Raw genomic sequence first — 56,570 nt, 5'->3', positions numbered from 1 at the left:
GTTGCCGGAGAACGGCGTGCTCAGGAACGCCTCGACGATGCCGGTGGCCTCGTCCAGGGTGTGCTGGCGGGCGCCCACCGCGACGACGTTCGCGTCGTTGTGCTGGCGGGCGAGCTGAGCCGTCTCGACGCTCCAGGCCAGCGCGGCGCGTACGCCGGCAACCTTGTTCGCGGCGATCTGCTCGCCGTTGCCGGAGCCGCCGATGACCACCCCCAGGGAGGTCTCGTCGGCCACCACCCGGTCACCCGTGTGCAGGCAGAACGTCGGGTAGTCGTCGTCCGGGTCGTAGCTGTGCGGGCCGACGTCGACCACGTCGTACCCCTGCTTGGCCAGGTGGTTGGCCAGGTGCACCTTCAACTCGAAACCGGCGTGATCGGATCCCAGGTAGACGCGCATACCGGGCAGTCTGTCAGGCCGCGCTCTCCGACGCCGCAGCGGCGGCGTCGGAGAGCCGGGTTCGTCACACGGTCGTGCGGATGCTCACTCAGCGCGGCAGTTCGGCGACCACCAGGCCGCCGCGCGCCTTCGGGGTGAACCAGGTGCTCTTGCGGGGCATCTTCTCCCGGGCCAGGTTCACCGCGACGAAGTCCGCCACGGTCACCGGCGCGATGAGGACGGCCAGCTCGGCCCGCCCGGCGTCGACCTCCCCGGTGAGCCAGCTCGCCGGGTAGTCACCGCCCACGTAGGTGATCCGCTTGTCGCCCGGATCCAGTCCCAGGGCGTCGCGCAGCAGCAGCCGCTCGACCAGGGCGTGGTCCAGGTTCTCCAGGCGGGCGTCGGCGGTGGCGGGCAGGCGTACCGCGTACCCCTGGCCGGCGAGCCGGAGATGGACGGTGCCGCCGGCCGCCGGGACCTCGACCGGGCCGTCGATCGGCTCGACCTCGGCCCCCGCCGCGCGCAGCCTGTCGAGCAGCTCGGCCGGCGTGGTGGTCAGCTCGCTGACCAGCCGGTTGTACGGCTGGATGGCCACCGACGCGGGGGTGGTCACCACGGCCAGGAAGCGCGACAACCCGCCGGTCTGGGCGGCCAGGCTGCGGTGGTTGCCGTCGGCGACGACCAGCTCGCCGCCACCGGCGAGAGCGGTCAACGCGTCCTGCTCCGGGCCGGGGCCAAGCAGCCAGATGGCGTGGGTGCGCCCCGCCTGGTCGGTGTCGGTCGCGGCGGGCGCCCCGGCCACGTCGGTCGCCGCCGCGAGCGCGGCGTGCAGCTCGTCGCCGGTCCCGGTCTGCAGCAGGAGTACGGGCGAGAGCAGGTGACCCAGCGCCTCGGCCAGCGCGACGCGCTCGCGCACCTTGGCGATGAAGACGTCCTCGTTGCGGATGACCAGGCCCGGCTCGTCGGCGCGGGTGGAGATCTGGTCGGTGTCCACCATCGCGAACAGCCCGTACGCAGTCTCCTCGCCCGGGGCGCTGATCCGGTACAGCACGACCACCTGCTCGGAGGGGGTGTAGCTGCCGTCGGCCTTGGCCTCGGCGAGGCGGGCCACCGAGTCCGGCAGCGCGTCGAGGAACGACTTGCCCAGGCTGCCGGGAGCCCGATGCGGCATCTCGATGCCGAGGGCACTGTGCGGGTTCGCCTCGATGATCGCGGTGATCTCCGCGTCGTCGGCGAACTCGTCGTAGTTCTGCGCGCCGGTGCCGCCAGTGGTGATCCAGGCCCGGGCGATCGGATGTACGACCGTCATGCCCACTGACGCTACCGGCGGCGACGTCACCGGCGACGGGGACCCGCGCGGCGTCCACCAGATGAAAGTGCCGGGCCCGGACGGACTGTCAGCCGGCGCGGCCGGACGCGCCGTTGTGCCGCCGGTGTCGGCCGGCCACGACCGGTCCGGCGTTGCCGCGCCGGCCGTTGGCGACGGGCCCGGTGATGGCGTTGCGTCGGGGCGCGGCCGGCGGCCCCGGCACGGGACGCGGTTCCGGTGGTGGGGCCGGAACGGGACGCGGGTTCAGCGGCGGCGTCGGCACCGGCCGCGGGGCGGTGGGCGCCGGCGGGGGTGGGGCGGGCTCGGCCGGCGCGGCCGCCACCACCACCGGTTCCACGGCCGACGGTACGACCGGCTCCGGCGCCGCCGGCGTCGACACGACGGGCGTCGACGGTGCCGGCATGACAGGTGCGGGCGTGACGGGTGCGGGCGTCAGCCGCGAGGTGACCGGCACCCGGGCCACGCCGACCACGATGGGCGGCGCGAGCAGGTCCACCACGTCTGCGGGAAGGTCGGGGCGGACCGTCGGCCAGCGGGAGTCGTCGACCGACCAGTAGGCCGCGCCGGGAGTCTCGATCACCCCCTGTCGGGTCAGCTGATCGTCACCGGACGCACGGTGCTTGGCCATCGGGATTGCCTCCACGAGCTGCGGGGTGCGGCCCTGCGGGTCGCTGCGGCGGACACCGAGGGAAACGACGCCGCCCGCCCAGCGGTGACGCTGTGACAGTTCCCGACCCCGCGCAGCCGCACCCCGGGTCCGACGCGAGACACCCCGCCCGGACCGCGTGCGACACGACGCGCCCCCGCCCGGACAACCGACGGAGTCCGGACGGGGGCGCGTGGCGGTGGTGGTCAGTCGAAGATCGGGGACTGCTCGCGGGTGCGCTTGAGCTCGTAGAAGCCCGGGGTGCCGGCGACCAGGAGGACGCCGTCCCAGAGCCGTCCGGCGGCCTCGCCCTTGGGGCGCGGCGTGATCACCGGGCCGAAGAACGCGACCGGGCTGCCGTCCGGGCCGGGCGCGTGGACGACAGGGGTCCCGACGTCCTGCCCGACCGGGCGCATGCCGGCCTCGTGGCTGGCCCGCAGCGCCTCGTCGTACTCGGTGCTGTCGGCGGCGGCGGCCAACGCCGGGTCCAGGCCGGCCTCGGTCAGCGCGGCCACGTAGAGCTCCTGACCCCGCTCCTCCTTACCGAGGTGGATGCGGGTGCCGAGCGCCGTGTAGAGCTTGCCCAGCACGTCGTTGCCGTAGCGCTGCTCGGCGGCGATGCAGATCCGTACCGGGCCCCAGGCGGTGCTCAGCAGAGCCTTGTAGTCCTCGGGCAGCTCGTCCCGGCCCTCGTTGAGCACGGACAGGCTCATGACGTGGAAGCGGATGTCCACGTCACGGACCTGCTCGACCTCCAGCAGCCAGCGGGACGTGATCCACGCCCATGGGCAAATCGGGTCGAACCACATGTCGGCGGTGACACGATCGGTCACGGTGAGGTCCCTTCGCGACGGGTGGCGCCGGCAGTCCGGCGTCTCACCTCGATCCTCACCCCACGGCGCATCGACCGGCACCCGAATGAGAGCGTGACCTCGCCCACCGCCGGGTGCCCGTACGTGGAAGACTCGGATCGGGCCGGACGTCACGAGCGGTCGGCAGACGGGCGCCGCCGGGCGTACGGCGAGACGTGGGATGGAGACGAACAGTGCCGGGAGTGCGTAACCTGACGCAGGTCGAGGCGACCGAGCGGGCCCGCCTGCTCGAGGTGACCGGGTACGACATCAGTCTGGACCTGTCGACCGCCGTGCTGGCGGCCGACGGCCGCACGTTCTCCTCGACGACCGAGGTCCGGTTCCGCTGCGGCGAACCGGGAGCGAGCACGTTCATCGAGCTGGCCGCCGAGACGGTGCGGTCCGCCACCCTGAACGGCGCCCCGGTGGACCTGTCCGACTGGTCGGCCGAGAAGGGCCTGACCCTGACCGGGCTGGCCGCCGAGAACACCCTTGTCGTCGACGCGGACTTCGCCTACTCCAACAGTGGGCAGGGTCTGCACCGCACGGTCGACCCGGTGGACGGCGAGACCTACCTCTACAGCCAGTTCGAGACTGCCGACGCGCAGCGGGTGTTCGCCTGCTTCGACCAGCCCGACCTGAAGAGCGTCTACACCTGGCACGCAACAGTGCCGGCGCACTGGCGGGTCGTGTCCAACATGCCGGTGCAGCGCGAGGAGCCGGCCGGCGAGGGGCTCAAGACCCTCCACTTCACCGAGTCGGCCCGGATGAGCACCTACATCACGGCGCTGTGCGCGGGTCCGTACCACGAGGTGCGGGACAGCCACGACGGCATCGACCTGGGCGTGTTCTCCCGGGCGTCGATGGCTCAGTACCTGGACTCCGACAACCTGTTCCTCATCACCAAGCAGGGCTTCGACTTCTTCCACGAGAAGTTCGGCGTGCGCTACCCGCTGCCCAAGTACGACCAGCTGTGGGTGCCCGACTTCAACGCCGGCGCGATGGAGAACTTCGGCTGCGTCACGCACGCCGAGTCGCACTACCTGTTCCGCTCGCAGGTCACCGACTTCGAGTACGAGCAGCGGGCCAACACGATCCTGCACGAGATGGCCCACATGTGGTTCGGTGACCTGGTCACCATGCGCTGGTGGAACGACCTGTGGCTCAACGAGTCGTTCGCCGAGTGGGCCAGCCACTGGTGCAACACCCACGCCACCCGGTTCACCGAGGCGTGGACGACGTTCCTGTCGATCCGCAAGAACTGGGGCTACCGGCAGGACCAGCTCTCCTCCACCCACCCGGTCTACACCGAGATGCCCGACATGGAGGCCGTCGAGGTCAACTTCGACGGCATCACCTACGCCAAGGGCGCGAGCGTGCTCAAGCAGCTCGTCGCGTACGTGGGTGAGGAGCCGTTCGTGGCCGGGCTGCGGGCGTACTTCGGCAAGCACGCCTGGAGCAACGCCACCTTCGACGACCTGCTCACCGAGCTGGAGGCGGCCTCGGGCCGGGAACTGCGCAAGTTCGCCGCGCAGTGGCTGGAGACCGCGCAGGTCAACACGCTGCGCCCGGAGGTGACGATCGCCGCCGACGGCACGTACGAGCAGGTGGTCGTGCGGCAGGAGGCGCCGACGGCGTACCCGACGCTGCGCACCCACCGGATCGGCGTGGGCCTGTACGACCTGACCGACGGGCAGCTGGTCCGCCGCGAACGCCACGAGGTGGACGTGACCGGCGAGCGGACCGACCTCGCCGACCTGCGCGGCGTCCGAGCCGCCGACGTGCTGCTGCTCAACGACGACGACCTGAGCTACACCAAGCTGCGTCTCGACGACCGCTCGATGGCCACTGTGGTGCAGCACATCGGCGGCTTCGACTCGTCGCTGGCCCGCGCCCTCTGCTGGACGGCCGCGTGGGACATGACCCGGGACGCCGAGCTGGCGACCCGCGACTACGTGGCGCTGGTGCTGGCCGGGCTCTCCGCGGAGACCGACATCAACCTGGTGACCGCCACCCTGCGCCAGGCCACCACCGCGCTCACCCTCTACGCCGACCCGGAGTGGGCGCCCACCGGCTGGGCGGGGCTGGCTCGCTCGGCGAAGGACGCGCTGGCCTCCGCCGAGCCGGGCAGCGGTTTCCAGCTGGCCTGGGCGCGGGCGTACACCTCGGCCGCCCGGTCCGAAGAGGACCTGGCCACGCTACGGGGCTGGCTGGACGGCACCGGCGTGCCGGCCGGGCTGACCGTGGACACCGAGCTGCGCTGGACGGTGCTCGGGGCGCTGGTGGCCAACGGCGCGGCAGGTGCCGCCGAGATCGAGGCCGAGCTGGCCGGCGACCGTACCGCCAGCGGCGAGCGGGAGGCCGCGTACGCGCACGCGCTGGTGCCGACGGCGGAGAACAAGGCGGCCGTGTGGGCGCTGCTGACCGGCCCGGACGCGCTGCCGAACTGGCGGCACCGGGCGCTGTTGCAGGGCTTCGCCCACCCGGCGCAGGTGGAACTGGTCGCCCCGTACCGGGAGAAGTACTTCGCGGCGATCGGCCAGGTGTGGGCCACGCGGGACAGCGAGCCGGCGCAGGAGTTCGCCCAGTTGGCGTACCCGACCTACCTGGTGGACGACGACACGGTGGCGGCGACCGACACGTGGCTGGCCGGTGAGGGCAACCCCGGTCCGCTGCGTCGACTGGTCGCCGAGGGCCGCGACGGTGTGGTGCGGGCCCTCAAGGCCCGCGCGAAGGACGCCCAGCAGCACTGACATCGCCGACATGGGGGTGGCCGCCCGCGCGGGCACCCCCATGTCGCTGACCTGAAGCAGGGGCAGCGCGCTGACCTGGCGCGGCGTAACGCGACGAAGCCCGACCTGCCGTGCGGCGGGTCGGGCTTCGACGTACGAGAAGGGCTCAGCCCTTGCCGGCGTGGCTGGCCAACTGGTCGAGGCCGTTGATGATGCCGCCGGCCAGGTCGCCGCCGCTGAACGCGCCGACCATGGAGAGCGCGGCCAGCTTGGCGTACGTGTCGGGGATGCGCTTGCGGGCGTGCCGCCCGGTGACGATCTCCAACTGGCGCTGGTTGGGCGACACGGCGATCAGCACCGACTTGTCGGGCTCGGCGAGCTGGCGGTGCAGCCGCTGGGCGTGCTCACGGATCGGCTCGTCCAGGCCGCCGACGAACACCGAGAAGACCAGGCCGGTGCCCCTGTCGGCCAGGCGCAGGGCCTCGTCGATGCGCAGCAGCTGGCGGGTCGAGAACGGCCCGTCCAGCACCTCGGGCGGGTTGTCCGTCCCGGCCTGCTTCTCACCAACGGTCACTTGCGCCTCCGGTTCCACCGGCCGGCGCCTCGACGCTGGCCTGCTCTAGCTTGTGGCTGGTCAGCGCGGGCGCCTGCGCCCCCGCGGTCAGCGCGGTGCCGGCCGAGTCGGCCAGCTGCTCCGGGCGGCCCAGGAACCAGACCGGAGTGAAGTCGAAGGGCCGGCCCGGCCGGTAGCGCTTGGCGCCACCGCCACCGCCGGTGGCACCACCACGGCTACCGGCGTACGACAGGCCGGCGATGACCAGCACCGCGGCCAACGGGATGCCGACGAAGACCAGCAACGTCTCGGTAACAGACAATCCCAACGCCCCCAGGCGGAAGAAGGACCTCGAACAATCGGGTCGGATGGACGATCATGATGGCGACCGGCCAACTCCGTCGCCATTCACGTTAGCGGAGTCGACGGCCCGCCAGATTGCGGGGTGCCGATCCCATCCGTCACTGGCGTGCTCCAGTTGCGCAGCGGTCGCGATGAGCCGCGCGTCGTCGCCGTACCGGCCGGTGAGGAGCACCCCGACGGGCAGGCCGTCGGCCGTGGCGCCCACCGGCAGGGACACCGAGGGATCGCCTGTCACGTTGAAGATCGCGCAGTAGGGCGAGAAGCGGCGTTGCCTGTCGAAATCGGCCGCCGGGTCGCCGTCGGCGGTGAACCAGCCGACGGGTGCCTGCGGCGCGGCCAGGGTGGGGCAGAGCAGCAGGTCACAGCCGGCGGTACGGGCGGCGCCGAGACGTACCTGCGACTGCAACTCCCCCAGGGTGGCGGCGAGCGTGCCGGCGCTGATCTCGGCACCCCGGGCACGCATCAGCCGGGTCAACGGCAGCAGTTCCGCCTCCCGTTGCGGCGGCACCGGGGCGAGCGCCAACACGTACCAGAGGATCTCGAACAGTGGCCACACCGCGGGCGTGAGCGGCGGCGGCACCTCGACCACCTCGTGGCCGGCGCTGGTGAGCAGCGCGGCGGCCCGGTCGACGGCGGCCACGCAGTCGGGATGCACCGGCTCGTCGGCGAGCATCGGTGTGGTGAACCGGCCGATCCGCAACCGGCCGGGCTCGGCCCGGCGGGCCGCGGCCAGGTATCCACCGGGCGGCGCAGGCGGCGGCAGGTAGGGCTCGCCCGGCACCGGCACGGCCATGACGTCGAGCAGTGCGGCGATGTCGGCGACGGTCCGCCCGAGCGGGCCGCTGGTGGGCAGCCCGAAAGCGCCCGAGCCGAGCGGCCCGCCGGAGACCAGGCCGCGACTGGGCTTGTAGCCGATCAGGCCGCAGAGCGACGCCGGGATGCGGAGGGAGCCGCCGCCGTCGGACCCCTGGGCGATCGGCACGAGACCGGCCGCGACCGCCGCCGCCGCGCCGCCACTGGAACCACCGGCGGTGTACGCGAGCTGCCACGGGTTGCGGGCCGGCGGCGCGACGCGGCCCTCCGAGTAGAGCGAGCAGCCCAGCTCGGAGGTGGTCGTCTTGCCGAGGCTGACGAGGCCGGCGGCCTTGATGAACCGGACCACGTCGGCGTCGACGGGCGGGACGAAGTCGGCGAACGCCGCCGAGCCGAAGGTGGTGCGCACCCCCGCGGTGAGCGTGAGGTCCTTGATGGCGGTCGGCACGCCGTGCAGCGGGCCACGCGCCTCGCTCGGGGCGGCGTCGGCGGCGCGGGCGGCCTGCCGGGCGAGGTCCTCGGTGACGGTGACGAACGCGCCCACGGTATCGCCGAGCGCCGCCACCCGGCTCAGGGAGTGCTCGACCAGCTCGACGCTGGACAGCTCGCCGCGGGCGATGGCGGCGGCCTGCTCCAGCGCCGTCAGGTCGTGCGGCTCGGCCATGCCCTCATCCTGCCCGCTGGGAGCGGCTGCCAGCGGACCGACACGGCGTCGGCGTCGGACTGCGGTCGACCGCACCACCCTGCCGGCGTCCTTTGCTCTGCTTCAACAGAGGAAACAGCCGATGTCCGATTATCGGACACGTGGTGTTGCCTGGATTGAAGCAGAGCAAAGGCAACGGAACAGGTCCGTCGGCCCGTCGCAGCCGTCCGTCGTCCGAGGGGCGCTACCAGGGGTACGCCGTCAGCGCTGCCCGTACAGGAAGCGCAGGGCGTTGGTGGATCGGAGCTTGTCGCGCTGGGCGTCGGTGAGGGAGTCGGCCGCGTCGACGACCGCACCGGCCGGCCGCTCGCCCAGCGGGTACGGGTAGTCGCTGCCGACCAGCACCCGGTCCTCCCCCATCGTGTCGACAAGCAGCCGCAGCGCGGGCGGCGCGAAGACCACCGAGTCGACGCTGAACCGGTCGACGTAGCTGCTGGGCGGGGCGACGGACGCGCCACGGACCAGGTCCCCACGGCGGTGCCAGGCGTTGTCGGCGCGACCGAGCCAGAACGGGAAGCTGCCGCCGCCGTGCGCGAAGCAGATCCGCAGCGTCTCGGGTACCCGGTCGAAGACGCCGCCCAGGATCATCGCCAGCACCGACAGGTGCGTCTCGGCGGGCATCCCGGTGAGCCAGCGGGCCATCCAGCGGTCCAGGCGCGGGCCGTTCGGCATGTCCCACGGGTGGACGAAGACGGGCGCACCCACCTCGGCGCAGTGCGTGAGGAACGTGACCACCCCGGCGTCGTCCAGGTCCCGGTCGCCGACGTGGTTGCCGATCTCCACGCCGACGTGCCCGGCGGCCAGACTGCGGTCCAACTCGGCGCAGGCCGCGTCCGGGTCCTGAAGGGGCACCTGACAGAACGGCACCAGCCGGTCGCCACCGGCAGCGGTGACCTTCAGGGTGAGGTCGTTGAAGATCCGGGCGACCTTCACCGCCTGGTCGGCCGGACGGTCGTAGCTGAAGAAGACGGGCGTCGGCGACACCACCTGCACGGCCACGCCGTCGGCGTCCATGTCGGCCAGCCGCGTCGAGGCGTCCCAGCACTCGGCGCCGACCGGACGGAACTCCGTCTCCCCCACCATGATCATGGCGGCGCGCTCGGAGTCGACCCGCAACCAGGGCCAGCCGGACCCGCCGCACGCCGCGCCGAGATCCGGCCACCCCTTGGGTACGACGTGCGTGTGCACGTCGACGACACCTGCGGGCATCAGCCCTTGCCCGGGTGCAGGGTGCCGCAGTTGGCGCAGGTGCGTGCCTTCTCGTCCGCGTAGAACGCCTGGAACACCGGTGGCAGGTCGGCCGCGATGTCGCGGACCTGCAACTCCACCTCGTGCACCTTGTTGCCGCACCCGGGGCAGTACCACTGGAACGTCTCCAGGGTGCCCTCCTCGCGGACCCGCTCGACGACCACGCCGATCGAGCCGGCCTCGGGGCGCTGCGGCGAGTGCGGGGTGTTGCGCGGCAGCATCCACATCTGACCCTCGCGCACGTGCACCGTACGCGGACCCTCCGGGGTCATCAGGTTGATGTGCATGTTGCCCTTGACCTGGTAGAAGAACTCCTCGTACGGGTCCACGTGGAAGTCGGTGCGCTGGTTGGGCCCGCCCACCACCATCACGATGAAGTCGTCCCCGCCGGGGAACATCTCCTTGTTGCCCACCGGCGGCTTCAACAGGTGCTGGTTGTCGGCGATCCAGCCCGGAAAGCTGAACGGCTCGGCGATCTCACTCACGACTGACCTCCCGAGGGAAGAAGGGCCACGGCCTGGATCTCGATGAGCAGGTGCGGGTGCGGCAGCTGGTGCACCGCCACAGTGGTGCGGGTCGGCCCGGACGCGTCGAAGAACTCCGCCCACACCTCGTTGTAACCGCCGAAGTCGTTCATGTTGACCAGATACGTGGTCACCTGGACGAGGTCGGTGAGGTCCGCGCCGACCGAGCGCAGCAGATCGCCGATGTTGTCGATCACGGCCCGCGTCTGCACCCGGATGTCGAGGTTCGTCGTGCCGAACTCGTCGACCTCGACACCGGCGAAGCTGTTGTCGGGGCGTCGCGACGACGTACCGGAGACGAAGACGAACCCACCGGCGACCTTGACGTGCGGAAATGCTCCCCGAGGGACGGCCTTGCCGGCGACGACGACCCCGCTCATGACGACGCCCGCAGGAACGCCGTGCCGAGCTTCTCGACGACCGCGCGGATGTGCGCGCCGGGACGCAGCGGCACCGCGGCGGTGGCCGCACCGGCCAGGAAGACCCAGCCGGACTGCAACCGCACCCCGTGCCGGCCGGCCAGCCGGATGCCCTCGTCGAGCGCCCGACGCGGATCGCCGAGGATCGCCGCCGTCGAACCGACCTGGGCCACCCGACCGTCGACCTCCAGCAGCACGCCCAGGTTGTCCAGCCCCGACGGCACCGGCGACCACGGACCGATCACGAACGCGGCGGCCGAGGTGTTGTCGGCGACGACGTCCGGCAGCGAGAAGCGGAAATCCGCGTACCGGGAGTCGATCAGCTCGATGGCCGGGGCGACCGCGCGGACCGCAGTGGTGAAGTCGCCGACCGGCTCGCCCGGCTCCGGCAGCCGATCCAGCAGGAACGCCACCTCCGGCTCGACCCGGGGATGGATGTACGCGGCCGGGTCGACCGTGCCGCCGTCGGGCACCCGCATCGCGTCGGTGAGCCGCCCCCAGATCACCTCGTCCACGCCGACCTGGGCCATCTTCGCCCGGCTGGTCAGCCCCATCTTCAGCCCGACCAGCCGCTCGCCGCGTTCCAGTCGGCGCTGCACCAGGGCGGCCTGGACGCCGTACGCGGTGTCCACGTCGAGACCGGTCTCGGCGGCGAGCTGACCGATCGCGGTGGCCGTGTCGGCCGCCGCGCCGAGCTTGTCGGCGATCCCGGTGATGTCCACGCCGATCATGCTGCGTCACCTTCCGTTCGCGACTGCGGGGCTCGCAAACCCGGCTCACTCCTCGCGCTCACAGCCTGTTCCTTGCCGGCCAGGTCGAGTGCCACGTCGACGATCATGTCCTCCTGGCCGCCGACCATCCGACGGCGGCCCAGCTCAACCAGGATCGACCGGACGTCGACGCCGTAGCGGTCCGAGGCCCGCTCGGCGTGCCGCAGGAAGCTGGAGTAGACGCCCGCGTACCCCAGGGAGAGCGTCTCCCGGTCCACCTGGACCGGCCGGTCCTGCAGCGGGCGGACGATGTCGTCGGCGGCGTCCATCAGCGCGAACACGTCGCAGCCGTGCTTCCAGCCGTGCAGCTCGGCGACCGCCACGAAGACCTCCAGCGGTGCGTTTCCGGCGCCCGCGCCCATTCCGGCGAGGGAGGCGTCCACGCGGACCGTCCGGCCGTGGGGTGCGTCGGGACCGGCCGGCGCGGACCCGGTGATCCGGCCGTGCTCGACCGCCAGCACGCTGTTGGCCACGCCGAGCGACAGGTTGTGGTGGGCATGGATGCCGATCTGCGTCGCCGGGTCGAGGACCTGCCGGTACGCGTCGACCCGCTGCGCCACGTCGGACATCAGCAGCCGGCCGCCGGAGTCGGTGACGTAGACGCAGTGCGCCCCGTACGACTCCATGAGCTTGGCCTGCCCGGCGAGCCCGGCCGGATCGTTCATGTGCGACATCATCAGGAAGCCCGACACGTCCATGCCGTTCTCCCGCGCCCAGGAGATGTGCTGGGCGGAGATGTCGGCCTCGGTGCAGTGGGTGGCGATGCGGACGCTCGTCACCCCGAGCGCCTTCGCCGCCTTCAGGTCGGCGATCGTGCCGATGCCGGGCAGCAGCAGGGTGGTGAGCTTCGCGTTCGTCATCACCTCGGCGGCGGCGGAGATCCACTCGGCGTCGCTGGCCGCGCCGTGGCCGTAGTTGACGCTCGACCCGGCGAGCCCGTCGCCGTGCGCCACCTCGATCGCGGCCACCCCGGCGGCGTCCAGGGCGGCGGCGATGGTGCGTACCTGGTCGACCGTGTACCGGTGGGCGATGGCGTGCATGCCGTCGCGCAGCGTCACGTCCTGGATGTACAGGTCGGTCATGCCACCGCTCCCGTCGAACGCCTGGCGACCAGCCGCTCCGCGGTGCGCAGCGCGGCGGAGGTCATGATGTCCAGGTTCCCGGCGTACGCGGGCAGGTAGTGGCCCGCCCCGGAGACCTCCAGGTAGACCGACACCTGCAACGCGGTGAGCTGCCGCCCGAGCGTCGGCACGTACGCCTCGACGCGGTCGAACTGCACGTCCTGCTTGAGCCGGTAGCCGGGGACGTACTCCTGGACCGTCGCCACCATCTCGGCGACCGAGGCGGCGATGGCTGCGGTGTCGGCGTCGACGTCCGGGCAGAGGCAGTAGACGGTGTCGCGCATGAGCAGCGGCGGGTCCGCCGGGTTCAGCACGATGATCGCCTTGCCCCGCTCCGCCCCGCCGACCACCTCGATGGCGCGAGCGGTGGTCTCGGTGAACTCGTCGATGTTGGCCCGGGTGCCCGGCCCGGCCGACTTCGACGCGATCGACGCGACGATCTCCCCGTACGCCACCGGGGTGATCCGGCGGACGGCGGCGACGATCGGCACTGTCGCCTGCCCGCCGCAGGTCACCATGTTGACGTTCGGCTCGTGCAGGTGCTCGTCGAGGTTGACCGGCGGCACCACGTACGGGCCGAGCGCGGCCGGGGTCAGGTCGACAAGCGTCCTGCCGTGCGCGCGCAGCACCTCGTCGTGCCGTCGGTGCGCGCCCGCCGAGGTCGCGTCGAAGACCAGCTCGACGTCGGCGAACTCGGGCATCGCGACCAGCCCGTCCACGCCGTCGGCGGTGGTGGCCACGCCGAGTCGGCGGGCCCGGGCCAGGCCGTCGGAGGCCGGGTCGATGCCGGCCATCGCCACCATCCGCAGGCTGTCACTGAGCCGGAGAACTTTGATCATCAGGTCGGTGCCGATGTTTCCGGAACCGAGCACCGCCACGCCGACGCTCACGCTGACTCCCCTCGGGTGAAGGCCGTACGCACCGAGCCGAGCCCGGAGATCCGTGCCTCGTACGCGGCCCCCGGGGTGACCGGCACCATCGGGCCGAGCGCCCCGGAGAGGACCACGTCCCCGGCGCGCAGCGGGTCACCGGCGCGGGCGAGGGTGCCGGCCAGCCAGTGCAGGGCGTGCAGCGGGTTGCCCAGGCAGGCCGCGCCCGCGCCGACCGAGACCGGCTCGCCAGCGTGCTCCAGCACCATTCCGCACAGCCGCAGGTCGACGTCGGCGAGGCGGCGCGGCGTGGTGCCGAGCACGAAGAGCCCGCTGGAGGCGTTGTCGGCGACGGTGTCCACGATGGAGATGTCCCAGCCGGCGATGCGCGAGTCGACGATCTCGATCGCCGGCAGCACGTGGTCGACGGCGCGGATCAGGTCGACAGTCGTGATCTGCGGATCCGCGAGATCCTTGTCGAGCACGAACGCGATCTCCGCCTCGACCCGCGGCTGGAGCAGCCGGTCGATCGGCACCTCGACCCCGTCGCCGACCGCCATGGCGTCGGTGAGCATCCCGAAGTCCGGTTGGAACACCCCGAAGGTCTCCTGCACCGCCCGCGAGGTCAACCCGATCTTCGCGCCCACGCGGCGCTCGCCGCGGCCCTGCCAGGCCCGCGACTGGAGCTGCTGCACGCGGTACGCGGACTCGACGTCGCCCTCCGGCAGCAGCCGACCGCGCAGCGGCGGGCAGGGCTTGCCGGTGCTGCGGGCGTCGGCCAGCTCCCGGTTGGCGGCCTCGATGTCGGCTTCCATGCCCGCTCCCTCGCTACTGCTCACGACAGGTCCACGCAGACGTTGGTGAGTTCGGAGTAGAAGTTCAACGAGTGCACGCCGCCCTCGCGACCGATCCCGGACGCCTTCACCCCACCGAACGGCGTGCGCAGGTCCCGCAGGAACCAGGTGTTGACCCAGACGATGCCCGCGTCCAGTCGGACTCCGGCCCGGTGCGCGACGCCCACGTCCCGGGTCCACACCGTCGCCGCCAGGCCGTACTCGGTGCCGTTGGCCAGGGCGTACGCCTCGTCCTCGGTGTCGAACGGCGCCACGTGCACGACCGGGCCGAAGATCTCCTCCCGGTTGGTGCGGGCGTCCGGGCCGAGGCCGGTGAGCACCGTCGGCTGCACGTACGACCCGCCGTCGCGGGCGTCACCGAAAGTGGGCGTGCCGCCGCCGGTGAGCACCTCGGCGCCCTCGGCGCGGGCCAGCTCGTACGCGCCGAGCACCTTCGCCCGGTGCTGCGGGGAGATCAGCGGCATGGTGGCGGTGGCCTCGTCGGTCGGCCAGCCGTACGCCAGCTCGCCGGCCCGCTTCGCCAGCCGGGCGGTGAACTCGTCGAAGACCGGCCGCTGCACGTAGATGCGCTCGGTGCACAGGCACACCTGGCCGCCGTTGGTGAAGCTGGAGCGCATCGAGCCGGCCACCGCCGCGTCCAGGTCGGCGTCGGCGAAGACCAGGCCGGCGTTCTTGCCGCCCAGCTCGAAGCTCACCGCCTTCACGCCGTCGGCGGCGGCCCGCATGATCGCGCCGCCGGTGGCCGACTCGCCGGTGAAGGTGATCGCGTCGACGCCCGGGTGGCGGGTGAGGAACTCGCCGGCCGAGTCCGGTCCGAAGCCGTGCACCAGGTTGAACACCCCGTCCGGTACGCCGGCGGCGGCCATCACCTCGGCGAGCAGCGTCGCCGAGGCGGGCGTCTCCTCGCTGGGCTTGACCACCACGGCGTTGCCGCAGGCGAGCGCCGGGGCGACCTTCCAGGTGAGCAGCAGCAGCGGCAGGTTCCACGGCACGATGACCGCGACCACGCCGACCGGCTTGCGGACGGCGTAGTTCAGCGCCCGGCCGCCGGTCGGGGTGACAGTGGTGAACGACTCGGTGGGCGCGGTCGCGACGATCTCCGCGAACGCCCGGAAGTTCGCCGCGCCACGCGGTATGTCCAGCGTGCGGGCCTGGGCGATGGACTTGCCGGTGTCGGCGACCTCGGCGGTGACCAGATCGTCGAAGCGACGTTCCAGCTCGTCCGCGACACGGCGCAGCACCTCGGCGCGCTCGCGCTCCCCCATCCGGCCCCACGGCCCACGCAGCGCCGCGCGGGCTGCGGCAACCGCGTCGTCCACAGTGGACCGGGTCGCCTCGACGACCTCGAAGACCGGCTCGCCGGTCACCGGGCTCACCTTGGTGAACGTCGACCCGCCGTCGACGAACTCGCCGCCGACGAAGTTGCGCAACCGCCGCGGCCCATCGGGCGCGTGGCCAGCCATCAGTCGCGGATCCCAGGTGCCGGTCATGAGCGCCTCCCTCGGCTCAGCGCCGCACCGGCCGCGCCGAGCAGCAGCAGCGCGGCGCCGGTGGCGAGCGCACCGAGCACCCGGTGCTGCCGCCGGACCCGGCGGCGAACCTCGGCGTACGGGGTGGTGGAGAAGGACACCAGCTCGTACTGGGAAACGTACCGGCCGGGCAGTGCCCGTTCCAGTGCGTGCTCCACCCGCCGGCGGGTCTGGAACACCGGCGAGGCGACCTTGTCGCGCATCTCCACGAAGTTGGTAAGCGCCATCTGCGCGATGGCCTCGGCGTTCTCCTGCCGGCGGCGCTGGAACAGCGGCAACGCCGCCGACCAGTCGTCGGCACACTCGTCGAGACAGCGGTCCAGCTCGACGACGTCCTCGAAGGCGCAGTTGGCGCCCTGGCCGTAGAACGGCACGATGGCGTGGGCCGCGTCGCCGAGCAGGCCGACAGAGCCGTTGACCTGCCAGGGAGTGCTGCGCACCGTGCCGAGCACGCCCACCGGGTTGTGCTGGTAGTCGTCGACCAGGTTCGGGGCGAGCGGGACCACGTCCGGGTACTGCTCGGCGAAGTGCGCCCTGATCGCGGCCGGGTTGTCCAGGGCCGCGAAACTGCCGACGCCCTCGTTGGGCCAGAACAGCGTGCAGGTGAAGGAGCGGTCCGGGTTCGGCAACGCGATCATCATCGAGGTGCCGCGCGGCCAGATGTGCAGCGCGTCCGGATCCAGGGCGAAGTCGCCGCCGAGCGGCGGAATCGTCAGCTCCTTGTAGCCGTAGTCGAGGAAGTCCACGCTCTCGCGCAGCAGCCCGTACGCCAGCAGTTGTCCGCGTACCGCGGAGCCGGCGCCGTCGGTGCCCAACACGACCGACGCCTTCGCGCCGACCGTGCCCTGCGGGGTGTCGAAGCTCAGGGCGCCGTCGGCCGGGTCGAGCCCGACGAGCCGGTGGTCGAAGACGATCCGGACCCCGGGCAGCGCGGCGGCGGCGTCCAGCAGGGCGTTGTTCAGCGCGCCCCGGCTGATCGAGTTGATCGCCCGGTCACCGGCCGCGCTGTACGACTGGAACTGCTGCTCCCCCTCCACCGGGTGGATCATCCGGCCGCGCATCGGCAGCGCGTCGGTCATCACCTGCTCGGCCAGCCCGATCCGGCGCAGCGCGTCCAGCCCGCGCTCGGAGAGCGCCAGGTTGATCGAGCGTCCCCGCTCGGCCGCGCCGGCACGCGGGTCCGGCCGACGCTCGTAGAGGGCCACCGGATAGCCGCGCCGGGCCAGGAAGCAGGCGGCCAGACAGCCGGCCAGGCCGGCGCCGATGATCGCGACCTCGTCGCGCCGCGCGGTCATGGGTTCACCTGCCCCACGGTCGCGGCGAGCGCGGCGGCGGCCCGCCAGCAGTCCAGGTACGTCGAGTAGAGCGGCACCGGGGCGAAGCGGACGATGTCCGGCTCCCGGGCGTCGGCGATGACGCCGTGCTCGTGCCGCAGCCGCTTGGTCAGCTCGGCCGCGTTGCCGGCGCCGACGCGTACCGACAGCTGGCAGCCCCGGCGGGCCGGATCACGCGGGGTGACCACGCGCAGCGGCCGGTCGGCGGTGACCTCGTCGAGCAGTGCCTCCAGCCAGCCGGTGAGTCGGAGGCTGCGGGCGCGCAACGCCGGCATGCCTACCGTGTCGAACAGCTCCAGCGAGGTACGCACCGGACCCATCGCGAAGATCGGCGGGTTGGAGATCTGCCAGGCCTCCACCGTGGACGGTGGCCGGGACACCGGCGTCATCTCGAACCGGGTGGCCGCCGCGGTGCTCCACCACCCCTCGAAGCGCGGCAGGTCGGGATCGCCGAGGTGCCGCTCGTGCACGAAGACGCCGGCCAGCGCGCCCGGCCCCGAGTTCAGGTACTTGTAGGAGCACCAGGCGGCGAAGTCGACGTCCCAGTCGTGCAGGCGCAGCGGCACGTTGCCCGCCGCGTGGGCCAGGTCCCAGCCGACCACCGCGCCGGCCGCCCGCCCGGCGGCCGTGATCGCCGGAATGTCCAGCAGCTCGCCGGTGAGGTAGTTGACGCCACCCAGCAGCACCAGCGCCACCCGGTCACCCTCGGCGGCCAGGTAGTCGGTGACGTCCTCGGTGCGCAGCGCGTCCTCGCCGGGACGCGGGCGCAGCCGGACCACCGTGTCGTCCGGGTCCAGCCCGTGGAAGCGGGCCTGGCTGCGCACCGCGTAGCTGTCCGAGGGAAACGCGCTGTCCTCGATGACGATGCGGGTGCGCGCGCCGGCCGGGCGGTAGAAGCTGACCATCAGCAGGTGCAGGTTGACCGTGAGCGAGTTCATCACCACGGTCTCCGCGGGGAGGGCGCCGACCAGTCGGGCGGCCGGCGCGGTCAACAGCTCGTGGTACGGCAGCCAGGCGCGCTCGGCCTCCAGGTGCCCCTCGACGCCGAGCCGCCCCCAGGCGTCCAGGTCGGCCAGGAGTTCGTCGCGGGTGGCCCGGGGTTGCAGGCCGAGCGAGTTGCCGGCGAGGTACGCCGACTCGGGGTGGTCGCCGCCGTCGGCGGGCGGCACGTGGAAGAGGTGTCGGTGGCCCGGGTCGGCCTGGTCGAGGCGGTGGGCCTCGCTCTCTGGGGTGTGCATGTCTCGCTCTCCGGTCACATCGCGGTGCGGGCCGACCACAGCTCCGGGAAGACCACCCGGGCCATGCTGCGCTGCAACCACGCCAGCCCGGCGGAGCCGCCGCTGCCGACCTTGGCGCCCATTGTCCGCTGCACCGCCTTGACGTGGTTCCACCGCCAGTCGCCGAACTCCTCGGCGACGCCGCTGAGCGCCTCGCCGAGCAGCCGCAGGTGGTTGTCCGGCCCGCCGTCGGCGTAGATCCGCACCCAGGCCGCCTCGACCGCCGGCTGCGGGTCGTGCTCGACCGCCACGTCCCGGTTCAGCAGGTCGGCGGGGATGTCGAAGCCGCGCCGGGCGAGCAGCGCGACCACGTCGTCCCAGAGGCTCGGGGCGGCCAGCGCGGCGCTGAGCGCGCCGTGCACCTCGCTCTGCCGGCGGAACGGCCGGATCAGCGCCGGGTCGCGCAGCCCGAGCAGGAACTCGAGGTGCCGGTACATCGCCGACTGGAAGCCGGAGCCCTCGCCGAGCAGGTTGCGGAACCTGTTGAAGTCGGCCGGGGTCATCCAGCGCAGGCCCTGCCAGGCGGCGTTGAGCCCTTCCAGGTGCAGGGTGGCGCGGCGCAGCGGGGCCAGCGCGTCCCAGATCCGGTCGGCGCGCACCAGACGCTGGGTCTCGCGCAGCTCGTGACAGGTCAGCCCGAAGTACAACTCCATGATCTGACTGACCATGAGGAAGGACATCTCGCCGGGGTCGTCGCTCAGGGGCTGCTGCAACTGGTGCAGGGCGCTGGCCCGCACGTACGCGTCGTAGGGCACCAGCTCGGCGAACTCCAGCGTCGGCTCGCCGCCGTTGCGCGCCGCGCGGGCCGCCCGCTGGCGCGGGGTCACCGGTCGTACCGTGGCGACGCGCTTCGGCGCCCGCCGGTCCGTCTGATCCACCAGTCGTCTCCCTTCCCCCGAAGCTGCCGACGTCATGATCTCGCGGTTGGATCGGCCTGCGGAATGCCGCATCAACGGCACTTGCCGGCCTGAGTTGACGAACCGAAGGCAGCTGGGCGAATCCAGTTCACGAAAGTAAGGTTCGAGCGTGGACGACATGGACTGGGCGCTGCTGCGCGAGTTGCAGGCCGACGCCCGGCTCTCCTTCAGCGAGTTGTCCCGCCGGGTGCACCTGTCCCCACCAGCGGTGGCCGAGCGGGTCCGCCGACTGGAGGAGGCCGGGGTGATCACCGGTTACCACGCCCACGTGGACCTGACCCGAGCCGGCCGTACGGTGGTCGCCCTGATCCGGATGTCCTGTTACGGCGCGCGGTGCATCCTGCACGACCCCGACGTGTCCGACTGGCCCGAGATCCTGGAGATCCACCGGATCACCGGTGACGCGTGCAGCATGCTCAAGGTGGCCGCCGGCTCGATCGGAGACTTCGAGCGGGTGATCGACCGCCTAGCCCCGTACGGCCAGCCGTCCAGCACCATGGTCCTGTCCACCCCCCTCCCCTACAACCCCATAACCCCCCAGCCCCTCCCCTAAGACCCCCGCCCCCGCCCCCGCCTGCGCGATCTTGCACTTCCTGTCGCCCAAGTGCGAGGAATGCCCCGTATGCCGCGACAGTAAGTGCAAGATCGCGGGAGCCCTGCCACCACCCCGGGTCGATCATGGAGTCGTGGTGGGTAGATGAGGGTGCTATGCACCTTTTGCGGAGCGCCACAACTCCATGATCGACGCCGGCTGGGGGGCGGGCGCGGGGGGCGGGGGCGCGCGGGGGTGGGGTTTGTCGTTGGGGTGGCGGGAACTCAACGCGCGTGCCCAGGGGAGGGTTCCGGCGGTCGTCGCCGGTTGGGGGGAAATCATGCAGGGACTTCGCACGATCAACCGCGCACTCTCGTCCGCACTGACACTGGTGGGGCTCATCGGGGCGTTCGTCCTGTTGTCGGTCGCACCGGCGCGTGCCGGTGAGAACACCTTCGTCGAGGTGACGCCGAACAGCGTCCCGGCGGGCAGCCGCGTCACGATCCGCGCGAGCTGCGACAACAACAACGATCGACAGGCCAACGTGCAATCCGACGCGTTCGGGCACGTGATGCTCCGACCGGACAACGGCTTCCTCAAGGGGGAGGTCACCGTTCCGGGCAACAAGGAACCCGGCGACTACCAGGTCGACCTGCGCTGCCAGAACAACCAGACGGCCCAGACGATGCTGACCGTGCTCAACATGGCCTCGCCCAGCAAGGGACCGGCGACGGGCGGCGGCGGCACCGCGGGCGGCCGGGGCACCGGCTCGGTCCTGGTCCTCGGCGGCGTGGCCCTGGTGGCCGCCGCGGTCGCGCTCGGCATGGCGGGCGGTCGGCGTCGGACCGGAGCCGGCTCCTGAGCCGGAGCTGCCATGACCCGCAGATCCGCGCGTGCGCGGTCGGACCACCGTGCCCGCGTCCGGGCCGCGGCGGCCCTGCGCGCCACCGGACGGCTGGTGGCCCGGGCCTCGGTCCGGCTGCGCCGGGTCGCCGGGCAGGCGGTGTCCGCAAGCGTCGCCACCACTGATCCGGACGCCCGCCCGCTGCCGCCGAGCCGTCCCGTCGGGTCGCCGCTGACCCGGCGTCGGCTCGGCACCGGGCCGGGACTGCCGGTCCTGGCCGTGGCCACGCTGATGGTGCTGATCGTGGCGATGCTGGGCATCGAGCAGGTGACCGGGGTCAGTCTGCTGCCGGACCGGATCAGCGCGGGCCTGCGACCGCCGCCGAAGAAGTTCCCGGTGCTGCCGGCCAGCCGCCCGACCGCTCTCTCGATCAGCAAGATCGACCTGCGGGCGCCGCTGCACGACGTGGGCATCGCCCCGGACGGCACCATCGCCGTTCCCGACGTGGGCCGCGCCCAGGAGGCCGGCTGGTACGACCAGGGCCCCACCCCCGGCCAGTACGGGCCGGCGGTGATCGTGGGACACGTGGACACCACGACCGGCCCGGCCGTCTTTCACCAGCTCCGGGAACTGCGCGCGGGAGACCAGATCGAGGTCACCCGCTCCGACGGCCGGGTCGCGGTCTTCGAGGTCGACTCGGTGGAGCGGTTCGACAAGGACCGACTGCCGGTGGACGAGGTGTACGGCGACTTCAGCCGCCCCAGCCTGCGGCTGATCACCTGCGGCGGCCGGTGGGTGGGCGGCGAGCGGGGCTACTCGGACAACCTGGTGGTGTTCGCCTCGCTGGTCAAGGCCCGTGGTGGTTGATCGCCGGCGCCGGCGTCGAGGTACTCGGCGAGCCGGGCGGCCCCGGTGAGCATGGCCCGGCCGCGCTCGGTGAGCCGTCGGCGCCACTGACCGAGCGACGCGGCGAGCGGTTCTGCGCCACCGGCGTCGCGGACCCGACGCAGCACGTCGGCGATGTGGTCGAGCCGGTATCCGCCCCGACGCAGCAGGTGGGCGAGTTGGGCGTCCCGGACGTCGTCGGGCGAGTAGACGCGGTGGCGGGTCACCCGATCGCGCTCCGGGCGCAGAATGCCTGCCGACTCCCACTTGCGCAGGGTCGCGGGTCGTACGCCGAGCCGGTGGGCGAGCACACTGATCGGCACGGCTTTCCGGCCCTGCGGCGCGGGCTCCGACGCGGTGAGGGTCGCGAGGGCCGCCTCGACCGCGTCCAGGGTCTCCCGGTCGCGTTGCAGCAGCGCGTGACCGCTGTCGATCGTGCGCAACGCCGTGTCGATCTCACCCCGGTTGACGGCCCGCATGATGTCGCCGCTGGCCGCGTGGCCGTGCCCGACGATGAGCGCGAGGTAGGCGCTCAGTGCGGTTGCGTGCACCTCGGTGAACCGGCGGTACCCGGTCGCGGTGCGCTCGGCGGGTGGCAGCACGCCGTCCCGTTCGTAGTTGCGGACGGCCTGCGCCGACAGCCCGTGCCGGCGCGCGAGGTCGACCGGTCGGCGTACCCCCGGGTTTGAGGGTTTTGTGGTTGTCACCCGCGCTCCCGCTCTGAAGTCTCCACCGCTGGTGCAACGATACGGTTGATGCAATGACCACTCTTGTTGACCTGCTTGCCGGCTCGCCGGCGCTGCTCGCGCTCGGTGAGCCGACGCACGGTGAATCCGCGTTCCTCCAGATCCGCAACGACGCCTTCCTGACGCTGGCCGAGCACGGCTACCGGTCGATCGCCCTGGAGAGCGACCGGGCCGCGGGATTGCTCGCCGACGCGTTCGTGCAGGGCGCGGCCGTGCCGCTCGACCGCGTGCTCGCCGAGGGTTTCAGCCACGGGTTCGGCGCCGCGCCGGCCAACCGTGACCTGCTGCTGCGGATGCGCGAGTGGAACGACGGACGGCCCGCCGCCGAGCGCCTGAGTTTTCACGGCTTCGACGCCCCGCTGGAGATCGAGGGCGTCCCGAGCCCCCGGCGTCACCTGGTGCGGGTGTGCGAATTCCTCGACCTGGACCGGTCGGCCGAGATCGACGACCTCGTCGGGGACGAGGCCCGCTGGAGCGACACGGCCGCGATCTGGGAGCCGGGCCGCTCGGTTGGACGCTCGTCCGACGCCCAGCGGCTGCGGGTGCTCGCCGACGACCTGCTGAGCGAGTTGTACCTGCGGGCACACCTACGGCCCGAGGGCTGGCAGGCAGCCTTCGTCCACGCCACGTCGGCGGTAGCGGTGCTGCGCTACCACTCGGCGGCCGCGGCGCCACTGGTCCAGGAGGAACGCTTCGCCCGCCTGGCCGCCGTCCGGGACGCGCTGATGGCCGAGAACCTGCTCGCGATCCGGGCGGTCGAGGCACACCGTGGACCCACGCTGGTCTTCGCGCACAACACGCACCTCCAGCGCCACCCGAGCACGATGACGATCGGCGCGACGGAGGTGTCGTGGGCCGGGGCCGGCGCGATCGTCGGAGCGTTGCTGGGCGAGCGGTACGCGGTGATCGTCGGCAGCCTCGGCGCGAGCCCCGCGCTCGGCATCGACGTACCCGCCGCGAAGACCTACGAGGGCAGGCTCTCACAGAAGCTCACCCTCCCCGGGTACGTGCGGGCGGCCGAGATCGAGCCGGCCGAGCGGAGGACGCACGACTACCGCTACTTCCCGCTGGACCAGGCCGCCATCGACCACGCCGACGCGGTACTGCACATCCCGACCGGCCTCGACGCGACAGTGCTCGCCGACCGGATCGGCGCGCTGCCCGACGTCGAGCAGGTGGTGGCGAGCGAGGAGGACGGCTCACCCGAGGGCGCCTGGGGCGACCGGTTCTTCCACGTCGGCCCGGACCGCCGCCAGCCGTTCGCCACCATCGTGGAGCACGACGTGCCCGGCTTCGACGAAGCCGGGCAGCTGGACCGCCCCGGCGTCTTCCGCCTCAACCTGGACCTGGGCCGGGCCGAGTTCGAGAGGATGTTCGGCTTCGCACCGAAGGCGTTCGAGGAGCACCGGGACGCCTTCGACTTCGCCCGGCTGGACACTGTCACGCCGCATCCGGGGTACGCGCTGTACGGCTTCGCCAGCATCGTGATGCCGGGGCCGCAGATGCTGCCCGAGATCGACCGCCTACTCGCGATCGCGCACGCCCGGGCGGTGGACCGGCACGAGCGCGCGACCCGTCGAGCGACCGACCAGCGGGACTGAGCCCGACGACGCTCCCGAGCTGACGGCCGCCGCGGCCCCGGTCGGGCCAGGCGGCCGCCTCAGCCCAGCGCAGGTCGGGTCAGGCCAGCGTAGGTCGGGTCGGGCGGCCGCCTCGGGGTCAGCGCAGGTCGAGTCAGGCCAAGCGCAGGTCGGGTCGGGCCAGGCGGCCGCCTCAGCCCAGCGCAGGTCGGATCAGGCCAGCGTAGGTCGGGTCGGGCGGCCGCCTCGGGGTCAGCGCGGGAGGTCAGGTCGCGCGGCCGCATCGGGGCCGCGCAGGTGCGGTCAGGCGGCTGCCTCGGGCTCGCGCAGGTCGAGCCAGTCGGCCCAGCGCGGGTCCGGAGCGCGGTGCCCGAGGACCCGCCAGGCGGTGCCCTTCGGGGCGGCCGGCAACGCGTGCAGCCGCCAGCCCAGCTCGGCCGGGGTCTTGTCGCCCTTGGTGTGGTTGCACCGGGCGCACGCGGCGACCACGTTCTCCCAGGCGTGCCGCCCACCCCGGCTGCGCGGGAAGACGTGGTCGATGGTCTCGGCCGGCCCTCGGCAGTAGGCGCACCGCCAGCCGTCCCGGGCGAAGATCGCTCGGCGGGACAGCCCCACGTGGGTGCGGTAGGGCACCCGGACGAAGCGGGTCAGGCGCACGACCGACGGCACGGGCAGCGCGTCCCGGGCGCTGTGCAGGATGCCGTCGCCATCGGCGACGCAGACGGCCTTGGCGGAGAGGACGAGGATCGCGGCGCGACGCACCGACACGACACACAGGGGCTCGTAGGTGGCGTTGAGGACCAGCGCGCCGGAGCCCACCGTGGGTCGTATGTCAGGCATCGCGCTCACCCTCCCGGTTCAGCGGCTGCTGCGAAACGCCGCCGACCGGGGCCGGGCACGAGGGCCCGCACCGTCGACGCCCGTTCGATCACCGACGTCCGTTGCGCCAATAGTCCCTGATCGGACCCCGGATTGCACGTACTAATCCGGGGTCGGACATGAAGCTCTTTCCCGCACCTGTCACGATGGCCGGTTCGCCCCGGTCCGACCCGCCGCTCGGGCGCATCTCACCCGGCCGGTGGGTCGGCGGCGACCGGTCCGGGGCGTTGCGGTACGAAGACAGGGTGAGTGCCGCCAGCGGAACGCCCCTTGCCCTGCCCGACGCCGTGTCGGTGAACTGTCAGGGCAGCACCTCCTGCGAGTGGATCTACGGGATCACCAGGTCGGAATGGTTCGCGGAGGGCAGCTACTGGATCCTGCTCAAGCCGCTGCGGGTGCTGGTGATAGTGGCGCTGGCGATGGTGGCCCGCTGGGCGCTGCACCGGACGATCGACCGGCTGGTCCGCACGACCACCGACGGCGCGGTGCCGACCATGCTGCGGCCGCTGCGCGAGCGGGTGCCCACGGCAGCTGTCGACCCGGCCGAGTTCGTGCCCGAGCGCCGCCGGCAACGGGCCGAGGCGATCGGCTCGGTGCTGCGCAGCCTGACCACCGCGTTCGTCTTCGGCATCGCGCTGCTGATGATCCTGCGCGAGTTCAGCTTCGACCTCGCCCCGTTGCTGGCCAGCGCCGGGATCGCCGGCGTCGCCCTGGGCTTCGGCGCGCAGAGCCTGGTCAAGGACCTGATCGCCGGGCTCTTCATGCTCATCGAGGACCAGTACGGCGTGGGCGACAACGTCGACCTGGGCGAGGCGACAGGTGTCGTGGAGTCGGTCGGGCTGCGGGTCACCACGGTCCGGGACGGACGCGGCGTGCTCTGGTACATCCGCAATGGCGAGATCATCCGGGTGGGCAACAAGAGCCAGGGCTGGGCGTTGGTGGTCGTGGACCTGCCGATCGGCTTCAGCGGCACGGAGGAGGCCAGCGCCGTGCTGCGGACGGCCGCCGCCTCGGTGGCGCTGGACCCGGAGCTGTCGCCGGAGATCGTGGAGGCCCCGGAGGTGCTGGGCGTCGAGCAGGTGACTGTGGATGGCGCCGTGATCCGTACGGTGGTGAAGACGACTGCCGACGGCCAGTTCGCGGTGAGCCGGGAGCTGCGCCGCAGGCTGGCGGAGGCGCTGGAGAACTCGGGGATCACCGCGCAGATCGCCGCCGCCCGCATCTATCCCGGTCTGTCGAGCCGGCCGTTGCCCGAGGGTGAGACCGGCCAGGGCGGCGCCACCTGACCCCGGCGAGACTGGCCGGCAATACAGGGGTCGCGAGCCGCCCGGCCCCTGGAGTATCGTCCGTTCGTTCAGTCGGGGATGCGACGAACGATCCGTTCGCCCTAGCTAGTTGTCAGACGATCGGGCAGAATCCGGAGCACGCGTTCCCGCCGGAGCGTGGTCACATCCTCGCTGATCCGGAGATCTGACGAGTGTTCCCGGCCCGGCCGCCACGAGCTGTCGTTCCGGGGGCCGATGGAGGCGACGGTGCCTGACGAGCGACCTTCCGCGGAAGGCCCGGCCACTTTTCGCGAAGTGTTCGCCCAGCGCGAGTTCCGGGTTGTCTTCACGGCCGGGGCTCTGTCCTGGGTCGGTGACTACGTCGCCAAGGCCGCCGTCACCCTGCTCGTCTATCAGCAGACCAGGTCCGTCGCGCTCTCCGCCGCCGCGTTCGCGGTCAGCTACCTGCCGTGGCTGCTGGGGGGCCCGCTGCTCGCCGCCCTGGCCGAGCGGCATCCGTACCGCCGGGTGATGGTGGCGTGCGACGTGATCCGGATGGCGCTGATGCTGCTCATCGCCGTCCCCAACCTGCCGGTTCCGGCGCTGCTGGTGCTCATCTTCGCCGCCACGTTGGCCAATCCGCCGAGCCAGGCCGCGAAGTCCGCGCTGATGCCGCAGATCCTCGCCGGGGACCGGCTGGTGGTCGGGTTGTCGCTGAACGCCAGCATCGGTCAGGCGGCCCAGGTCGTCGGCTACCTGCTCGGTGCCGCCGTCGCCTCGATCAACCCGACGGTCGCACTGCTGTTCAACGCGGCCACGTTCGGCCTCTCGGCGCTGCTGGTCCGCGTCGGCGTGCGGAACCGGCCGGCGACGATGACCATCGCGCACCGCTCCCACCTGCTCCGGGAGACCGCTCAGGGGTTCCAGATCGTGTTCGGCACCCCGGTGCTGCGGGCCATCGCGGTGCTGGTGTTCAGCGCGCTGCTGTTCTCGATCATCCCGGAGGGGCTGGCCGCCGCCTGGGCCAACAAGGGCTCCCACGGTGGCATGGACGCGGGCACCGCGCAGGCGGTGATCATGGTCGCCAACCCGGTGGGCTACGTCCTGGGTGGGCTGCTGGTGAGCCGGCTGTTCGGCCCGACCCGCCGCCTGAGCCTGATGCGACCCCTCGCGGTGTTCTCCCCGCTGGTGCTGGTGCCGGCGCTGTTCGATCCGCCACCGCTGGTGGTGGCGTTGCTGGCCGCCCTGTGCGGGTTCGCGGTCGCCGGGATGATGCCGATGGCCAACGGGCTCTTCGTCCAGGCGCTGCCGGACGGGTTCCGGGCCCGCGCGTTCGGTGTGATGGCCACCGGCGTCCAGGTCATCCAGGGTTTCGCGGTGCTGGTCACCGGGCTGCTCGCCGAGCGGTTCTCCATCCCGGTGGTGGTCGGGGTCTGGAGCGCCGCTGGAGTGGTGCTGATGACGATCGTCGCCCTGCGCTGGCCGGACAGGCAGACGGTGGACGACGCCATAGCCAAAGCCGCCGCGGCCAACGCCGACCCGAGCCCCGGTCGGGGCGCCACCGTCGCCGACGGCACGCCGGCCGGCGCCGGCCGCCGGCCCGCCGACGGCCACCGCCGGCACGCGGTCACCTGATCCACGGCGTGAGCCGGCGCACGGCCTCCGGGTCGGGTCGGCGGCCGAGGCACCTGGCAGGATGGAACGGTGAACCCCGCAGGTGAATCCGACAGTCCCGAAGCGTCGATGACCCTCTTCGAGGCGGTCGGCGGCGAACCCACCTTCCGCCGGCTGGTGGACGAGTTCTATGTCGGCGTCGCCACCGATCCGCTGCTGCGACCCATGTATCCGGAGGAGGACCTGGGCCCGGCGGCCGACCGGCTGACCCTGTTCCTGATGCAGTACTGGGGCGGGCCGAACACGTACTCCGCGCAGCGCGGGCACCCCCGGCTGCGCATGCGGCACGCGCCGTTCCGGATCGGCGTTGCCGAGCGGGACGCCTGGCTGCGGCACATGCGCCAGGCGGTCGACCGGCTCGACCTGGAGCCGCAGCTCGCCGCCGCCCTCTGGGACTATCTGGAGCGGGCCGCGTTCTTCATGGTCAACGTCATGGAGGACCCGGCCGAGCGCGCCTGACGGCGCGTTCCGGCACGGACGCCGCGGGGCGCCTCAGAGCAGGGCGCCCTCGTCGTGCAGCCAGTCCACGAAGCTGGCGGCCACCGCCGCGCCGCAGTCGAGCATCTCGACCAGCAGAGCGTCGTGGGTGCCGGCACCCAGCGGAACCTGCAACTCGGCGTAGATCGGCAGCTGCCCGCGCTCGGTCGGGTCGCCGATGTACGCCTTGCAGAAGCGGCGGGTGTGGTTCCACTCGTTGACCACCCGATAGGCCCGGTCGGCCCAGTCCGGCGGAACCGTGGCGTGCGGGCGGGCCCGCATCACCAGGATCTCGTCCTCGGGGCCTTCGAGGGTCACCAGCACGGCGTGCCGCTCCCACATGGCCAGCAGGTTGCCGTCGCCGTCGGCCAGGTAGCGCACGTCGAGCAGGTCGAGTGCGTCACAGACACGGCGCAGGCTCACCGGCTCGATTGTCGCCGGCATCTCGGTCAGGACGGGACGGTCGCTGCCGGGGCAGTCGTCCCCCGGTTGGCGAGGACTCGGCGGGCCGACCCGGACCGCGCTCTCCACTGTGATCCCGCTTCGGGTTTCCGGATCGCCGCCGTCGGCGGGACCGGGGCGCCATGACCACCACGGCATCGCTCGTCGCACCTCACTCCCCAGCGGATCCAGCCGCCTACGGTGCGTTGGATCCGAGGATGGACGGTACCCGGACAGCCGGGTTGAAGCACCCCCCCAACGACCGCACCGGCCCAGAAGAATGAGCAGGGGTCAGCCGTTCGGACGAGTAGCGAGGGGTGTCACGGCAAGGTCGGTGGCCTTCTGCAACCAGGCCGCTCCGTATGGTCCCACCAGGCCCACCCAACGGCCCGCCACCCGCACCTGGACCTCGGAGCGACCGCCAGGCCCGGCCGGCTCGTCGACCGCGCCGAGGAAGCCCATCCGGACCAGCCCCTGCACGAGCCGCTGCGACACCTCGACGGCGGGGCCCGGCGGATCGTCCGGCGTGACCAGGACGGCCACGTGGTCGAGCAGCGCGTCGCGAAGCGCGCGCTGACCCACCGCGCGGCCCGCCACCCCCTGCTCGCTCGCGGTGCGCAGGGTGCCCGCCGCCGCGTCGGCGATCCGCCGCACCTCGACGGCCGGCAGCACCTCCACCGGCTCGCTGCGCACCGGTGGCAGCGGCCAGCGCCACTGCGCGTCGCGGCGGGCCGGCAGCGTCGCCCCACCGCGTTCCAGTTCGGCAAGCAGGTCGGCGGCGCCCACTGTGACGTCACCGGCGGCCGCTCCGGCGACCGTCCGGGCCACCAGCACCTGCCAGGGCAGCCGGGCGAACAGCGCGACCCGGCCGGAAGCGCCGGCCGGCCGCAGCCGGACCGGCGCCCTCGGGTCCAGCCGGACCAGCCGGGCCAGGAACGCACCCGCGTCGGCCACGCCGGTCAGGCCGTGCCCGGACGGTGACGCCGCGACGCGGTCCGGGCCGGCGGTGCCCGGCCGAGTCACGCGCCGCCGCCCTGCGGGGCGTACGTGAGCAGGAAGTCCCGCTCCTCGGTGGTGATCCGCCGGGGCACCTGGCGGGTCAGGTCGAACGGCACCAGCACCGAGCGGGCCCGGCTGGCGAGCACGTCGCCGTCGTACAGCTCGTACGCGACGGTGAACCGCGATGCCTTGATCTCCTCCACCCACAGCTCGATGCGGACGGTGGGCGCGGCCTCCGCGGTGGCCCGACCCAGCGCGTAGTCGACCGGGCGCAGGTAGTCGACCTCGTGCCGACGGATCACGACGCCGTCGGCGAACGAGCCCACTCCCCAGGCCCGGCCGCCGGCGAACATCAACGCCACCCGCGCCTCCTCGTAGAGCGTGAGGAAACGCGAGTTGTTGACGTGGCCGTACGCGTCCAGGTCGGACCAGCGCAACGTGCAGTGGTAGACGAACCGGTCGGACATCAGTCGCGGGTCAGCTTGCGGTAGGTCACCCGGTGCGGCCGGGCAGCCTCCGCGCCGAGGCGGTCGATCTTGTTCTTCTCGTACGCCTCGAAGTTGCCCTCGAACCAGAACCACTTGGCCGGGTCCTGGTCGTCGCCCTCCCAGGCCAGGATGTGCGTGGCGACCCGGTCCAGGAACATCCGGTCGTGGGAGATGACCACGGCGCAGCCGGGGAACTCCAGCAGGGCGTTCTCCAGGCTGGAGAGCGTCTCCACGTCCAGGTCGTTGGTCGGCTCGTCGAGCAGGATGACGTTGCCGCCGATCTTCAGGGTCAGCGCCAGGTTGAGCCGGTTGCGCTCGCCGCCGGAGAGCACCTTTGTCGGCTTCTGCTGGTCCGGGCCCTTGAAGCCGAACGCGGCGATGTACGCCCGCGACGGCATCTCGACCTTGCCCACCATCAGGTAGTCCAGCCCGTCGGAGACGACCTCCCAGACGGTCTTGTCGCCGTCGAGGCCCTGCCGGTTCTGGTCGACGTACGACAGCGAGACGGTGGGGCCGACCCGGACCTCGCCGCCGGTCGGCTCCTCGAGCCCGACGATGGTCTTGAACAGCGTGGTCTTGCCGACGCCGTTCGGGCCGATGATGCCGACGATGCCGTTGCGGGGCAGCGAGAACGACAGGTTGTCGATCAGCAGCCGGTCGCCGAAGCCCTTGCTGAGGCCGTTCGCCTCGATCACCGTGCTGCCCAGGCGCGGGCCCGGCGGGATCTGGATCTCCTCGAAGTCCAGCTTGCGGGTCTTCTCCGCCTCGGTGGCCATCTCGTCGTACCGGTCCAGGCGGGCCTTGGACTTGGTCTGGCGGGCCTTGGCGTTGGAGCGGACCCACTCCAGTTCCTCGGTGAGGCGCTTCTTCATCTTGGCGTCGCGGCGACCCTCGACGGCGAGCCGGGCGGCCTTCTTCTCCAGGTAGGTGGAGTAGTTGCCCTCGTACCCGATGGCCCGGCCGCGGTCCAGCTCCAGGATCCAACCGGCGACCTTGTCCAGGAAGTACCGGTCGTGGGTGATCGCCATGACGGTGCCGGCGTACTTGGCCAGGTGCTGCTCCAGCCAGGAGACGCTCTCCGCGTCCAGGTGGTTGGTGGGCTCGTCGAGCAGCAGCAGGTCGGGCGCCTCCAGCAGCAGCTTGCAGAGCGCGACGCGGCGGCGCTCGCCACCGGAGAGCTGGGTCACGTCGGCGTCCGGCGGCGGGCAGCGCAGGGCGTCCATGGCGAGTTCGAGCTTGGAGTCGATGTCCCACGCGTCGGCGTGGTCCAGCTCCTCCTGGAGCCGGCCCATCTCCTCCATCAGCTCGTCGGAGTAGTCGGTAGCCATCTGCTCGGCGATCTTGTTGAACCGCTCCAGCTTGGCCTTGGTCTCGGCGACCGCCTCCTCGACGTTGCCGAGGACGGTCTTGGCGTCGTTGAGCGGGGGTTCCTGGGCGAGCATGCCGACGGTGTAGCCGGGCATCAGCCGGGCCTCGCCGTTGCTCGGCTTGTCCAGCCCTGCCATGATCTTGAGGAGGCTGGACTTACCGGCGCCGTTCGGGCCGACCACACCGATCTTGGCGCCCGGCAGGAAGCTCAGCGTCACGTTGTCGAGCACGACCTTGTCGCCGTGCGCCTTGCGCGCCTTTTCCAGGACGTAGATGTACTGGGCCACGGTGCGGGCTACCTCCGTCGGTTTGCTGTCGCCTGAGTCGGCGGCGCGGCGCGGGCTGGGACCTGCACCCGCCGCCGCCGGCCGGGAGCCGGCCGCGCGCACGCCATCGTCAATCCTGACAGGTACGGCGCGCTTCGCCCACATCACCCCGCCCGAGGAGTACGACGGCGGCGGCTGTCGACAAGATCACCGTTAGGATTCGGCGCTGGCGAGGCGGGTAGGAGACTCCGGCACGGGGCACAAGACGCCGCAGCTACGCTCAGTACGCTCATCGCGGTGGACCCGTCAGCACCCGGAGGTGGCCGATCGTGACCGTCCGTAGCTCCTTTGTCGTAGTGGCGAACCGTCTGCCGGTCGACGAGGTGAGCACACCCGAGGGACGGCAGTGGCGACGCAGCCCCGGCGGGCTGGTCACCGCGCTGCATCCCGTGCTCGCCGAACACCAGGGCACCTGGGTCGGCTGGGCCGGCGGCACCGGCGCCGCCCCCGAGCCGTTCGACCTGGAGGGCATCCGGCTGCACCCGGTCCCGCTCAGCGCCGAGGAGTTGGAGCGCTACTACGAGGGCCAGTCGAACGCGACGATCTGGCCGCTCTACCACGACGCGGTGGAGACACCCGCGTACAAGCGGCGCTGGCGGGAGGCGTACCGCCTGGTCAACGCCCGGTTCGCGGAGGCCGCCGCGGACGTGGCGGCCGAGGGCGCGACGGTCTGGGTGCAGGACTACCAGCTTCAGCTGGTCCCGGCGATGCTCCGCGAGCTGCGTCCGGACCTGCGGATCGGTTTCTTCCTGCACATCCCGTTCCCGCCGATCGAGTTGTTCATGCAGATGCCGTTCCGCACCGAGATCCTGCGGGGTCTGCTCGGCGCTGACCTGGTGGGCTTCCAGCAGCGGCTGGCCGCGCAGAACTTCGTTCGGCTGGCCCGGCACCTGCTCGGGCTGCGCTACGAGGGGCAGATGATCCAGGTCGACGGTCGGCAGGTGAAGGCCGGCGCCTTCCCGATCTCCATCGACACGCAGGAGATGGAACGGATGGCCGCCGACCCGGCGATCCAGGCGCGGGCCAAGCAGATCCGCGCCGAGCTGGGCGACCCGAAGACGATCATCCTGGGCGTGGACCGGCTGGATTACACCAAGGGCATCGAGTTGCGGCTCAAGGCCTTCCGCGAGTTGCTCGCTGACGGAAAGTTGACAGTTCCGGACGCCGTTATGGTGCAGGTGGCCACGCCGAGCCGCGAGCGCGTCGAGCACTACCAGGCACTACGGGTCAAGGTAGAGCGCGAAGTTGGTCGGATTAATGGCGAATTCGGCCGAGTCGGCGTGCCGGCCGTGCATTACCTCCATCAGTCGTACAGTCGCAGTGAACTGGCCGCGATGTACGTTGCTGCGGACGTGATGATGGTGACCCCGCTGCGAGACGGTATGAATCTGGTAGCCAAGGAGTACGTCGCATCACGCGCCGACCAGGGCGGTGCGCTCGTGCTCAGCGAGTTCGCTGGCGCCGCAACGGAGCTGCGCCAGGCTTTCCTGTGTAACCCGCACGACCCGGACGCGGTCAAGGACGCCCTGCTCCGGGCCGTGCACGTGGAGAAAACCGAGGCACGCCGCCGGATGCGGACAATGCAACGTCACCTGCGTACCCACGACGTGGGGCACTGGGCCAAGTCTTTCCTCTCCGAACTCGGAGTTCCCGAGGCGGAGGCCGAGTGAACACGTCCGTCAACGACGGAGCGGCGATCACCACCGGGGTGATGGACCCCGAGTTGCGCTCCGCCATCGGCCGGATCGCCCGGGTTCCGCAGCTCCTGATCGCCTGCGACTACGACGGCACGCTCGCGCCGATCGTGGAGGACCCGAGCACCGCCGTACCGCTGCCCGAGTCGGTGGCGGCGATCCGCGCGCTCGCCGCGCTGCCGCAGACGAGCGTGGCAGTGGTCTCCGGCCGGGCCCTACGGGACCTGGCCGCGCTCTCCCGGCTGCCCAGCGAGGTGCACCTCGTCGGCAGTCACGGCTCCGAGTTCGACATCGGCTTCGTCGAGCGCCTCTCCCCCGAGCTGGTCGCGGTGCGTCAGCAGGTGCGCAACGCGCTGCGGGAGATCGCCGCCGACCACCCCGGCATCCGGCTGGAACGCAAGCCGGCCAGCGTTGCGGTGCACACCCGGGGCGTCGACCCGCAGGTCGCCGCCGCGGCCATCGAGGCGGTCCGCAACGGCCCGGCCACCTTCGACGGCGTCACGGTGACGCAGGGCAAGGAGGTCATCGAGCTGTCCGTGGTGGCCACCCACAAGGGCACCGCAGTCGACCAGCTCCGGACTCAGCTCTCGGCCAGCGCGGTGCTCTTCATCGGCGACGACGTCACCGACGAGAACGCCTTCGGCAACCTGCACGGGCCGGACCTGGGCATCAAGATCGGCCCCGGCGAGACCAAGGCCGGCTTCCGGGTGGCCGAGCCCATCGAGGCCGCCCGCGCGCTCGGGCTGCTGCTGGAGACCCGCCGCCACTGGCTCTTCGGCGAGCGGGCGGTGCCTATCGAGCGGCACTCCATGCTCGCCAACGGTCGTACGGTCGCGCTGCTCACGCCCGAGGCGAAGGTCAGCTGGCTCTGCCACCCCAAGCCGGACTCGGCGGCGATCTTCGCCGACCTGGTCGGCGGCAGCCCCGCCGGCCACTTCAGCGTCGCCCCGGAGCGTGGAGGCATCCCGCTGGGCCAGCGCTACCGCTCGGGCACGATGACCGTCGAGACCCGGTGGTCGGGGCTCACCGTCACCGACTGGCTGGACAAGCCGGCCCGCGAGACGACCCCCGACGGCCCGGCGGTGGTCACCGGCGACTCGACCCTGGTCCGGGTGCTCACCGGCAGCGGTCGGGTCCGGGTGGAGTTCGCCCCGCGCCCCGAGTTCGGTCAGGTCGCCGTGCAGTTGCAGCCGCTCGGCGACGGCCTGCTGGTGCTCGGCTCCAACGAGCCGGTCGCCCTCTACTCCCCCGGGGTCGAGTGGCAGGTCAACAACGACGGCGGATACGAGACCGCCAAGGCGATCGTCGACCTGTCGGCCGCCGGCGGGCAGGTCGTGTTGGAGCTGCGCTTCGGCACGCACAGCCTGGAGCACCACCGGGTGCCGATCCACGAGCGGCAGGCCGCGGCCGAGCAGCCGTGGAAGGACTGGGTGGCCTCGCTGCGGCTGCCGTCCACCTCCCGCGACCTGGTGGCCCGCAGCGCGCTCACCCTGCGCGGCCTCTGCCACGAGACGACCGGCTCGATCCTGGCCGCGGCGACCACCTCTCTCCCCGAGGAGCTGGGCGGCGTCCGCAACTGGGACTACCGCTACTGCTGGCTGCGCGACGCAGCGCTGACCGCCCGCGCGCTTGTCGACCTCGGGTCCATCGACGAGGCCGAGGCGTTCCTGCGCTGGGTCGACGGCTGCATCGAGCGCACCGGCGGTCACCCGGAGCGGCTGCACCCGCTCTACACGATCGACGGTTACGAGCTGGGCGCCGAGGCGGTCATCGACACGCTGCCCGGGTACGCCGGCTCCCGGCCGGTCCGGGTCGGCAACCTCGCCAACCACCAGCTCCAACTCGACGTGTTCGGCCCGATCGCCGACCTGATCGCGGCGGTCGCCGACGCGCGCGGCTCGGTCCGCGACGACGAGTGGCGGGTCCTGGAGAACATGGTCGAGGCGGTCCGCCGCCGTTGGCACGAGCCCGACCACGGCATCTGGGAGGCGCGGCTGCCACCCCGGCACCACGTCTTCTCCAAGGTGATGTGCTGGATGACAGTCGACCGGGCGCTGCACGTGATGCGCCAGCACGGCGGCGAGGACCGGCCGGAGTGGAAGGACCTGCGCGACCGGATCGGCGCCAACGTGCTGGAGCACGGCTGGCACGACGACGTCGAGGCGTACAGCGTCGCGTACGGGGACGAGGACATGGACGCCTCGTCGCTCTGGATCGGCCTCTCCGGCCTGCTCCCGGGTGACGACCCGCGCTTCCTGTCCACCGTCCTGAAGATCGAGGCGGACCTGCGCAGCGGCCCGGTCGTCTACCGCTACCACTGGGACGACGGCCTGCCCGGGCGTGAGGGCGGTTTCCACATCTGCACGGCGTGGCTGATCGAGGCGTATCTGCGCACCGGCCGCCGCACCGACGCCGAGGAACTGTTCGCGCAGATGGTGCTCACCGCCGGCCCGACCGGCCTGCTCCCCGAGCAGTACGACCCGCTCGCCGAGCGCGGTCTGGGCAACCACCCGCAGGCGTACAGCCACCTCGGGCTGATCCGCTGCGCCCTGCTGCTGGACAACATGCTCAAGCAGTAACTGTTCTTCACTACGACGACGGGCCGGAGCAGCGCTGCTCCGGCCCGTCGTCGTAGTGGCCGGTGCCGCGCCACGGTCTGACCGCGTCGACGGCGCCGGTCACCCGAGCGCCGCCGTCACCACCCTCGCGCCCGCCACCCCCTGCGGACCAGTCGGTCCCTGCCGTCCGCAGCATCCGAAGGGTCCGCTCCACCCGGGGCCGCGAAGCACCTGCGTGGAGCGTGCCGCCGGTCACCGGTCGAGGGCACCCACCACGTCGCCGACCACCACGACGGCCGGCGGACGGAGGTCGGCCGCCAGCGTGTCGGCGGCGACCGTCGCGAGGGTCGCGCGGAGCACGCGCTGGGCGCCCGTCGTGCCCTCCTGGACGACGGCGGCCGGTGTCTGCGGCGGCCGGCCGTGCGCGATCAGGGTGGCCGTGATGGCGGCCAGGTTCTTCAGCCCCATCAGGATCACCAGGGTGCCGCGCAGGCCCGCGAGGGCGTCCCAGCGCACCAGCGAGGCCGGCGAGTCGGGTGCCACGTGCCCGGAGACGACGGTGAACTCGTGCGCCACCCCCCGATGGGTGACCGGGATCCCGGCCGCCGCGGGCGCAGCGATCGAGCTGGTCACTCCCGGAACGACGGTCACCGGCACGCCGGCCTCCGCACACGCGAGCAACTCCTCGCCGCCGCGGCCGAAGACGTACGGGTCGCCGCCCTTGAGCCGGACCACCACCGCGCCGGCCAGGGCACGGTCGACCAGGATCCGGTTGATCTCCTCCTGGGCCCGGGACGGGCCGTAGGGGATCTTCGAGGCGTCCACCAGCTCGACGTCGGCGCGGAGTTCGTCCAGGAGCAGACCGGGCACCAACCGGTCGGCGACCACCACGTCGGCCTCGGTGAGCAACCGCCAGCCCCGTACGGTGATCAGCTCCGGGTCTCCCGGCCCCGCCCCGACCAGCGCCACCCGCCCGGCTGTCGCACCGGTAGTGGCCTCGACGTCGGGGCGGGCCCGGGTGGGCGCGGTGTCGCGCACGGCGAGCAGGTCGCGGATGGCATCGCGGACGGTCATCGCGCGGCGGGGGTCTCCGCCTCCGAGCACCGCCACGGTGACCGGGCCGTGTCGGGTCACCGCCGGCGTCCAGGCTGTGGCGGCGGTCCGGTCGTCAGCCCGGACGCAGAAGATCCGCCGCTCGGCGGCGACGGCGCTCACCGCAGCCGCCGCCATCGGATCGTCGATGGCCACCTGGACCAGCCAGGCCCCGTCCAGGTCCTCGGGCACGAACCGGCGCGGCACCCAGTGCAGCCGGCCCGCGTCCACCCGGGCCCGTAGCGCCGGGGTCAGCTCCGGGGCCACCAGCAGGACGTCCGCGCCGGCATCCAGCAGCGCCGGCACCCGCCGGGTGGCGACCGCGCCCCCGCCCACCACGACCACCCGCCGGCCGTCGAGCCGCAGACCAAGGGGGTACGGGCTGGCGCTCATCCGGCGCCACCCGACCGACCGCCGAACGTGGTCACTTCTCGGCCACCCCGGCGGAGTCGAAGGTGGCCACGTCGTGCAGCACGCGGACCGCCCCGGTGACCACGGGCAGCGCCAGCAGCGCGCCGGTGCCCTCGCCGAGGCGCAGTCCCAGGTCGATCAGCGGGTCGAGGCCGAGGTGGCGCAGCGCCACAGTCGCGCCCGGCTCGGCCGAGCGGTGCCCGGCGACCATGGCCCCGACCGCGTCCGGTGCGAACGCGGCGGCGGCGAGCGCCGCCGACACCGCGATCACACCATCCAGCAGGACCGGCGTACGGCGGGCCGCGGCGCCCAGGATCAGCCCGGCCAGCGCGGCGTGCTCCAGGCCACCGACGGCGGCGAGCACGCCCAGGGGGTCGGCCGGATCGGGCGTGTGCCGGGCCAGCGCGGCCCGCACGACTGCAACCTTGTGGGCGTACGTCGGGTCGTCGATCCCGGTGCCCCGGCCGGTGGAGTCGAGCGCGTCGACGCCGGTGAACGCGGCGATCAGCGCGGCGGCCGGGGTGGTGTTGCCGATGCCCATGTCCCCGGTGAGCAGGATGCCCGCCCCGGCGTCGATCAGCTCGTCGGCGATCCGGATGCCTGTCGACACCGCGGCCAACGCCTCGTCCCGGGTGAGCGCGGCGGTCACCGTGAGATCCCGGGTGCCCCGGCGCACGGAGGCGGCGACCAGTCGGGGCGCGGACGCGTCGACCGGCCCGGAAGCCTCGGGGACGGGCAGCGGGTTGGCCACCCCGACGTCGACAACCGTGACCGAGGCGCCGGCCTGGCGGGCGAACGCGTTGACGACCGCGCCGCCGGCCAGGAAGTTGCCGATCATCTGCGCGGTGACCTCCTGCGGCCACGGGCTGACCCCCTGGGCGTGCACCCCGTGGTCGCCCGCGAAGATCGCCACGGCCGCCGGCTCGGGCACCGGCGGTGGGCAGACCCCGGCCAGCCCGGCGAGGCGTACCGACAGATCCTCCAGCAGGCCCAGCGAGCCCGCCGGCTTGGTCAGCCGGCCGTGCAGCTCGCGGGCGGCGGCCATCGCCGCCTCGTCGAGTGGCCGGATGGCCGAAATCGTGGTCTCCAGCATCATGCCTCCATGGTCTCGCGCAGCACCTCGATGAACGCGTCGGTGGTGTTTCGGTCGCGTACCGCGACGCGCAGCCAGTCCGGGCCGAGCCCGGGGAAGGTGTCGCCCCGGCGTACCGCCCAGCCCCGATCGCGCAGGCCCTCCCGGACCCGGTTCGCGTCGGGCAGGTGCAGCAGGACGAACGCGCTGGCCGGACGCCCCGCGACGCGTACGCCCGGCAGGTCGGCCAGGCGCGCGACCAGGTGGTCGCGGTCGGCGGCGAGGTCGGCGGCGATCGCGCGTTCGGCCTCGACCGCGACTGCGGTGGCGCAGGCCGCGGCGGCGGCCAGCGCGGGCGTGGAGACGGCCCACAGCGGCTGCACGGCGGCCAGGCGGGCCAGCAGCTCCGGGGCGCCGAGCAGGTAGCCGATCCGCAGGCCGGCCAGGCCCCACGTCTTGGTGAGGCTGCGCAGGACGAGCAGGCCGGGCAGATCCCGCCGCTGGGCCAGCGACTCCGGCTCGCCGGAGTGCGCACCGCCGGTGGTGTCCGCGAACGCCTCGTCGACCACCAGCACCCGACCCGGGCGGGCCAGCGCGGCCACCGTCCGCGCGGGGTGCAGCACCGAGGTGGGATTCGTCGGGTTGCCGATCATCACCAGGTCGGCGTCGTCGGGCACCACTGACGGATCGAGCTGGAACCCGTCGGCCGGGTCCAGCAACACCCGCTCGACCGGATGACCGGCGGCCCGTAGCGCCGCCTCCGGCTCGGTGAACTGCGGGTGCACCACCACGGGTCGGCGAATGCCCCGCAACGCCTGGGCGATCAGCACGAAGCCCTCGGCGGCGCCGGCGGTGAGCAGTACCTCGTCCGGGTGACGCCGGTGCCGGGCGGCGACGGCGGCGCGGGCCGGCGCCGGGTCGGGGTAGCGGGCCAGGTCGGTGAGGGTGGCGGCGATCGGATCAGCCAGCCAGGCCGGCGGCGGCGCCTGGCGGACGTTGACGGCGAGGTCGATCAGACCGGCGCCCACCTCGGCGTCCCCGTGGTGCGCGAGGTCCGGCTCGGCCCCGGTGGGCGGGGCGACGGCCTCGAACTGATCACGCATGTCCGCGATCCTGCCGGGAAGGTGGCCGGCGGGACAGTCACTGTCGGCGTAAGCCATGTCACCACCTCACGGGTTTATGAGTTCTTCTCATGTACGAATCGGAAATGTCATAACTTGGCCACGTGAGCACCCGACCCCTTGCTGCCGCTGGTCGACTCGTCCCTCTTCTCCGCGCCGGGCTCATCGCCGGCATCGTGATCGCCGCCGTCGCGTACCCGGTGGTCGCCTTCACCGGGCTCGGCGCGAAGGCCACCGCGCACGCCACGGAGCAGAAGACCAGACTGCTGACCACCGCCCTGCCCGCCGAGACCTCCTACCTCTACGCCCCGGACGGCAAGACCGTGCTGACCATGTTCTACGAGGAGTACCGGCAGTACACGAAGCTGTCGGACATGTCGCCGAACATCCAGCAGGCGATCGTCGCCGCCGAGGACAACCGCTTCTACCAGCACCACGGCGTCGACCCGAAGGGCGTCGCCCGCGCCTTCGTGTCCAACGCCCGCTCCGGCGGCTCCCAGGGCGCCTCGACGCTGACCATGCAGTACGTCCGGATGGCCCTGCGGGACAGCGCGACCACCCCCAAGGAGGTCCAGGAGGCCACCCAGCAGACCAGCCTGCGCAAGGTCAAGGAGATGCGCATGGCGCTGGACCTGGAGAAGGAGATGAGCAAGGAGCAGATCCTCGAGCGCTACCTGAACTCCGCGTACTTCGGCCACCGGGCGTACGGCATCTACGCCGCCAGCGAGATCTTCTTCTCCAAGACCCCGAAGGACCTCACCCCGGTCGAGGCGGCCACCCTCGCCGGGCTGGTCAAGTCCCCCTCCGAGTACGACCCGGCCGACACCGACCAGAAGGACGCCACCGGGCGGCGCAACTACGTACTGGACCGGATGAGTCAGCTCGGCTACCTCTCCCCCGACTCGGCCGCCGCCGCGAAGACCGAGCCGATCCGGCTGAAGCTCACCACCCCGCCGAGTGACTGCGCCTCGCTCATCGAGAAGTACCGGAGCTGGGGCTTCGCCTGCGACTACCTGAAGAACTGGTGGAGCTCGCAGCCCGCGTTCGGGGCCAACCGGCTGGAACGGATGGACAAGCTGCGTCGGGGCGGCTACCGCATCGTGCTCAGCCTCGACCCCAAGATCCAGGAGGCGGCCGAGAAGAACGTCGGCGCCAAGGAGGGCACCGGCAGCCCGTTCGCCAACGGGATCGTGGTCTCCGAGCCGGGGACCGGGCGCGTGAAGGCGATGGCGGTGAACCGGAACTACTCCCTGGACCTGGCCGACAACCCACCCAGCTCCAACCCCGAGGCCGGACCCAAGGTGAAGGCCAACTATCCGAACACCGTGGCGCCGCTGCTCGGCGGCGGCGACCTGCCGGGCTACCAGGCCGGGTCGACGTTCAAGATGTTCCCGATGCTGGCCGCGCTGGACTCGGGGATGACGCTGTCCACCTCGTTCAACGCCCCGTACCGCTACAAGTCGTCGGTCTACGACGGCTGGGCGCCCTCCAACGCCAGCGGCGCGATGACCGGACAGCAGACCATGTGGTCCGGCTTCGGCAAGTCCGTCAACACGTACTTCGTGTGGCTGGAGGAAAAGGTCGGCGCAGACCGGGCGGTCCGGCTGGCCGAACAGCTCGGGCTGCGCTGGCGCACCGACGTCGACCGGGAACAGGCGTCCCCGGGCAAGGCCAAGAAGTGGGGCGCGTTCACCCTGGGCGTCTCCGACGCCACACCGCTGGAGATGGCGAACGCCTACGCCGCAGTGGCGGCCGACGGCCGCTACTGCGAGGCGATCCCGGTACAGGCGATCATGAACCGGGACGGCACCCCGGCCACGTACGCCACCCCGGGCGGTCTGCACCGCGAGGTCGCCAAGCCGCGCTGCCGGCAGGTGGTCAGCGCCGACGCGGCGAGGGCGGCCACCGACGCCGCCCGCTGCCCGACCGGGGACACTCCGGCACGCGGCGGCTGCGGCGGCTGGTCAACCGCCGACAGCGTCCGGGGCACGGTCGGCCGCCCGGTCGCCGGCAAGACCGGCACCACCGACAGCACCCGGTCCGCCTGGTTCGTCGGCTACACCCCGGAGCTGGCCGCGGCGAGCTTCATCTCCGACCCGGACAACCCGTTCAACGCCGTCGGTGACGGGCAGTCCCAGATCCCGATCGCGGCGGTGGCCGAGACACTGCGCGACGGCCTGAAGGGCACACCGACCCGACAGTTCACGCCACCGTCGGACGCCATCGTCGGATGACGACGCGGATCAGCGCAGATCCGCCGCCACGAACGACCACAGTTCGAGGTCGACCCGTCCACCGCCGACGAAACCGGCGTTGCGCAGCAGCCCCTCGTAGCTGAAGCCGGCCTTCTCGGCGACCCGGCGGGACGCCAGGTTTCCCGGCGCCACCCGCAGCTCGACCCGCTGGAAGCCGTGCTCCAGGATCAACGCGATGGCCACCGCGTCCACCGCCTCGGCGGCCAGGCCGAAGCCCCGCGCGTGGGGGGCCATCGCATAGGAGATCTCGGTGAGCCGGGCGCCCCAGTCGGTGCGCCGCGTCCAGAGGGAGCCGACCACCTGGTCGTCCTCCCGGCGGACCACCGCGTAGTGGTCGCCCTCGCCGCTGTCGCGTCGCTGCCGGGCCAGATCCGTGCACCAGGCGTGCCCGTCGATCGGGCCGGAGTCGTCGGCAAGCGGCAGCCACCTGCGGGTCAGCTTGTCGGCGAAGATCTCCCCGGCCGCCGACGCGTCCGCCGCCGTGAGCCGACGCACCTCGGTGCGCGGGGTGGAGACGGTCAACGCCGGAAACCGGCGGACCGCCAACTCACCGATCACGCGGGCACCACGGGAGTCTGCGCGGGCACCGCCTCGACAGTTGGCTCGCTGGCCGCCGCCGCAACCACCCGGGCGGCGGTCGCCGGGTGCCCCGCCCAGTGCAGGGTGAGCTGCGAGGCGTGCACGTTGCGCCACACGAAACCCTCCGGCGTGCCGCCGTCCCAGCTCCAGGCCGGCCGCTGACCGGCGCGCGGGGTGAGCACCGCCCGGTGCTCCTTGTGCCCGACGACAACAGTGCCGCTCGCGGCGACCACGCTGTCGGTCTGGGCGGTCGCCTCCCGGTAGCCCACCACGAGGCCGTCGCGGCTCACGCCCACCGCGTCCAGCACACCGCACATCGGCAGCCCGTCCAGCTCCCGGGCCAGCCACAGCAGGCCGGCGCCCTCGGCGACCACCGGCCGCCCGGTGCGGGCCAGCTCAGCCACCGCGATGCAGAGCCGCCGGTTGGCCGACAACTGCTCGGCGTACGACTCGGGCAGCGCACCCCCGACGACAAGCGCGCGGGTGCCCACCGGCAGCGCCTCGTCGCGCAGCGGATCGACAGTGACCACCTCGGCGCCGGCGGCGGTCAGCAGCTCCGCGGTCTCCGGGTGGCTGAAGCTGCCACCCGGCCCGCCGGCCAGCGCCACCAGCGGACGCTGCGCCGGGACGACCAGCTCACCGAGCGCCTCCTGCGGCGACCACGCCGCCGCCGGCAGCGGCGGGGCGGAACGGGCCAGGCCGAGCAGCCGCTCCAGGTCGACAGTGGCGGCGACCGCCTCGCCCAGCCGGCGCACCGCACGGCCCGCGTCGGCCGAGGAGTCGACCACCGGCGCCACCCCGTGCCGGCGTGACGGCAGCACGGCCGGCAGGTCCTGGCGACGCAACGCGCCGTAGACCGGCACGCCGACGTCGTCCAGCGCCTCCCGCAGCATCGCCTCGTGCCGCGACGACGCCACCCGGTTGAGGATCACCCCGCCCAGCCACAACTGCTCGTCGTACGAGCGGAAACCGTGCACCAGGGCGGCCACCGACTGGCCCATCGCGGCCACGTCGACCACCAGCACCACCGGACTGCGCAGCGCGGTGGCCGCGGCGGCCGTGGACTCCTGCTCCGGGCGGCCACCGACGGAGTCGTACAGGCCCATGCTGCCCTGCACCACGGCGAGCGCGGCGCCCGCGGCGCCGTGTGCGACGAGCGGGGCGAGCCGGTCGACGCCGACCAGCCGGGGATCGATCACCCGACCGGGCCGACCGGCGGCGAGACCGAGGTACGCGGCGTCGACATGGTCCGGGCCGAGCTTGAACCCGGCGACGTCGACACCCCGCTCGGCCAGTGCGGCGAGCAGCCCGATCGCCAGCGCGTTCTTTCCGTGCCCGGAGGACGGTGCGCTGAGCACCAGGCGCGGCACGACGGTCATCATCGACTCCTCGCGGGCGGCGGCGGGTACGCGACGGACAACCGAAAAGGTCGATCCGTCGGCGTGACGATACCCGTCCGATCCGACGGGCGAGCACCGCCAACCGGGGGTCGGCGGACCGTCCCGGCCCGGTCGCGGTGAGTGGCCCCGGTCATACGGGTAGCCTCGGTGCCGTGTACCGGTTCCTGCTGAGCCCACGCTGGTTGGGCGCCCTCGCGCTGACCCTGGTCGCCGCCGCCGTCATGGTGTGGCTGGGCAACTGGCAGCTGGACCGCTACCGGGGCCGCACCGAGATCAACGAGCGGATCGACGCGGGCGAGCGGATGGCCCCCGGGCCCCTGGCCGACGCGTTCCGCACGCCCACCGGCGGTCCGGGGACCGCCGGCCCGGCCCCCGCGAAGGACAAGGTCTGGACCCGGATCACCGCCACCGGCCGGTACGACACGTCGAACACCGTCCTGGTCCGCGGTCGGACTGTCGACAGCCGGGTCGGCTTCGAGGTGCTCACCCCGCTGGTGCTCGCCGACGGCAGCGCGCTGCTGGTGGACCGGGGCTGGATCCCGCCCGCGCCGGGCGGGGCGACCGCCCAGCCGTCGGTGCCCACCCCGCCGGGCGGCGACGTGACGGTCAGCGGTCGGGTGCACGAGACCGAGAGCGGCGGCGGCGCGGTGGACCGCCGCGACGGCCGGCTGGAGACGCGGCGGATCGCCGTACCGCGGCTGGCCCGCGAGCTGCCCTACCCGGTCTACGGCGGCTACCTGCTGCTGGACGACCAGACCCCGGCCGCCGACCCGGTGTTCAAGGCCGTGCCGGTCGGGCACACCAACAACTGGCAGAACTTCGGTTACGTCGTGCAGTGGTGGCTCTTCGCCGCCATGGCGATCTTCGGCTACGGCTGGGTGGCCCGACGCGAGGCACGGCGGGCCGCCGGGCTCGACCGCCCGAGCACCCCGCTGGACCGGGCGGCCGAGCCGACGCCGAGCGCGTCCGCCTGACCGGGCGGCCCGCCCGGGTCGGCGGGGCCCGTCACCCGCCGGGGCGGCCGGCGTGGATGGCGCGGACCGCGTCGATCGTGTCCGCCTCGGCGGCGGACTTGTCGTCCCGGTAGCGCACCACCCGAGCGAAGCGCAGGGCCATCCCACCCGGATAACGGGTGCTCGTCTGCACCCCGTCGAAAGCGATCTCCACCACCTGCTCCGGGCGGACCCGGACCACCCAGTCGCCGCGTTCCACGGCAAGGTCGAGGAACCGCTCGGTCTGCCAGCGCAGCAGCTCGTCGGTGAGCCCCTTGAACGTCTTGCCGAGCATCACGAAGTCGCCGGTGCGCGGGTCGCGGGCACCCAGATGCAGGTTGGACAACCAGCCCTTGCGCCGGCCGCTGCCCCACTCGACGGCGAGCACCACCAGGTCGAGGGTGTGCCGCGGTTTGACCTTGACCCAGGCGGCCCCGCGCCGGCCGGCGTCGTAGGGGGCGTCCGGGTCCTTGACCACCACGCCCTCCTGGCCGGCGTCGAGCGCGGCGGCGAACGCCGCGCCGGCCTGCTCCGGCCCGTCAACCTCCATGCGCCCCACCAGCAGTGACGCGTCCACCGCGCCGGCGAGCGCGGCCCACCGCTCCCGACCGGGCAGGTCGATCAGATCCTCACCGTCGAGGTGCAGCAGGTCGAAGAAGTACGGGGTGAGCACCGTCGCGCCGGTGCTGGCTGCGGCCGCGAGCACCGCCGGGGCGACCGGAGTGCGCCCGGTGGTGCTCGGGGTGGTGCGCCGGGCAGCCCGGCTGGAGGTCTGCTGGAACGGCAACGGGCGGCCCGTCTCGTCCAGGCCGATCGCCTCGCCGTCGAGCACCAACTCCCGGCCGGGCAGGGCGCGGACCGCCGCGACCACCTCGGGCACCCGGCGGGTGATCTCGTCGAGGCTGCGGGTGAACACGGCGATGTCGGCGCCGGAGCGGTGCACCTGGATGCGGATGCCGTCGAGCTTCACGTCCACCACCGCCGGCGTGCCGGTCGCGGCCAGCGCCTCGTCGACCGAGGGGGCGCTCTGCGCGAGCATCGGCGCCAGCGGCCGGCCGACCTGCAGGCCGAACCCGGCCAGCTCGGCCTCGCCGCCGGCCAGCGCGGCCACCGCCACGGCACGCAGGTCACCGGCGAGCAGCAGGGCCCGACGGACGGTGGCCACCGGTACGTCGGCGGCCCGGGCCACGGCGTCGGCGAGCAGCCCGGCCTGGGCGCCCTGGCGCAGCTCACCGCCGAACAGGCCGGTGAGCAGCCGTTGCTCGTCGGCGGTGGCCGCCGCGTAGAGGCTGCCGAGCAGAGCCCGGCGGCGGGCCTGCGACCCGGCGCCCTGCACGGCGGCGATCTGCGCGATGGCCGCGTCGACGGCTGCCACGGTCAGCGTCGGCTCGGTGGCCGGTGGCGGCAGGTCACGCAGACTCGCGTAGCCCACGCCGGTCTGTCGCTGGCGCAGCTCACCGGCGAGATAGCCGGCGCCGGGCTCCACCTCGGCCGGGTCGAGCCGGCGCAGCGCGTCGGCGAGCAGCTCCACCTTGGCCCGCCGGCCGTTGGTGGCGCCCACGGCGGCGGAGGTGGCCGCCAGGTCGATGAACCGCACGAAGCCCATCCTGCCAGCCACCTCCGACACCGCCCGGGCATTGCCGTGCCCGGGCGGTGTCGGCGCGGTGCCGCAGCCCACGGAGGGCGGCGGGAATCAGGCGGAGACGGGTTCCTCGATGCGCAACCCTCGGGCGCGGACCTCGCCGGCGACCCGGGAGAGCACCGAGTCGAGGGCGACCAGGGCGGCGGACAGCTCACCGAGCTGGTCGTTGAGCGTGTCCTCGGACCACGCGGAGACGTCGACGTCCCCCAGTGCGCTGACGGCGGCCCCCAACCGGGCCATCACCTCGTTCGTACTCATGTTCGAAAGCCTATAGCAATCCCATCGGCGACACGCCGCATACGGGCAGATCAGACGCAAACTCTCCGTTGTCAGGCGGCGGCAGCCGCCACCTTGCCCAGCAGCAGCGCCTCGGCGAGGCACACCCGGGCGAACTCCCCGAGGTGCAGGCTCTCGTTCGGGCCGTGCGCGCGGGCGTGCGGATCCTCGACGCCGGTCACCAGGATCGCCGCCTGCGGGAACATCTCCTGGAACGTGGCGATGAACGGGATCGACCCGCCGATGCCGACGTCCACCGGATCGGTGCCGTCCCAGGCGGCCCGGAACGCCGACCGCGCGGCGTCGAACATCGGCCCGGACGCGTCGATCACACACGGGTCGCCGTCGTGCTCGAAGCTGACCGTCACCTGCGCGCCCCACGGCGCGTGCTTCTCCAGGTGCGCGCGCACCGCCTCGTACGCCCGCTTGGGGTCGTCACCCGGGGCCAGGCGGACGCTGAGCTTCGCCTTCGCGGCCGGGACCAGGGCGTTCGGCGCCTCGCCGGTGGACGGCGCGTCCACGCCGAGCACGGCCAGCGCCGGCTTGGTCCAGATCCGGTCGGTGATCCGGCCGGTGCCGATCAACCGCACGCCCTCGGCCAGCCCTGCCTCGGCCCGGAACCGGTCCTCCGGGTAGTCGACGGTGGCGCCCACCCGGCCAATCAGCCCGTCGACCGCCACGTCACCGGCGTCGTCGTGCAGCGTGGCCAGCAGCCGCACCAGCGTGGTGAGCGCGTCCGGGACCGCCCCGCCGAACATGCCGCTGTGCACGGCGTGGTCCAGCGTGCGCACCTCGACGAAGCAGTTCACGATGCCGCGCAGCGAGGTCGTCAACGCCGGTACGCCGATGTCCCAGTTCGCGGAGTCGGCGATCACGATGACATCCGAGGCGATCTCGTCGCGGTGCTCGACGAGCAGCCGCTCCAGCGAGTCGGAGCCGTACTCCTCCTCGCCCTCGATGAACAGCACCACACCGACCGGCAACGCGTCCCCGTACGCCCGCAGGGCCGCGACGTGCGCCATGATGCCGGCCTTGTCGTCGGCCGCGCCCCGGGCGTACAGGCGGCCGTCGCGCTCGACCGGCTCGAACGGGTCGGACTCCCACAGCGACCGGTCACCGACCGGCTGCACGTCGTGGTGGGCGTAGAGCAGCACGGTGGGCGCACCGGGTGGGGCCGCCCGACGGCCGATCACGGCGGGCTGCCCGCCGGAGCGCACGATGTCGACGTCCAGGCCGCAGCCGCGCAGCAGTTCGGCGACCGCCTCGGCGGAACGCTCCACGTGTGAGTGGTCGAAGCCCTCGAAGGCGATGCCGGGGATGCGGACGAGGCGTTCCAGGTCAGCGCGGACGCCGGGCATCTCCCGCTCGACGGCGGCCCGCACCTCGGACTCGGACATGATCGGTGAGGTCATGACCGGAATCGTATGCTGGCCTTACTCAGGCATGCGGGCCGAGCCCGTACCGTCACCGCCGCTCGCTGGGCCGGAGCCCGCCCGCGCGCCCGGGGCGGCCCGGCCGGCGCGGTGCGCGCGGGCGGCCGCGTCGGTGGCGGCATCCATCCAGGAGCGGGCCCGGCCGGCCGTGCCGCCCACCCACTCGCCGACGTCGCTGGCCCCGTCGCCGAGGCGGCGCAGCAACCCGACCAGCGGGTCGGTGGAACTGCTGAACTCCTCCCGGTACGACTCGGCGGCAGCCTTGATCTCCTCCGAGACGCTTGTCGAGGCGTCGTCGTCGCGGCGCGGATAGTCCCCGGCCAGCACCCGCCCGTACGCCCCGGAGTCGATCCACTGCCGCACCTGCGCGGCCCGCGCCACGGGCGCGGGGTGGGTGCTCCACGCCGTCATCCGGATCTTGTGCAGGCTGTCGCGCAGGTCGCCGCCGCCGGCGTACTCGGCGGCCTGCTCCAGGAAGGCTGTCGTGTCGATCTGCGACAGGTCGCCGCCGCCCGCGAGCTTCATCAGCAGCCGCAGCGCGGCGGCCGGGTCCTGCCCGGCGAGCAGGCCGGCCCGGTCGGCGGACAGCTCCGCCTTGCGCCACCACTCCAGCATCGCCGCGATGATCGCCCGCAGCGCGAACGCGCCCACCGGCAACCAGCTCAGGTTCGCCGCCCACCGGGTGAGGATCATGAGCATGGTCTTGTAGACCGCGTGCCCGCTGCCCACGTGCCCCAACTCGTGGCCGAGCAGGCAGCGCAGCTCGTCCTCGTCGAGCTGCTGCACGCACGCCGAGTTCAGCACGATGAACGGCCGGTCCAGACCGACCGCCTCGGCGCCCAGCCAGGGCGACTGCGTCACGTACAGCTCGGGCAGCTCGGCGACGTCCAGCGCCGCCGCGGCCTCGGTGTAGCGCTGCCACACCGCCGGATACTGCCGGTGATCGACGCGGATGCCGGACGCCAGCACGGACAGCCGGAAACCCCGCTCGTTCCACATGCCGAAGAACGCCCGCACCACGTCGTCGAAACCACGCAACTCGCGCAACGCGACCAGGGCGCCCCGGTCGGCCGGATGCTCCCAGGCCCGCGAGCTGATGCCGGTGAGGGTGATCCGGCGCCGCGCTGGCGCGTCCGCTGCCGTCATGATGGGTCCCCGTTCGCCGTGAGTCCTCGCATCGTGCCCCAGCGGGTGGCCAACGTCCATGCCCGGTCAGCGAACCCGCACGTAGTAGCGGGACGCGTCCAGCGGCACCGTCGGCGCACCGTCGACCACCAGGTCGGCGCGCGTGGCGGTGTCGTCGGCGGCGAAGTGCGCCCGCTCCCCGGCATGCCAGCGGCGCAGCTCGGGCAGGATCTCCGGCCCGTCCCGCTCGACCGCCCGGGCCAGCCGCAGCGGCGCGGGCGCGGTGACGAAGACGGCGAGGGTCAGCTCCGGCCGGACGACGGCACGTGCCGCGCTGACCCCCTCCACGATCAGCACCGGCGTCACCGGCACCGGCACCGGGCGGGGCAGGAAGCACCGCCGCACCCAGCTGTAGCGCCGGTAGGACCCCGGCTCCCCCTGGCGCAGCGGGGTCAGCACCTCGCTGTCGAGACGAGGCCAGAAGGTGAGCTGATCGTCCCAGCCGTCGAGCAGGTCGTCGGTGTGCACCACCGGCGGACGCCCGCCGGGCAGCGCCGCCAGGGCGTCCGCGAGGTGCGCGGCGAACCGGCTCTTGCCCGCGCCGCTCGGCCCGTCGACCGCGACGAGCCGGGTCCGCCCCAACCGCGCCGGGCCCGCGAGCACCCGACGCGCCAACTCGGCGTACGCCTCGACGACCACCACCGGCGGCACCTGCCCGGCGGATCGCCCGGTCGGCCCGCCGACGTCCACGCCCCCGTGCCCGCCCTCGTTTCCGCCCTGCGACCCGCCCTCGCCCACGCCTTCGTTCCCGCTCCCCGCCCTGTCCCCGGTCACGCCTTCGTTCCCGCTCCCCGCGCCCCCGTCACCGTCCTGCGACCCGCCCTCGCCCACGCCCTCATCCCCGTTCCGGCCCGTGCCGTCGGGGCTGCGCCGCTGTGGGCCCCTGCGGGCAGGCTCCCTGGTGACGGGTCCGTGCACGACCGAAGTATGCCTCGCGCAAGCCCCCGCGCCGGCGGTTCACCGCCCAGATCAACTCGGCATCATTGATGTCGGGGTATCCCGTCGGCCAGGACACCCCGACATCACGGAAACCGAGTCGATCACCCCGGTTTCGCCAGCCTGACACGTCCGGCTGACGGCCCTGGACCGGTCACTCTCACGACCGGGGGAATTGGGGCGGCGACGGGTGACGGGCGGCCCGTTCGGCGCGCGGCTTGGTACCCGAGTCGGCATGATCGGGTGGTGCTCCGAGACGTGATGAGCCCCGGCATTGACGCCCTGCTCGAACAGGCCCGCGCCGGGCTGCACCGATTGACTCCACAGCAGACCGTCGAGGCGGTCCGCGGTGGCGCCCTGCTGGTCGACACCCGCACCGACACCCAGCGCCGCGAACAGGGCGACCTGCCCGGGGCGGTCGTCATCGACCGCACGGTGCTGGAGTGGCGGCTCGATCCGGCAAGCGCCTGGCGCATCCCGGAGGCCACCGCGTACGACCGGGAGATCGTGGTGGTGTGCCGCCAGGGTTACAGCTCCAGCCTGGCCGCCGCCAGTCTCCAGACCCTCGGCCTGCGCCGGGCCACCGACATGATCGGCGGCGTCGACGCGTGGCTCGCCGCCGGGCTGCCCACCACTGACCGCCCCGCCGACATCCGGCCCTGAACCGCGCCCGCGCCGCGTCGGCCCCGCCCGCGCCGCGTCGGCCCGCCCCGACGCTGGAGGCGGCCCTGGGACCGCGGGCCTGCACGACACGTCCGCCCCCGCCGCTGGAGGCCTCGCTGAAACCGCGGGCCTGCACGACACCGTCCGCCCCCGCCGCTGAAGATCACGCTGGAACATGGATGTAGTGGCATCCCAGCGTCGTCGACACCACTACTTCATGGATCGAGCACGATCTTGCGGCGCCCGGGTGGACTCAGCTCGACGGGACGCCGGGTCGGGCTCAGCTCGACGGGACGCCGGGCCGGGCTCAGCTCGACCGACGCCGGGTCGGTCTCAGCACGGCCGGCGCTGGGTCGGGCTCAGCTCGACGGGGCGCCGGGTGGGATGAAGGGAAGGTCGGCGGGTGCGCCGCTCTCGATGAGGCGCCAGAGGGCGTCGGTGTCCAGGTGCTCCTCGACGAGGTCGCCGAGCAGGTCGAGCGAGCCTTCCCGGGCTGCGGCGAAGCTGGTGCCCGGCGCGACCCGGAACCCGGTACGCCCCGCCAGCCGGGCGGCCTCGGTGAGGAACCAGCGGCGGAATCCGTCGGACTCGAACGCCCCGTGCCAGTGCGTGCCGTGCACCGCGCCGAGCACCGCGCCCTCACCGCTGCCGTCGGCTCCGGTCAGCAGCGGAGTCAGGGCGGGGTCGGTCTGCGAGACGTACCCGTGGTGGATCTCGTAGCCGCGGACCGCCACGTCGCCGGGGCCGGTGCCTACCGACTGCCGGACGGTCTTGCGCGGATCGAAGGTGATCTCGATGGGCAGCAGACCGAGCCCGGGCACGCTGCCCTGCCGGCTCTCGACCGGGTCGTGGATCGCCCGACCGAGCATCTGGAAGCCGCCACAGAGGCCGAGCAGCGGCTTGCCGGCTGCCACGTGTCTGGTCACCGCGTCGGCGAGGCCGGTCTCGCGTAGCCAGGTGAGGTCCGCGACTGTCGACTTCGAGCCGGGCAGGACGATCAGGTCGGCGGCGGCCAGTTCGGCCGGTTCGACGGTCAGGCGTACGCGCACGCCCGGTTCGGTGGCGAGCGCTTCCACGTCGGTGGCGTTGCTGATCCGGGGTAGCCGGACGACTGCCACGTCCAGCCAGTCGGTGCCGTGCGGAGCGGCGGGGCGGCCGAGCACCCGGCCGTAGGCGAGTGAATCCTCCGCGTCCAGCCAGAGGTCGAGCGACCAGGGCAGCACCCCGTACGTGGGACGGCCGGTCACCTGACGCAGCATGTCCAGCCCGGGCTGGAGCAGACCGAGGTCGCCACGGAACTTGTTGATCACGAAGCCGGCGATGAGCGCCTGGTCCGCCGGGTCGAGCAGGGCCACCGTGCCGAACATCGAGGCGAAGACGCCGCCCCGGTCGATGTCGCCGACCACGATGGCGGGCAGGTTGGCGTGCCGCGCGAGGCCCATGTTCACGTAGTCCCCGGCCCGCAGGTTGATCTCCGCCGGGCTCCCGGCGCCCTCACAGATCACCACGTCGTACGCGGCCCGCAGCTCGGTCAGCGCCGCGTACGCGGTCTCGGCGAGCCGGGGCCGCAACTGTCGGAAGGTGCCGGCGGTGATCGTGTCGACCGCCGTGCCGAGGAGAACCACCTGGCTGGCCAGGTCGCTACCGGGCTTGAGCAGAACGGGGTTGAAGCGCAGGTCCGGGGCGAGGCCGCAGGCGGCGGCCTGCATGGCCTGTGCGCGGCCGATCTCGCCGCCGCGCCCGTCCGGCCCGACCACGACGGCCGAGTTGTTCGACATGTTCTGCGCCTTGAACGGCGCCACCTTCACGCCCTGCCGGTGCAGCCATCGGCAGATGCCGGCGGTGAGCACGCTCTTGCCAGCGTCCGAGGTGGTGCCGGCGACCAGCAACCCGCCGCTCACCGCCCGCTCTCCCGCCGCACCGCGCCGCGAAACAGGCCGCGCTCCGACCCGACCCCGCCGGACAGCAGGCCGCTCCCGGGCCTGGCTCCGACGGCTCGCAGGCTCCGACGAGCGACCACGCCGGCCAGGCGGCCGACGGTCACCGGGTACGCGGCCGCCAGCCCGAGTGCGGCCAGGCCGACGGCGCCGGAGATGCGGGCTGCCCGCTTGAGGTGCCGCGCCTCGGGACGGGGGCCGTCGCCCAGGAACGGGCGGACCTCGGAGCGCCCGAAGTACATGTTGCGGCCACCGAGGCGGACGCCGAGCGCGCCGGCCATCGCCGCTTCGCACTGGCCGGCGTTGGGGCTCGGGTGATCGTTGCGGTCCCGTCGCCACACCCGCCAGGCCCGCTCCCGGTCACCATTCGCGACCGGCGCGACGGCGATGGTGAGGAGCCCGGTCAGCCGGGACGGCACCAGGTTGAGCAGGTCGTCCAGCCGGGCGGCCGGGGTGCCGAACCGCGCGTAGCGCTCCGATCGGTGCCCGACCATCGCGTCGAGGGTGTTGGCGGCGCGGTAGCCCAGCAGCCCGGGCAGGCCGGCGACCGCGCCCCAGAGCAGCGGGGCCACCACCGCGTCGGAGGTGTTCTCCGCGACCGACTCGACTGTGGCCCGGGCCAGCTCCGACTCGTCCAGCGTCGAGGGGTCCCGGCCGCAGAGGTTGCCGAGGCGCTGTCGGGCGGCGGGCAGGTCACCGTCACGAAGCGTTCGGCCCATGACGGCGGCCTCGTGTCGGAGCGTACGGCCGCCCAGCACGGTCCAGGTGCCGGCGGCGACGAGCACCGCGCGGCTCACCGGCCGGTGCCGGGTGGCCGCCGCGGCGACCGCCCCGAGCACCACGGGCCCGCCGACGGCCAGTGCCGTGAACACCGCGCCGGCCGTCCGGTCCGGTCGGTGCAGGCGACTCTCCAGAGCGCCCGCCACCTGCCCGAACCCGGCGACCGGATGCCACCGGCGAGGGTCGCCGAACAGCCTGTCCAGCGCGTAACCGGCCACCAGGCCCACCGCGTTCGCCACCGGCGCTGTCCGTCGCACGCGTACCACCCCCCGGCCGGCCAGCCTAGACGAGCACGCCGTGCGCCAGCCGCGGCCGCCGTGCTCCATCGAACCCCACTTCCGTCACGCGGGGTGACGACGCCGATCGCGTCGCCACCCCGCCCCCGTCGTGCCGCCGGCGCGTACCGTCGTCGACACCGGCCTCAGGCGGCCTGGCCGTACGGTTCAGGCGCCGGACGCGGTCCGTCACGCCGGCTGCGGAACCCGCCCCCGGCCCCGCCGGCCCCGACCGGACTGCGGAACCTCCGGCCGGCCCTCCTCGGGCACCGGCCCCAACTCGTCGTCGGGGTCGTCCTCCGGGTCGGAGTCGTCCGTGCTCACCGCGAGGGCCAGCTCGTCGTCGAGGACCGCGTGCCCATCGCCGCCGCCCGGGAAGCCGTCGTCGAAAGAGTCACCATCGCCGAGGGAGACGTCGTCGAGCGCGCCGTGGCGCAGCGGACTGGTCCGCGGCGAGCCGTACTCGGGCAACTCGAAGTCGTCGTCGAGCGGGCGGTCGTCGCGCAGCACCGGCGCCTGCTCGTCGGGCACCGGTTCGGTGGGCTCGCCCTGCACGCGGCTCTCGGCGGCCGCGTCCTCGACGGTGCTGGTGGTCATGGTCGGCCGGTTACGCAGGAAGCGGGCCCGCCCCCGGGACAGGTCGTGGCCGACGGCGACCGCCTCCAGCTCGTAGAGGGTGCGGTGGTTGCCCGCGTCGTCCGTCCAGTCGCGGGTGTAGAGCCGGCCGCACACCACCACAGGGTCGCCGACCATCACCGAGGCGGCCACGCCCTCGGCGAGCTTGCGCCAGCAGTTGACGCGGACGCGCAGTGAGTTGCCGTCGACCCACCGACCGCTGTCGCGGTCGAGCCGGCGGGCGGTGGAGGCGACCTTGAAGTTGGCCACCAGGGTGTTGCTCTGGGTCGTACGCCGCCACTCGGGCGCCGTCAGAATGTTGCCGACAATCGTGACGTACGTGTCGAACATCGTCCCTCCAGGGGGATCCGGGGTCTGCCAGCGAGTCGACTCGGCACCGAGCCTGTGCGTTCTCGTCGGCTGCCGCCAGCGCCACCACCCCGACCTGTGGATGACGAGGCCACCTGTGGACAACGCCCTGATCACACCACCGGTGTGGTACGCCCGACCCATCTGTCCGGGCGCCGACGGTTCCGGAGCCGCCCGAACTGGGTATGGATTTGATCAACGCACCACCGACAAGCTCCACGTCGACGAGAGGTCAGCGCCATGATGATCACTACTTTCGGCTCCGCAACCGTCTCCGAGGTGCGGCGATGAGCGCCGTGGCGAACCCGGCGACCGTGGGCGAGTGCCTGCGGGTGGGTGCGGGGTTCTCCCAGGGCGACCGCAACTGGATCGCCGAGCAGTTCGCCACCCTCGACGCCCGGCTGGCCGGTTTCCACGCCGACGCCACCGAGCTTGAGGTTTCGGTGAAGGACCGGGAGGCCCGGGGCCAGAAGGTCACCCTGGAGTGCTGGATCGCCGGCCGTCAGAAGATCGTCACCACCTCCTCGGAGGAGGACCTGCACGCCGCCCTCAACGACGTCCGCGACGACCTGCGCCGGCGGCTCAACGACGCCAAGACCCGCCAGGAGCCCCGGCACAACAAGCACCTGCGGGACATCCCCCAGCCGCAGGGCGAGGTCGACGAGTCCGCGGACCCGGCCCGCGTCGACGCGGAAACGGCATAACCCACGCCCACCCCCGCGATCTTGCACTTTCGGACGGCGAATCGAGGCTGTTGCCCCGTTCTGTCGGGTCAGAAAGTGCAAGATCGCGGGGAAGAGGGCGGGGGCTACCGCCGGGTAGGTCGGTCGGCGTAGCGTCGCGTTCGTGGAACCGGACGTGTTGGGGCCGCCGTACGAGCGGCAGACGATCGACCTGGGCACCGACGACGAAGGCCCCGTTGTCGCGACACTGGTCCGGCGGCGGGCCGAGCGCCCGACCGGGCGGGCGGTGCTCTATGTGCACGGCTTCGTCGACTACTTCTTCCAGACCCACCTGGCCGACTTCTTCGCCGAGCGCGGTTGGGACTTCTACGCGCTCGACCTGCGTAAATACGGTCGTAGCCTGCTCGCGCACCAGACGCCGAACTTCTGCCGCGACATCAGCGACTACTTCCCCGAGCTGGACGCCGCCGCCGAGATCATCCGCTCCGACGACGGGCACGACACCCTGCTGGTGATGGGCCACTCCACCGGCGGCCTGATCATCTCGCTCTGGGCGGACGCCCGCCGCGACACCGGCACCGTTGACGGCCTGGTCCTCAACAGCCCCTTCTTCGACATCAACGCTCCCTGGGCGGTCCGTCGACCCCTCGCGGCCGCCGTCTCCCGGCTGGGCCGCAGGGCGCCGCACCGCATCCTGCCGTTCGGCCTGGGCACGGTGTACGGCGAGAGCCTGCACGCCGACCACCGCGGCGAGTGGACCTACGACCTGGCGTGGAAGCCGCTGGCCGGGTTCCCCGTGCGGGCCGGCTGGCTGAACGCGATCCGCACCGGTCAACGCCGGCTGCGCGCCGGCCTGGACATCCCGGTCCC

Annotated in this window: 53 protein-coding genes (2 of these 53 running past the window's edge); 15 read left to right on the top strand and 38 right to left on the bottom strand. The window is 72.8% G+C overall.

From position 1 onward, the window contains the following. From AB0B97_RS22980 to AB0B97_RS22965, 4 genes are all read right to left on the bottom strand, one after another. A protein-coding gene (locus AB0B97_RS22980) for a ribose-5-phosphate isomerase (RefSeq protein WP_234590968.1) crosses the window boundary here: on the bottom strand, nt 1-396 show its 5' portion. 72 nt of this gene lie to the left of the window's left edge; only the first 396 of its 468 coding nucleotides appear in the window; its start codon is at nt 394-396; its stop codon lies beyond the left edge, outside the window. Nucleotides 397-484: 88 nt separating this feature from the next. Continuing rightward, entirely contained in the window at nt 485-1,684 is a 1,200-nt protein-coding gene (locus tag AB0B97_RS22975; RefSeq protein ID WP_357496217.1) for a DUF1015 family protein, read from the bottom strand. Between the two features lie 88 nt (nt 1,685-1,772). Beyond that, nucleotides 1,773-2,333, bottom strand: a complete 561-nt coding sequence (locus tag AB0B97_RS22970; RefSeq protein WP_357496215.1) for a hypothetical protein — start codon at nt 2,331-2,333, stop codon at nt 1,773-1,775. A gap of 224 nt (nt 2,334-2,557) precedes the next feature. After that, the gene (locus AB0B97_RS22965; RefSeq protein WP_357496213.1) at nt 2,558-3,184 is read right to left on the bottom strand and encodes a disulfide bond formation protein DsbA; all 627 of its coding nucleotides are present in this window, start codon (nt 3,182-3,184) and stop codon (nt 2,558-2,560) included. 221 nt (nt 3,185-3,405) lie between these two features. Between AB0B97_RS22965 and pepN the strand changes: the two genes are divergently transcribed. Continuing rightward, on the top strand, nt 3,406-5,955 hold the full coding sequence (gene pepN / locus AB0B97_RS22960; protein ID WP_357496211.1) for an aminopeptidase N: 2,550 nt from the start codon (nt 3,406-3,408) through the stop codon (nt 5,953-5,955). Nucleotides 5,956-6,100: 145 nt separating this feature from the next. Here the strand turns inward: pepN and AB0B97_RS22955 are convergent, their stop codons facing one another. The 14 genes from AB0B97_RS22955 to AB0B97_RS22890 form a co-directional block, all read right to left on the bottom strand. Next, the gene (locus AB0B97_RS22955) at nt 6,101-6,508 is read right to left on the bottom strand and encodes a DUF5130 family protein (RefSeq protein WP_234582158.1); all 408 of its coding nucleotides are present in this window, start codon (nt 6,506-6,508) and stop codon (nt 6,101-6,103) included. Then, on the bottom strand, nt 6,495-6,791 hold the full coding sequence (locus AB0B97_RS22950; protein ID WP_112584149.1) for a hypothetical protein: 297 nt from the start codon (nt 6,789-6,791) through the stop codon (nt 6,495-6,497). The genes AB0B97_RS22955 and AB0B97_RS22950 overlap by 14 nt, the downstream gene beginning before the upstream one ends. 72 nt (nt 6,792-6,863) lie before the next feature. Continuing rightward, the gene (locus AB0B97_RS22945) at nt 6,864-8,327 is read right to left on the bottom strand and encodes an amidase (protein WP_357496208.1); all 1,464 of its coding nucleotides are present in this window, start codon (nt 8,325-8,327) and stop codon (nt 6,864-6,866) included. Nucleotides 8,328-8,567: 240 nt separating this feature from the next. Continuing rightward, nucleotides 8,568-9,575: an amidohydrolase family protein gene (locus AB0B97_RS22940; protein ID WP_357496206.1), complete on the bottom strand. Its 1,008-nt coding sequence runs from the start codon at nt 9,573-9,575 to the stop codon at nt 8,568-8,570. Beyond that, on the bottom strand, nt 9,575-10,099 hold the full coding sequence (locus tag AB0B97_RS22935) for a 3-hydroxyanthranilate 3,4-dioxygenase (RefSeq protein ID WP_234582155.1): 525 nt from the start codon (nt 10,097-10,099) through the stop codon (nt 9,575-9,577). Before AB0B97_RS22935 ends, AB0B97_RS22940 begins: the two co-directional genes overlap by 1 nt. Then, nucleotides 10,096-10,518 carry a RidA family protein gene (locus AB0B97_RS22930; RefSeq protein ID WP_357496204.1) on the bottom strand — a complete coding sequence of 141 codons (423 nt, stop codon included), beginning with the start codon at nt 10,516-10,518 and terminating at the stop codon, nt 10,096-10,098. Before AB0B97_RS22930 ends, AB0B97_RS22935 begins: the two co-directional genes overlap by 4 nt. Further along, on the bottom strand, nt 10,515-11,288 hold the full coding sequence (locus AB0B97_RS22925) for a fumarylacetoacetate hydrolase family protein (protein WP_357496202.1): 774 nt from the start codon (nt 11,286-11,288) through the stop codon (nt 10,515-10,517). Before AB0B97_RS22925 ends, AB0B97_RS22930 begins: the two co-directional genes overlap by 4 nt. Beyond that, on the bottom strand, nt 11,285-12,409 hold the full coding sequence (dmpG, locus tag AB0B97_RS22920) for a 4-hydroxy-2-oxovalerate aldolase (RefSeq protein WP_357496200.1): 1,125 nt from the start codon (nt 12,407-12,409) through the stop codon (nt 11,285-11,287). Before dmpG ends, AB0B97_RS22925 begins: the two co-directional genes overlap by 4 nt. Then, nucleotides 12,406-13,338, bottom strand: a complete 933-nt coding sequence (locus AB0B97_RS22915) for an acetaldehyde dehydrogenase (acetylating) (RefSeq protein WP_234582151.1) — start codon at nt 13,336-13,338, stop codon at nt 12,406-12,408. The genes dmpG and AB0B97_RS22915 overlap by 4 nt, the downstream gene beginning before the upstream one ends. Then, nucleotides 13,335-14,132, bottom strand: a complete 798-nt coding sequence (locus AB0B97_RS22910; protein ID WP_357496198.1) for a fumarylacetoacetate hydrolase family protein — start codon at nt 14,130-14,132, stop codon at nt 13,335-13,337. The genes AB0B97_RS22915 and AB0B97_RS22910 overlap by 4 nt, the downstream gene beginning before the upstream one ends. 20 nt (nt 14,133-14,152) lie before the next feature. Further along, nucleotides 14,153-15,634, bottom strand: a complete 1,482-nt coding sequence (locus AB0B97_RS22905) for a 2-hydroxymuconic semialdehyde dehydrogenase (RefSeq protein WP_357496274.1) — start codon at nt 15,632-15,634, stop codon at nt 14,153-14,155. A gap of 23 nt (nt 15,635-15,657) precedes the next feature. Beyond that, nucleotides 15,658-16,995 carry an NAD(P)/FAD-dependent oxidoreductase gene (locus AB0B97_RS22900; protein ID WP_357496196.1) on the bottom strand — a complete coding sequence of 446 codons (1,338 nt, stop codon included), beginning with the start codon at nt 16,993-16,995 and terminating at the stop codon, nt 15,658-15,660. Continuing rightward, on the bottom strand, nt 16,992-18,272 hold the full coding sequence (kynU, locus tag AB0B97_RS22895; protein WP_357496194.1) for a kynureninase: 1,281 nt from the start codon (nt 18,270-18,272) through the stop codon (nt 16,992-16,994). Before kynU ends, AB0B97_RS22900 begins: the two co-directional genes overlap by 4 nt. 14 nt (nt 18,273-18,286) lie before the next feature. Continuing rightward, the gene (locus AB0B97_RS22890; protein WP_234582147.1) at nt 18,287-19,189 is read right to left on the bottom strand and encodes a tryptophan 2,3-dioxygenase family protein; all 903 of its coding nucleotides are present in this window, start codon (nt 19,187-19,189) and stop codon (nt 18,287-18,289) included. Between the two features lie 148 nt (nt 19,190-19,337). On the opposite strand from AB0B97_RS22890, the gene AB0B97_RS22885 reads away from it, so the two are divergent. The 3 genes from AB0B97_RS22885 to AB0B97_RS22875 all read left to right on the top strand — a co-directional run bounded on the left by AB0B97_RS22885 (nt 19,338) and on the right by AB0B97_RS22875 (nt 21,471). Further along, nucleotides 19,338-19,781, top strand: coding sequence for an Lrp/AsnC family transcriptional regulator (locus tag AB0B97_RS22885; protein ID WP_234582146.1), 444 nt, complete (start codon nt 19,338-19,340; stop codon nt 19,779-19,781). Between the two features lie 367 nt (nt 19,782-20,148). After that, the gene (locus tag AB0B97_RS22880; protein ID WP_234582175.1) at nt 20,149-20,622 is read left to right on the top strand and encodes a hypothetical protein; all 474 of its coding nucleotides are present in this window, start codon (nt 20,149-20,151) and stop codon (nt 20,620-20,622) included. A gap of 75 nt (nt 20,623-20,697) precedes the next feature. Next, nucleotides 20,698-21,471, top strand: a complete 774-nt coding sequence (locus tag AB0B97_RS22875; protein WP_357496271.1) for a class F sortase — start codon at nt 20,698-20,700, stop codon at nt 21,469-21,471. On the opposite strand, the gene AB0B97_RS22870 is transcribed toward AB0B97_RS22875, so the two are convergent. Continuing rightward, entirely contained in the window at nt 21,417-22,196 is a 780-nt protein-coding gene (locus AB0B97_RS22870) for a MerR family transcriptional regulator (protein ID WP_357496191.1), read from the bottom strand. The two genes, AB0B97_RS22875 and AB0B97_RS22870, sit on opposite strands and share 55 nt — an antisense overlap. 53 nt (nt 22,197-22,249) lie before the next feature. Here AB0B97_RS22870 and AB0B97_RS22865 point away from each other — a divergent pair, with 53 nt between their 5' ends. Continuing rightward, entirely contained in the window at nt 22,250-23,836 is a 1,587-nt protein-coding gene (locus AB0B97_RS22865) for a DUF6194 family protein (RefSeq protein ID WP_357496189.1), read from the top strand. A 282-nt stretch (nt 23,837-24,118) separates the two neighbouring features. On the opposite strand, the gene AB0B97_RS22860 is transcribed toward AB0B97_RS22865, so the two are convergent. Beyond that, complete coding sequence (locus AB0B97_RS22860; protein ID WP_074313833.1) at nt 24,119-24,655, bottom strand: HNH endonuclease; 537 nt, start codon at nt 24,653-24,655, stop codon at nt 24,119-24,121. A gap of 158 nt (nt 24,656-24,813) precedes the next feature. On the opposite strand from AB0B97_RS22860, the gene AB0B97_RS22855 reads away from it, so the two are divergent. The 3 genes from AB0B97_RS22855 to AB0B97_RS22845 all read left to right on the top strand — a co-directional run bounded on the left by AB0B97_RS22855 (nt 24,814) and on the right by AB0B97_RS22845 (nt 28,092). Continuing rightward, the gene (locus tag AB0B97_RS22855; protein ID WP_357496186.1) at nt 24,814-25,980 is read left to right on the top strand and encodes a mechanosensitive ion channel family protein; all 1,167 of its coding nucleotides are present in this window, start codon (nt 24,814-24,816) and stop codon (nt 25,978-25,980) included. A gap of 234 nt (nt 25,981-26,214) precedes the next feature. Then, on the top strand, nt 26,215-27,594 hold the full coding sequence (locus tag AB0B97_RS22850; RefSeq protein WP_357496184.1) for an MFS transporter: 1,380 nt from the start codon (nt 26,215-26,217) through the stop codon (nt 27,592-27,594). 108 nt (nt 27,595-27,702) lie between these two features. Then, nucleotides 27,703-28,092: a globin gene (locus AB0B97_RS22845; protein WP_357496182.1), complete on the top strand. Its 390-nt coding sequence runs from the start codon at nt 27,703-27,705 to the stop codon at nt 28,090-28,092. A gap of 33 nt (nt 28,093-28,125) precedes the next feature. Here the strand turns inward: AB0B97_RS22845 and AB0B97_RS22840 are convergent, their stop codons facing one another. The 4 genes from AB0B97_RS22840 to ettA form a co-directional block, all read right to left on the bottom strand. Next, nucleotides 28,126-28,710 carry a YbjN domain-containing protein gene (locus tag AB0B97_RS22840; RefSeq protein ID WP_234582140.1) on the bottom strand — a complete coding sequence of 195 codons (585 nt, stop codon included), beginning with the start codon at nt 28,708-28,710 and terminating at the stop codon, nt 28,126-28,128. Nucleotides 28,711-28,842: 132 nt separating this feature from the next. Then, a complete protein-coding gene (locus AB0B97_RS22835) occupies nt 28,843-29,574 on the bottom strand; it encodes a hypothetical protein (RefSeq protein WP_357496180.1) in 732 nt (243 codons plus the stop codon). Next, the gene (locus tag AB0B97_RS22830; protein WP_357496178.1) at nt 29,571-30,017 is read right to left on the bottom strand and encodes a thioesterase family protein; all 447 of its coding nucleotides are present in this window, start codon (nt 30,015-30,017) and stop codon (nt 29,571-29,573) included. The genes AB0B97_RS22835 and AB0B97_RS22830 overlap by 4 nt, the downstream gene beginning before the upstream one ends. Then, on the bottom strand, nt 30,017-31,693 hold the full coding sequence (gene ettA / locus AB0B97_RS22825; RefSeq protein ID WP_234582137.1) for an energy-dependent translational throttle protein EttA: 1,677 nt from the start codon (nt 31,691-31,693) through the stop codon (nt 30,017-30,019). Before ettA ends, AB0B97_RS22830 begins: the two co-directional genes overlap by 1 nt. Nucleotides 31,694-32,001: 308 nt before the next feature. Here ettA and AB0B97_RS22820 point away from each other — a divergent pair, with 308 nt between their 5' ends. After that, on the top strand, nt 32,002-33,402 hold the full coding sequence (locus tag AB0B97_RS22820; protein ID WP_030488230.1) for a trehalose-6-phosphate synthase: 1,401 nt from the start codon (nt 32,002-32,004) through the stop codon (nt 33,400-33,402). Between the two features lie 41 nt (nt 33,403-33,443). Next, complete coding sequence (gene otsB / locus AB0B97_RS22815) at nt 33,444-36,005, top strand: trehalose-phosphatase (protein ID WP_234582173.1); 2,562 nt, start codon at nt 33,444-33,446, stop codon at nt 36,003-36,005. Nucleotides 36,006-36,015: 10 nt separating this feature from the next. Here the strand turns inward: otsB and AB0B97_RS22810 are convergent, their stop codons facing one another. From AB0B97_RS22810 to cobC, 4 genes are read right to left on the bottom strand one after another with little or no spacing between them, the layout of a single operon-like run. Next, entirely contained in the window at nt 36,016-36,198 is a 183-nt protein-coding gene (locus AB0B97_RS22810; RefSeq protein WP_357496176.1) for a hypothetical protein, read from the bottom strand. A 38-nt stretch (nt 36,199-36,236) separates the two neighbouring features. Beyond that, nucleotides 36,237-37,469: a uroporphyrinogen-III C-methyltransferase gene (cobA, locus tag AB0B97_RS22805; protein ID WP_357496174.1), complete on the bottom strand. Its 1,233-nt coding sequence runs from the start codon at nt 37,467-37,469 to the stop codon at nt 36,237-36,239. A gap of 31 nt (nt 37,470-37,500) precedes the next feature. Continuing rightward, nucleotides 37,501-38,580, bottom strand: a complete 1,080-nt coding sequence (gene cobT, locus AB0B97_RS22800) for a nicotinate-nucleotide--dimethylbenzimidazole phosphoribosyltransferase (RefSeq protein WP_357496269.1) — start codon at nt 38,578-38,580, stop codon at nt 37,501-37,503. Continuing rightward, nucleotides 38,580-39,662 (bottom strand): Rv2231c family pyridoxal phosphate-dependent protein CobC, encoded by a 1,083-nt coding sequence (gene cobC, locus AB0B97_RS22795; protein ID WP_357496172.1) that lies wholly within the window; start codon nt 39,660-39,662, stop codon nt 38,580-38,582. Before cobC ends, cobT begins: the two co-directional genes overlap by 1 nt. A 122-nt stretch (nt 39,663-39,784) precedes the next feature. Here cobC and AB0B97_RS22790 point away from each other — a divergent pair, with 122 nt between their 5' ends. Further along, the gene (locus tag AB0B97_RS22790; RefSeq protein WP_234582133.1) at nt 39,785-41,914 is read left to right on the top strand and encodes a transglycosylase domain-containing protein; all 2,130 of its coding nucleotides are present in this window, start codon (nt 39,785-39,787) and stop codon (nt 41,912-41,914) included. Between the two features lie 9 nt (nt 41,915-41,923). On the opposite strand, the gene AB0B97_RS22785 is transcribed toward AB0B97_RS22790, so the two are convergent. Together AB0B97_RS22785 and AB0B97_RS22780 are read right to left on the bottom strand one after the other, a co-directional pair. Beyond that, a complete protein-coding gene (locus AB0B97_RS22785) occupies nt 41,924-42,493 on the bottom strand; it encodes a GNAT family protein (RefSeq protein WP_234582132.1) in 570 nt (189 codons plus the stop codon). After that, nucleotides 42,490-43,893 carry a cobyrinate a,c-diamide synthase gene (locus AB0B97_RS22780; RefSeq protein WP_357496169.1) on the bottom strand — a complete coding sequence of 468 codons (1,404 nt, stop codon included), beginning with the start codon at nt 43,891-43,893 and terminating at the stop codon, nt 42,490-42,492. Before AB0B97_RS22780 ends, AB0B97_RS22785 begins: the two co-directional genes overlap by 4 nt. A 173-nt stretch (nt 43,894-44,066) precedes the next feature. Here AB0B97_RS22780 and AB0B97_RS22775 point away from each other — a divergent pair, with 173 nt between their 5' ends. Beyond that, nucleotides 44,067-44,888, top strand: coding sequence for an SURF1 family protein (locus AB0B97_RS22775; protein ID WP_357496167.1), 822 nt, complete (start codon nt 44,067-44,069; stop codon nt 44,886-44,888). A gap of 31 nt (nt 44,889-44,919) precedes the next feature. Here AB0B97_RS22775 and AB0B97_RS22770 read toward each other — a convergent pair whose 3' ends face one another. The 5 genes from AB0B97_RS22770 to AB0B97_RS22750 form a co-directional block, all read right to left on the bottom strand. Then, entirely contained in the window at nt 44,920-46,512 is a 1,593-nt protein-coding gene (locus AB0B97_RS22770; protein WP_357496267.1) for an ATP-dependent DNA ligase, read from the bottom strand. An 87-nt stretch (nt 46,513-46,599) separates the two neighbouring features. Then, a complete protein-coding gene (locus tag AB0B97_RS22765) occupies nt 46,600-46,806 on the bottom strand; it encodes a hypothetical protein (protein WP_007464240.1) in 207 nt (68 codons plus the stop codon). A gap of 71 nt (nt 46,807-46,877) precedes the next feature. Continuing rightward, nucleotides 46,878-48,221: a dipeptidase gene (locus AB0B97_RS22760; RefSeq protein ID WP_234582171.1), complete on the bottom strand. Its 1,344-nt coding sequence runs from the start codon at nt 48,219-48,221 to the stop codon at nt 46,878-46,880. 36 nt (nt 48,222-48,257) lie between these two features. After that, nucleotides 48,258-49,403 carry a M48 family metallopeptidase gene (locus AB0B97_RS22755; protein ID WP_357496165.1) on the bottom strand — a complete coding sequence of 382 codons (1,146 nt, stop codon included), beginning with the start codon at nt 49,401-49,403 and terminating at the stop codon, nt 48,258-48,260. Nucleotides 49,404-49,469: 66 nt separating this feature from the next. Beyond that, the gene (locus tag AB0B97_RS22750; RefSeq protein ID WP_357496265.1) at nt 49,470-50,132 is read right to left on the bottom strand and encodes a hypothetical protein; all 663 of its coding nucleotides are present in this window, start codon (nt 50,130-50,132) and stop codon (nt 49,470-49,472) included. Between the two features lie 507 nt (nt 50,133-50,639). On the opposite strand from AB0B97_RS22750, the gene AB0B97_RS22745 reads away from it, so the two are divergent. Then, nucleotides 50,640-51,041: a rhodanese-like domain-containing protein gene (locus AB0B97_RS22745; RefSeq protein WP_039908933.1), complete on the top strand. Its 402-nt coding sequence runs from the start codon at nt 50,640-50,642 to the stop codon at nt 51,039-51,041. A gap of 359 nt (nt 51,042-51,400) precedes the next feature. On the opposite strand, the gene AB0B97_RS22740 is transcribed toward AB0B97_RS22745, so the two are convergent. The 3 genes from AB0B97_RS22740 to AB0B97_RS22730 all read right to left on the bottom strand — a co-directional run bounded on the left by AB0B97_RS22740 (nt 51,401) and on the right by AB0B97_RS22730 (nt 54,999). Further along, complete coding sequence (locus tag AB0B97_RS22740) at nt 51,401-52,942, bottom strand: cobyric acid synthase (protein WP_357496163.1); 1,542 nt, start codon at nt 52,940-52,942, stop codon at nt 51,401-51,403. Further along, nucleotides 52,939-54,015 carry a cobalamin biosynthesis protein gene (locus tag AB0B97_RS22735; protein ID WP_357496161.1) on the bottom strand — a complete coding sequence of 359 codons (1,077 nt, stop codon included), beginning with the start codon at nt 54,013-54,015 and terminating at the stop codon, nt 52,939-52,941. Before AB0B97_RS22735 ends, AB0B97_RS22740 begins: the two co-directional genes overlap by 4 nt. 207 nt (nt 54,016-54,222) lie before the next feature. Next, nucleotides 54,223-54,999 (bottom strand): single-stranded DNA-binding protein, encoded by a 777-nt coding sequence (locus AB0B97_RS22730; RefSeq protein ID WP_357496159.1) that lies wholly within the window; start codon nt 54,997-54,999, stop codon nt 54,223-54,225. Between the two features lie 305 nt (nt 55,000-55,304). On the opposite strand from AB0B97_RS22730, the gene AB0B97_RS22725 reads away from it, so the two are divergent. Continuing rightward, nucleotides 55,305-55,721 (top strand): HPF/RaiA family ribosome-associated protein, encoded by a 417-nt coding sequence (locus AB0B97_RS22725; RefSeq protein WP_357496157.1) that lies wholly within the window; start codon nt 55,305-55,307, stop codon nt 55,719-55,721. 142 nt (nt 55,722-55,863) lie between these two features. Continuing rightward, nucleotides 55,864-56,570, top strand: partial view of an alpha/beta hydrolase gene (locus tag AB0B97_RS22720; protein WP_357496155.1) — the 5' portion only. Its footprint extends 355 nt past the window's final position; only the first 707 of its 1,062 coding nucleotides appear in the window; the start codon lies at nt 55,864-55,866; the stop codon falls past the right edge of the window.

The sequence above is a fragment of the Micromonospora sp. NPDC049004 genome, from assembly GCF_040649315.1.
Classification (GTDB): domain Bacteria; phylum Actinomycetota; class Actinomycetes; order Mycobacteriales; family Micromonosporaceae; genus Micromonospora.
This window is presented reverse-complemented; position numbering and strand designations above follow the sequence as displayed.

Bases quoted from the DNA above. Each gene is read 5' to 3' on its own strand.
- AB0B97_RS22975 (WP_357496217.1), bottom strand. From the start codon at position 1,684: ATGACGGTCGTACATCCGATCGCCCGGGCCTGGATCACCACTGGCGGC.
- AB0B97_RS22970 (WP_357496215.1), bottom strand. From the start codon at position 2,333: ATGGCCAAGCACCGTGCGTCCGGTGACGATCAGCTGACCCGACAGGGG.
- AB0B97_RS22945 (WP_357496208.1), bottom strand. From the start codon at position 8,327: ATGGCCGAGCCGCACGACCTGACGGCGCTGGAGCAGGCCGCCGCCATC.
- AB0B97_RS22940 (WP_357496206.1), bottom strand. From the start codon at position 9,575: ATGCCCGCAGGTGTCGTCGACGTGCACACGCACGTCGTACCCAAGGGG.
- AB0B97_RS22930 (WP_357496204.1), bottom strand. From the start codon at position 10,518: ATGAGCGGGGTCGTCGTCGCCGGCAAGGCCGTCCCTCGGGGAGCATTT.
- AB0B97_RS22925 (WP_357496202.1), bottom strand. From the start codon at position 11,288: ATGATCGGCGTGGACATCACCGGGATCGCCGACAAGCTCGGCGCGGCG.
- dmpG (WP_357496200.1), bottom strand. From the start codon at position 12,409: ATGACCGACCTGTACATCCAGGACGTGACGCTGCGCGACGGCATGCAC.
- AB0B97_RS22910 (WP_357496198.1), bottom strand. From the start codon at position 14,132: ATGGAAGCCGACATCGAGGCCGCCAACCGGGAGCTGGCCGACGCCCGC.
- AB0B97_RS22905 (WP_357496274.1), bottom strand. From the start codon at position 15,634: ATGGCTGGCCACGCGCCCGATGGGCCGCGGCGGTTGCGCAACTTCGTC.
- AB0B97_RS22900 (WP_357496196.1), bottom strand. From the start codon at position 16,995: ATGACCGCGCGGCGCGACGAGGTCGCGATCATCGGCGCCGGCCTGGCC.
- kynU (WP_357496194.1), bottom strand. From the start codon at position 18,272: ATGCACACCCCAGAGAGCGAGGCCCACCGCCTCGACCAGGCCGACCCG.
- AB0B97_RS22865 (WP_357496189.1), top strand. From the start codon at position 22,250: ATGACCACTCTTGTTGACCTGCTTGCCGGCTCGCCGGCGCTGCTCGCG.
- AB0B97_RS22860 (WP_074313833.1), bottom strand. From the start codon at position 24,655: ATGCCTGACATACGACCCACGGTGGGCTCCGGCGCGCTGGTCCTCAAC.
- AB0B97_RS22855 (WP_357496186.1), top strand. From the start codon at position 24,814: ATGAAGCTCTTTCCCGCACCTGTCACGATGGCCGGTTCGCCCCGGTCC.
- AB0B97_RS22850 (WP_357496184.1), top strand. From the start codon at position 26,215: ATGGAGGCGACGGTGCCTGACGAGCGACCTTCCGCGGAAGGCCCGGCC.
- AB0B97_RS22845 (WP_357496182.1), top strand. From the start codon at position 27,703: ATGACCCTCTTCGAGGCGGTCGGCGGCGAACCCACCTTCCGCCGGCTG.
- AB0B97_RS22840 (WP_234582140.1), bottom strand. From the start codon at position 28,710: ATGCCGTGGTGGTCATGGCGCCCCGGTCCCGCCGACGGCGGCGATCCG.
- AB0B97_RS22830 (WP_357496178.1), bottom strand. From the start codon at position 30,017: ATGTCCGACCGGTTCGTCTACCACTGCACGTTGCGCTGGTCCGACCTG.
- otsB (WP_234582173.1), top strand. From the start codon at position 33,444: ATGGACCCCGAGTTGCGCTCCGCCATCGGCCGGATCGCCCGGGTTCCG.
- cobA (WP_357496174.1), bottom strand. From the start codon at position 37,469: ATGAGCGCCAGCCCGTACCCCCTTGGTCTGCGGCTCGACGGCCGGCGG.
- cobT (WP_357496269.1), bottom strand. From the start codon at position 38,580: ATGCTGGAGACCACGATTTCGGCCATCCGGCCACTCGACGAGGCGGCG.
- cobC (WP_357496172.1), bottom strand. From the start codon at position 39,662: ATGCGTGATCAGTTCGAGGCCGTCGCCCCGCCCACCGGGGCCGAGCCG.
- AB0B97_RS22780 (WP_357496169.1), bottom strand. From the start codon at position 43,893: ATGACCGTCGTGCCGCGCCTGGTGCTCAGCGCACCGTCCTCCGGGCAC.
- AB0B97_RS22770 (WP_357496267.1), bottom strand. From the start codon at position 46,512: ATGGGCTTCGTGCGGTTCATCGACCTGGCGGCCACCTCCGCCGCCGTG.
- AB0B97_RS22765 (WP_007464240.1), bottom strand. From the start codon at position 46,806: ATGAGTACGAACGAGGTGATGGCCCGGTTGGGGGCCGCCGTCAGCGCA.
- AB0B97_RS22760 (WP_234582171.1), bottom strand. From the start codon at position 48,221: ATGTCCGAGTCCGAGGTGCGGGCCGCCGTCGAGCGGGAGATGCCCGGC.
- AB0B97_RS22755 (WP_357496165.1), bottom strand. From the start codon at position 49,403: ATGACGGCAGCGGACGCGCCAGCGCGGCGCCGGATCACCCTCACCGGC.
- AB0B97_RS22745 (WP_039908933.1), top strand. From the start codon at position 50,640: ATGAGCCCCGGCATTGACGCCCTGCTCGAACAGGCCCGCGCCGGGCTG.
- AB0B97_RS22730 (WP_357496159.1), bottom strand. From the start codon at position 54,999: ATGTTCGACACGTACGTCACGATTGTCGGCAACATTCTGACGGCGCCC.
- AB0B97_RS22725 (WP_357496157.1), top strand. From the start codon at position 55,305: ATGAGCGCCGTGGCGAACCCGGCGACCGTGGGCGAGTGCCTGCGGGTG.